General features: G+C 72.5%; 52 protein-coding genes and 1 pseudogene (1 of these 53 running past the window's edge). 30 read left to right on the forward strand and 23 right to left on the reverse strand.

From position 1 onward, the window contains the following. Window positions 1-143: 143 nt before the first annotated feature. Both AB0L45_RS32250 and AB0L45_RS32255 read right to left on the reverse strand, forming a co-directional pair. The gene (locus AB0L45_RS32250; RefSeq protein WP_365846293.1) at window positions 144-698 is read right to left on the reverse strand and encodes an SgcJ/EcaC family oxidoreductase; all 555 of its coding nucleotides are present in this window, start codon (window positions 696-698) and stop codon (window positions 144-146) included. Window positions 699-1015: 317 nt separating this feature from the next. After that, the gene (locus AB0L45_RS32255; RefSeq protein WP_365846295.1) at window positions 1016-1264 is read right to left on the reverse strand and encodes a hypothetical protein; all 249 of its coding nucleotides are present in this window, start codon (window positions 1262-1264) and stop codon (window positions 1016-1018) included. A gap of 347 nt (window positions 1265-1611) precedes the next feature. On the opposite strand from AB0L45_RS32255, the gene AB0L45_RS32260 reads away from it, so the two are divergent. Beyond that, complete coding sequence (locus AB0L45_RS32260) at window positions 1612-2451, forward strand: helix-turn-helix transcriptional regulator (protein ID WP_365846297.1); 840 nt, start codon at window positions 1612-1614, stop codon at window positions 2449-2451. Further along, complete coding sequence (locus AB0L45_RS32265) at window positions 2448-2663, forward strand: DUF397 domain-containing protein (protein ID WP_365846299.1); 216 nt, start codon at window positions 2448-2450, stop codon at window positions 2661-2663. The genes AB0L45_RS32260 and AB0L45_RS32265 overlap by 4 nt, the downstream gene beginning before the upstream one ends. Window positions 2664-2829: 166 nt before the next feature. On the opposite strand, the gene AB0L45_RS32270 is transcribed toward AB0L45_RS32265, so the two are convergent. Further along, window positions 2830-2973 (reverse strand): hypothetical protein, encoded by a 144-nt coding sequence (locus tag AB0L45_RS32270; protein ID WP_365846301.1) that lies wholly within the window; start codon window positions 2971-2973, stop codon window positions 2830-2832. Window positions 2974-3080: 107 nt separating this feature from the next. Here AB0L45_RS32270 and AB0L45_RS32275 point away from each other — a divergent pair, with 107 nt between their 5' ends. Continuing rightward, complete coding sequence (locus AB0L45_RS32275) at window positions 3081-3581, forward strand: peptidylprolyl isomerase (protein WP_365846303.1); 501 nt, start codon at window positions 3081-3083, stop codon at window positions 3579-3581. 351 nt (window positions 3582-3932) lie between these two features. On the opposite strand, the gene AB0L45_RS32280 is transcribed toward AB0L45_RS32275, so the two are convergent. The 5 genes from AB0L45_RS32280 to AB0L45_RS32300 all read right to left on the reverse strand — a co-directional run bounded on the left by AB0L45_RS32280 (window position 3933) and on the right by AB0L45_RS32300 (window position 10900). Further along, window positions 3933-6185 carry a glycosyltransferase family 39 protein gene (locus AB0L45_RS32280; RefSeq protein WP_365846305.1) on the reverse strand — a complete coding sequence of 751 codons (2253 nt, stop codon included), beginning with the start codon at window positions 6183-6185 and terminating at the stop codon, window positions 3933-3935. A gap of 80 nt (window positions 6186-6265) precedes the next feature. Beyond that, window positions 6266-7153 carry a methyltransferase domain-containing protein gene (locus tag AB0L45_RS32285; RefSeq protein ID WP_365846307.1) on the reverse strand — a complete coding sequence of 296 codons (888 nt, stop codon included), beginning with the start codon at window positions 7151-7153 and terminating at the stop codon, window positions 6266-6268. Between the two features lie 536 nt (window positions 7154-7689). Next, window positions 7690-8808, reverse strand: a complete 1119-nt coding sequence (locus AB0L45_RS32290) for a peptidase (RefSeq protein WP_365846309.1) — start codon at window positions 8806-8808, stop codon at window positions 7690-7692. A 255-nt stretch (window positions 8809-9063) separates the two neighbouring features. Next, window positions 9064-9855: an SDR family oxidoreductase gene (locus AB0L45_RS32295; protein WP_365846311.1), complete on the reverse strand. Its 792-nt coding sequence runs from the start codon at window positions 9853-9855 to the stop codon at window positions 9064-9066. Between the two features lie 118 nt (window positions 9856-9973). After that, a complete protein-coding gene (locus AB0L45_RS32300; RefSeq protein WP_365846313.1) occupies window positions 9974-10900 on the reverse strand; it encodes a DUF4429 domain-containing protein in 927 nt (308 codons plus the stop codon). A gap of 267 nt (window positions 10901-11167) precedes the next feature. Here AB0L45_RS32300 and AB0L45_RS32305 point away from each other — a divergent pair, with 267 nt between their 5' ends. The 4 genes from AB0L45_RS32305 (at window position 11168) to AB0L45_RS32320 (ending at window position 16520) form a co-directional block, all read left to right on the forward strand. After that, window positions 11168-12847 (forward strand): alkaline phosphatase D family protein, encoded by a 1680-nt coding sequence (locus tag AB0L45_RS32305; RefSeq protein WP_365846315.1) that lies wholly within the window; start codon window positions 11168-11170, stop codon window positions 12845-12847. Between the two features lie 134 nt (window positions 12848-12981). After that, entirely contained in the window at window positions 12982-14301 is a 1320-nt protein-coding gene (locus AB0L45_RS32310) for a multidrug effflux MFS transporter (RefSeq protein ID WP_365846317.1), read from the forward strand. 56 nt (window positions 14302-14357) lie between these two features. Continuing rightward, the gene (locus AB0L45_RS32315) at window positions 14358-15446 is read left to right on the forward strand and encodes a serine hydrolase (RefSeq protein ID WP_365846319.1); all 1089 of its coding nucleotides are present in this window, start codon (window positions 14358-14360) and stop codon (window positions 15444-15446) included. 87 nt (window positions 15447-15533) lie between these two features. Then, window positions 15534-16520 carry a small ribosomal subunit Rsm22 family protein gene (locus AB0L45_RS32320; RefSeq protein ID WP_365846321.1) on the forward strand — a complete coding sequence of 329 codons (987 nt, stop codon included), beginning with the start codon at window positions 15534-15536 and terminating at the stop codon, window positions 16518-16520. A gap of 7 nt (window positions 16521-16527) precedes the next feature. On the opposite strand, the gene ddaH is transcribed toward AB0L45_RS32320, so the two are convergent. Together ddaH and AB0L45_RS32330 are read right to left on the reverse strand one after the other, a co-directional pair. Beyond that, the gene (gene ddaH, locus AB0L45_RS32325; RefSeq protein WP_365846323.1) at window positions 16528-17364 is read right to left on the reverse strand and encodes a dimethylargininase; all 837 of its coding nucleotides are present in this window, start codon (window positions 17362-17364) and stop codon (window positions 16528-16530) included. A gap of 106 nt (window positions 17365-17470) precedes the next feature. Next, window positions 17471-17659, reverse strand: coding sequence for a DUF6243 family protein (locus AB0L45_RS32330; RefSeq protein WP_365846325.1), 189 nt, complete (start codon window positions 17657-17659; stop codon window positions 17471-17473). A gap of 124 nt (window positions 17660-17783) precedes the next feature. On the opposite strand from AB0L45_RS32330, the gene AB0L45_RS32335 reads away from it, so the two are divergent. Together AB0L45_RS32335 and AB0L45_RS32340 are read left to right on the forward strand one after the other, a co-directional pair. Further along, the gene (locus AB0L45_RS32335) at window positions 17784-18386 is read left to right on the forward strand and encodes a TetR/AcrR family transcriptional regulator (protein ID WP_365846327.1); all 603 of its coding nucleotides are present in this window, start codon (window positions 17784-17786) and stop codon (window positions 18384-18386) included. A gap of 238 nt (window positions 18387-18624) precedes the next feature. Further along, window positions 18625-19371 carry a bifunctional DNA primase/polymerase gene (locus tag AB0L45_RS32340; protein WP_365846329.1) on the forward strand — a complete coding sequence of 249 codons (747 nt, stop codon included), beginning with the start codon at window positions 18625-18627 and terminating at the stop codon, window positions 19369-19371. A 95-nt stretch (window positions 19372-19466) separates the two neighbouring features. Here the strand turns inward: AB0L45_RS32340 and AB0L45_RS32345 are convergent, their stop codons facing one another. The 4 genes from AB0L45_RS32345 to AB0L45_RS32360 form a co-directional block, all read right to left on the reverse strand. Next, window positions 19467-20444: a hypothetical protein gene (locus tag AB0L45_RS32345; protein WP_365846331.1), complete on the reverse strand. Its 978-nt coding sequence runs from the start codon at window positions 20442-20444 to the stop codon at window positions 19467-19469. A gap of 200 nt (window positions 20445-20644) precedes the next feature. Next, entirely contained in the window at window positions 20645-21442 is a 798-nt protein-coding gene (locus tag AB0L45_RS32350; protein ID WP_365846473.1) for a heme ABC transporter ATP-binding protein, read from the reverse strand. A gap of 59 nt (window positions 21443-21501) precedes the next feature. Beyond that, the gene (locus AB0L45_RS32355) at window positions 21502-22638 is read right to left on the reverse strand and encodes an iron ABC transporter permease (protein ID WP_365846333.1); all 1137 of its coding nucleotides are present in this window, start codon (window positions 22636-22638) and stop codon (window positions 21502-21504) included. Between the two features lies 1 nt (window position 22639). Next, window positions 22640-23695: an ABC transporter substrate-binding protein gene (locus AB0L45_RS32360; RefSeq protein ID WP_365846335.1), complete on the reverse strand. Its 1056-nt coding sequence runs from the start codon at window positions 23693-23695 to the stop codon at window positions 22640-22642. Window positions 23696-23833: 138 nt separating this feature from the next. Here AB0L45_RS32360 and AB0L45_RS32365 point away from each other — a divergent pair, with 138 nt between their 5' ends. From AB0L45_RS32365 to AB0L45_RS32375, 3 genes are all read left to right on the forward strand, one after another. Further along, window positions 23834-25294: an HtaA domain-containing protein gene (locus AB0L45_RS32365; RefSeq protein ID WP_365846337.1), complete on the forward strand. Its 1461-nt coding sequence runs from the start codon at window positions 23834-23836 to the stop codon at window positions 25292-25294. Between the two features lie 44 nt (window positions 25295-25338). After that, on the forward strand, window positions 25339-26946 hold the full coding sequence (locus tag AB0L45_RS32370; RefSeq protein WP_365846339.1) for an HtaA domain-containing protein: 1608 nt from the start codon (window positions 25339-25341) through the stop codon (window positions 26944-26946). 243 nt (window positions 26947-27189) lie between these two features. Further along, on the forward strand, window positions 27190-27921 hold the full coding sequence (locus AB0L45_RS32375; RefSeq protein ID WP_365846341.1) for a PhzF family phenazine biosynthesis protein: 732 nt from the start codon (window positions 27190-27192) through the stop codon (window positions 27919-27921). Here the strand turns inward: AB0L45_RS32375 and AB0L45_RS32380 are convergent. Next, a complete protein-coding gene (locus tag AB0L45_RS32380; protein WP_365846343.1) occupies window positions 27911-28609 on the reverse strand; it encodes a biliverdin-producing heme oxygenase in 699 nt (232 codons plus the stop codon). The genes AB0L45_RS32375 and AB0L45_RS32380 overlap by 11 nt on opposite strands. 208 nt (window positions 28610-28817) lie before the next feature. After that, window positions 28818-29675, reverse strand: coding sequence for a type I methionyl aminopeptidase (map, locus tag AB0L45_RS32385; RefSeq protein WP_365846345.1), 858 nt, complete (start codon window positions 29673-29675; stop codon window positions 28818-28820). Between the two features lie 67 nt (window positions 29676-29742). Here map and AB0L45_RS32390 point away from each other — a divergent pair, with 67 nt between their 5' ends. Next, on the forward strand, window positions 29743-29979 hold the full coding sequence (locus AB0L45_RS32390) for a hypothetical protein (RefSeq protein ID WP_365846347.1): 237 nt from the start codon (window positions 29743-29745) through the stop codon (window positions 29977-29979). 97 nt (window positions 29980-30076) lie between these two features. Here AB0L45_RS32390 and AB0L45_RS32395 read toward each other — a convergent pair whose 3' ends face one another. Continuing rightward, a complete protein-coding gene (locus AB0L45_RS32395) occupies window positions 30077-31399 on the reverse strand; it encodes an MFS transporter (protein WP_365846349.1) in 1323 nt (440 codons plus the stop codon). 159 nt (window positions 31400-31558) lie between these two features. Here AB0L45_RS32395 and AB0L45_RS32400 point away from each other — a divergent pair, with 159 nt between their 5' ends. The 7 genes from AB0L45_RS32400 (at window position 31559) to AB0L45_RS32430 (ending at window position 37641) form a co-directional block, all read left to right on the forward strand. Next, complete coding sequence (locus tag AB0L45_RS32400) at window positions 31559-32716, forward strand: sialidase family protein (RefSeq protein ID WP_365846351.1); 1158 nt, start codon at window positions 31559-31561, stop codon at window positions 32714-32716. Further along, the gene (locus tag AB0L45_RS32405; protein ID WP_365846353.1) at window positions 32713-34140 is read left to right on the forward strand and encodes a sugar ABC transporter substrate-binding protein; all 1428 of its coding nucleotides are present in this window, start codon (window positions 32713-32715) and stop codon (window positions 34138-34140) included. The genes AB0L45_RS32400 and AB0L45_RS32405 overlap by 4 nt, the downstream gene beginning before the upstream one ends. After that, window positions 34137-35102 carry a sugar ABC transporter permease gene (locus AB0L45_RS32410; RefSeq protein ID WP_365846355.1) on the forward strand — a complete coding sequence of 322 codons (966 nt, stop codon included), beginning with the start codon at window positions 34137-34139 and terminating at the stop codon, window positions 35100-35102. The genes AB0L45_RS32405 and AB0L45_RS32410 overlap by 4 nt, the downstream gene beginning before the upstream one ends. 98 nt (window positions 35103-35200) lie before the next feature. Then, on the forward strand, window positions 35201-36016 hold the full coding sequence (locus AB0L45_RS32415) for a carbohydrate ABC transporter permease (RefSeq protein WP_365846475.1): 816 nt from the start codon (window positions 35201-35203) through the stop codon (window positions 36014-36016). 13 nt (window positions 36017-36029) lie between these two features. Further along, window positions 36030-36764, forward strand: a complete 735-nt coding sequence (npdG, locus tag AB0L45_RS32420; RefSeq protein ID WP_365846357.1) for an NADPH-dependent F420 reductase — start codon at window positions 36030-36032, stop codon at window positions 36762-36764. Between the two features lie 241 nt (window positions 36765-37005). Then, complete coding sequence (locus AB0L45_RS32425) at window positions 37006-37311, forward strand: hypothetical protein (RefSeq protein ID WP_365846359.1); 306 nt, start codon at window positions 37006-37008, stop codon at window positions 37309-37311. Between the two features lie 132 nt (window positions 37312-37443). Continuing rightward, a complete protein-coding gene (locus tag AB0L45_RS32430; RefSeq protein ID WP_365846361.1) occupies window positions 37444-37641 on the forward strand; it encodes a hypothetical protein in 198 nt (65 codons plus the stop codon). 67 nt (window positions 37642-37708) lie between these two features. Here AB0L45_RS32430 and AB0L45_RS32435 read toward each other — a convergent pair whose 3' ends face one another. Continuing rightward, on the reverse strand, window positions 37709-38770 hold the full coding sequence (locus tag AB0L45_RS32435; RefSeq protein ID WP_365846363.1) for an XRE family transcriptional regulator: 1062 nt from the start codon (window positions 38768-38770) through the stop codon (window positions 37709-37711). 190 nt (window positions 38771-38960) lie between these two features. Here AB0L45_RS32435 and AB0L45_RS32440 point away from each other — a divergent pair, with 190 nt between their 5' ends. Continuing rightward, a complete protein-coding gene (locus AB0L45_RS32440; protein ID WP_365846365.1) occupies window positions 38961-39275 on the forward strand; it encodes a hypothetical protein in 315 nt (104 codons plus the stop codon). Further along, window positions 39272-40459 (forward strand): methyltransferase domain-containing protein, encoded by a 1188-nt coding sequence (locus tag AB0L45_RS32445; RefSeq protein WP_365846367.1) that lies wholly within the window; start codon window positions 39272-39274, stop codon window positions 40457-40459. The genes AB0L45_RS32440 and AB0L45_RS32445 overlap by 4 nt, the downstream gene beginning before the upstream one ends. Window positions 40460-40465: 6 nt before the next feature. On the opposite strand, the gene AB0L45_RS32450 is transcribed toward AB0L45_RS32445, so the two are convergent. After that, window positions 40466-41254 (reverse strand): site-2 protease family protein, encoded by a 789-nt coding sequence (locus tag AB0L45_RS32450; protein WP_365846369.1) that lies wholly within the window; start codon window positions 41252-41254, stop codon window positions 40466-40468. Window positions 41255-41419: 165 nt separating this feature from the next. Between AB0L45_RS32450 and AB0L45_RS32455 the strand changes: the two genes are divergently transcribed. Both AB0L45_RS32455 and AB0L45_RS32460 read left to right on the forward strand, forming a co-directional pair. Further along, window positions 41420-41962: a DUF6578 domain-containing protein gene (locus AB0L45_RS32455; RefSeq protein ID WP_365846371.1), complete on the forward strand. Its 543-nt coding sequence runs from the start codon at window positions 41420-41422 to the stop codon at window positions 41960-41962. After that, window positions 41959-45525, forward strand: coding sequence for a BTAD domain-containing putative transcriptional regulator (locus AB0L45_RS32460; RefSeq protein WP_365846373.1), 3567 nt, complete (start codon window positions 41959-41961; stop codon window positions 45523-45525). Before AB0L45_RS32455 ends, AB0L45_RS32460 begins: the two co-directional genes overlap by 4 nt. Before the next feature lie 24 nt (window positions 45526-45549). Here AB0L45_RS32460 and AB0L45_RS32465 read toward each other — a convergent pair whose 3' ends face one another. From AB0L45_RS32465 to panB, 3 genes are all read right to left on the reverse strand, one after another. After that, window positions 45550-46392 carry an ABC transporter permease gene (locus AB0L45_RS32465; RefSeq protein ID WP_365846375.1) on the reverse strand — a complete coding sequence of 281 codons (843 nt, stop codon included), beginning with the start codon at window positions 46390-46392 and terminating at the stop codon, window positions 45550-45552. After that, the gene (locus tag AB0L45_RS32470) at window positions 46389-47444 is read right to left on the reverse strand and encodes an ATP-binding cassette domain-containing protein (protein ID WP_365846377.1); all 1056 of its coding nucleotides are present in this window, start codon (window positions 47442-47444) and stop codon (window positions 46389-46391) included. The genes AB0L45_RS32465 and AB0L45_RS32470 overlap by 4 nt, the downstream gene beginning before the upstream one ends. 118 nt (window positions 47445-47562) lie before the next feature. Then, window positions 47563-48486 carry a 3-methyl-2-oxobutanoate hydroxymethyltransferase gene (gene panB, locus AB0L45_RS32475; RefSeq protein ID WP_365846379.1) on the reverse strand — a complete coding sequence of 308 codons (924 nt, stop codon included), beginning with the start codon at window positions 48484-48486 and terminating at the stop codon, window positions 47563-47565. A 161-nt stretch (window positions 48487-48647) separates the two neighbouring features. On the opposite strand from panB, the gene AB0L45_RS32480 reads away from it, so the two are divergent. From AB0L45_RS32480 to AB0L45_RS32505, 6 genes and pseudogenes are all read left to right on the forward strand, one after another. Further along, a complete protein-coding gene (locus AB0L45_RS32480) occupies window positions 48648-50267 on the forward strand; it encodes an MFS transporter (protein ID WP_365846381.1) in 1620 nt (539 codons plus the stop codon). Continuing rightward, entirely contained in the window at window positions 50264-50977 is a 714-nt protein-coding gene (locus AB0L45_RS32485; protein WP_365846384.1) for a TetR/AcrR family transcriptional regulator, read from the forward strand. The genes AB0L45_RS32480 and AB0L45_RS32485 overlap by 4 nt, the downstream gene beginning before the upstream one ends. Before the next feature lie 175 nt (window positions 50978-51152). Continuing rightward, the gene (locus AB0L45_RS32490; RefSeq protein ID WP_365846386.1) at window positions 51153-52175 is read left to right on the forward strand and encodes an endonuclease/exonuclease/phosphatase family protein; all 1023 of its coding nucleotides are present in this window, start codon (window positions 51153-51155) and stop codon (window positions 52173-52175) included. A 246-nt stretch (window positions 52176-52421) separates the two neighbouring features. Further along, window positions 52422-53642 (forward strand): MFS transporter, encoded by a 1221-nt coding sequence (locus AB0L45_RS32495; protein ID WP_365846388.1) that lies wholly within the window; start codon window positions 52422-52424, stop codon window positions 53640-53642. Window positions 53643-53720: 78 nt separating this feature from the next. After that, window positions 53721-53804, forward strand: a pseudogene (locus AB0L45_RS32500) (GntR family transcriptional regulator); the annotation flags it as partial. 300 nt (window positions 53805-54104) lie between these two features. Further along, on the forward strand, window positions 54105-54554 hold the full coding sequence (locus AB0L45_RS32505; protein ID WP_365846390.1) for a hypothetical protein: 450 nt from the start codon (window positions 54105-54107) through the stop codon (window positions 54552-54554). 64 nt (window positions 54555-54618) lie between these two features. Here AB0L45_RS32505 and AB0L45_RS32510 read toward each other — a convergent pair whose 3' ends face one another. Next, window positions 54619-55787: the 3' portion of a multicopper oxidase family protein gene (locus AB0L45_RS32510; protein WP_365846392.1), read on the reverse strand. The gene runs 502 nt beyond the window's last position; only the last 1169 of its 1671 coding nucleotides appear in the window; its start codon lies beyond the right edge, outside the window — the gene reads right to left on this strand; the stop codon is at window positions 54619-54621.

A 55787-nucleotide genomic window follows, 5' to 3' on the forward strand; every position in this document is an offset into this window, starting at 1 on the left:
GCCGCCCCCGGCGGGGCCCCAGGCCCGGGGGGCCCCCCCCCCGGGCGACCCGGCCCCCGCGGCCGCGGGCCCCCCGCCCCCCGCCCCCTGACCTGGGGTTTCCAGGTCAGGGGCCTTGCGTCGGCTGACCGGTCAGTCCGACGTCATGAGCGAGGCAGCTCCGTCTTACGGGTGTTCTGGAAGGATTGCTGGAGCCACACTCCGTTCTTTTTGGTCAGCACGTTGGTGTTGACGGACAGCGAGCCTTCTCGGCACTCGCTCTCGCCTGCCTGTATCTGGCAGCTCGTCCGGACGATGATGGCTGTGTGCCGGTTGACGAAGCGCACATGCTGATCGAGAGTGCGGATCGTGGTATCTCCGATGTAGTGATCGAAGTAGTACTGCATTCCTTGCGCGATCGCGTCCTGGGTGCGCAGGTAATCGCCGTTGAAGGTGACGAGGTCGGCGTCCTCGGTGAACGTGGCGGCAAATGCCGCGCCGTCCTTGTCCGCCCAGGCTTGCTCCTGCCGGCGGAGCAGCTCGTCGAACGCCGCCCGGTCCTGGCCGTTGCCCGAGTGGGCGGCTGCGCCCGGCCGGCGCCGAGCCGGTGTACGGAGGCTGTCCGTGCCGGCGGCCAGGGCCATTTTCGCGCCCACCATGGCAGCGGCGGTCACCGTTCCCACGGTGAGGGTGAGCAGGGTGATGTGGCGGTAACGCATCAGTCCTCCTGGAGGGCCACGGAAAACCAACTCATGGACCACCACCATGGGCGACGCGCCGCCAGGTGTCGTCTTTCCCCGGTAGGAGCCACCCCTGCTGCCTCCCTGAAAATCAATCCCCAACTACAGGAGCACAGTTGCCCCGCGAACCCCTGTAGATGCCGCACCGGCCACCACACCGGAACCTCCCGCGCCTGGCCACAAAGGGCCCGGTGCGGCAACGAGAACATGTCGGCGGATTTCGTCCGCCCCTAGGGGACTCTCCGGCGATCTCCAGCTCCAGGGCGGCCGGGCCGCTGACGCACCGCCGCCCCCTCTCACTGCCGCCCCTTGGCGGGCTTGGTGTAGACGTTGACCGGGTCTTCCATGTGCTTCACGAACTTCTTGTGCTCGGACTCGTCCGCGTGGGCGAGAATCCACACGTTCAGGTGCACGGCGGTGTCCCAGACGTTGGAACGGGCGCCACACCGCGCGCCGTTGATCTCGGTGACACATTCGGCGACGTGCTTCCGGATACCGGTGATCTGAATTTCCTTGCGCGCGGGCACGGGGGCGGAGGTCGTCATGGCTTTGCCTTCGAATGGGGGGAGTTCGGGCGAAGCGTCACTGCCGTCACTGGTGCGCAGATGAAGCACACCGTCACGTCCGCGTGAGCGCATGAGCCGGGTGAGGTTTTCCCGGCCGGGGCCGGGGCTGGAGCCGAGGCCGGGACTGAAGTCGGTCACTTGTGGTCACCGTTCGTGGGGGAACGTCGGAACACGATCAAATTGCGCAACCCGATACCCGGGCTCCACCGCGGGGCGGTGATGGTTCCGGAGCACGTCAACTTCGCTCCGTAGCCGTGCCACTACCGGATGGAGCCAGGCTGCCCTACAGTCGCCCCATCCTCAACGTTCCAGAAACGGGGAGCACGTTGGTAAACCTGAAGCAGTTGAACCCGGAGGCAGGCCCGAAGGCGGCATTCGGTGCCCGTCTGCGCAGCGCGCGAGAGGTGCGCGGATGGAAGCAGGACGAGTTGGCTGAGCGGATGGGCTACTCGGGCAGGCATATTTCGGCGGTGGAAACAGGTTGTAAACCGCCGACCCTCCGGTTTTCGCGCGCCGTAGACGCCACCCTTGGGCTCGCGGGGTCCACGGAGTCATTCGAGCGTGCGTGGGCGGAGATCCGGAATGGCAGCTTGCTTGAGGGCTTCCCGGAGTACCTGGGGCAGGAGGCGCGGGCGGCGGAGATCCGGCTGTTCGAAGTGGGGGCTGTTCCTGGATTGCTCCAGACACCGGAGTACGCAAGAGCCATGGAAGAGGGCAATGTGCGGCGGGGAACGCTCAGCCCCGAACAAGCATCGGAGCGAGTGGAGTTCCTGGCGGAACGGCAGGCATCTTTGGTGCGGCGTGTGGTCCCCATGGTGATCGTTGTCTTGGATGAGAGCTGCATCCGGCGGCCGATCGGTGGCCCCGCTGTCATGGACGCCCAGTTGGCGCGGTTGGTCGAGTTCGCCGACCAATCGAACACCGCGCTTCAGGTAGCTCCGTACGCCATTGGTGAGCGTCGCCCGTTCAACCGCCTGGTCAATCTGCTGACCCTGCCTGACCGCTCCGTGGTTTCCTACGTCGAGTCGGAGATTCACGGACGCCTGGATAGGGAACTCACCTCCGTGCTACCGCTGGTGCGGGCCTACCATCAGCTACAGGCCGAAGCTCTCTCTCAGGCGGAGTCAGTAGCCATGATCCAGAAGGCACGAAAGGGCATCTCGTGACGATCGACCCCCGACCCCTCGTCTGGTCCAAGTCTTCCTACAGCGGCAACGGTGGCTCCTGCGTCGAATGGGCCCCGGCACAGGCCACAGCCACCGGCATAGTTCCCGTCCGCGATTCCAAGGACCCGAACGGCCCCATCCTCTCCGTTCCCTCCCGTTCGTTCGCGGAGTTCATCGCGGGCGTCAAGGGTGGCGCGTTCTCCGCCACGTGATGTGGTGCCGCACCACCCAGCTGAGTCCCGCCACTCCCTCATCGGAGCGGCGGGACTTCTTCATGTCCGACCAGTCGAACACCGACGGCGGCGACTGCACAGAGGTCGCTACGAACCTCGTCGCCTCGCGCCGAGCCGTACGTCGCCGTGATGTCGGCCACGGTCTTCACCCAGGTGTGCGGTCGCCGGCGGGCCCGTACGGTGTGGAGTCCGGCCAGTCCGCGATGATCACGAGCGGCACCGTGACCACCGCAATACCGCCCCACGTCGGGAGGCCGCCGTGCTCGGCGAGGGCGAGGAGCGCGTACACGGCGTCGGCCGTGACCAGGCCTCAGCGTTCCGCGACTGGGCGGGTGGGGCGTGGGGGGCTTAGACCTGTGGGCCGAATGGGGGTGGGGAAGTGGAAGGATGTCTTCCATGAGTTCCAACGTATTTTTCGACATCACCATCAACGGCGACAAGGCCGGCCGCATCGTCTTCAAGCTGTACGACGACGTCGTACCCAAGACCGCGCGCAACTTCCGTGAGCTGGCCACCGGCGAGCACGGCTTCGGTTACGCGGGGTCGCCCTTCCACCGGGTCATCCCGGAGTTCATGCTGCAGGGCGGCGACTTCACGCGCCGTAACGGCACCGGCGGCAAGAGCATCTACGGTGACCGCTTCGAGGACGAGAACTTCGAGCTGAAGCACGACCGGCCGTTCCTGCTGTCGATGGCGAACGCCGGCAAGAACACCAACGGCTCGCAGTTCTTCATCACGACGGTGGCGACGCCCTGGCTGGACGGTGCGCACGTGGTCTTCGGCGAGGTCGTCGAGGGCTCGGACCTGGTGAAGAAGATCGAGGGCCTGGGTTCCCGCTCCGGTGCCACCTCCGCGACGATCGAGGTGGCGTCTTCGGGCGTCGTGGACGCGGCGTAACGGGTCAGCGGCACCGAGAGACAGTGAAGACCCCCGGGACGGTGTCCCGGGGGTCTTCGTATGTCCGGTGTCCGGCGGGCGGGGCCGCTCAGGACTGGGGACGGCTGCCGTGGTTGGCGCCGTTCTTCCGGCGTGCCTTCTTCTTACGGCGTCGCTTCGACGACATGGGCGTCTCCTCTCCGCAGGGTTCGCAGGGCTTTCCTCCGCATTTCTACCATTTCATGGCGGAGTCGTGCCCTCCGGTCCCGGGGCCGGATACCCGCCTCAGGGGGCGCCACACGTCTCGTGAGGCACATCACGGTGAACGAGGGAGGGGGGTGGAGGGTGCGGGTGGGAGAGGAGAGGGGTGGTTCAGGGGGTGCAGTGGTAGAGGGGTTCTGGGACGGTGGGGTCGGGGGTGGGGGTGTATGCGTTCGGGGGGACCTTGGTGCAGGTGGAGCGGACCCAGGCGTTGATCTTGGCTGTCTCCGAGGGGGCGCCGCCGGCTGCCGTGGTGGGGTTGAGCAGGGCGAAGCGCAGTTGTCCCGAGGCGACCAGGTGCTGGTACTCGGCGAGGGTGACCGACGTGGCCATTCCGGCGAAGCCGCCGAGCGGCAGGATCGGCAGACCGGTGTGGGTGATGGCCCGGGAGCGGGCCCAGCCGCCGTCGGCGGAGAGGGTGTACCTGGCGTGGCCGTTGTGCCGCTGTACGTAGTCCAGCAGGCGCTTCTGCGCGGCGCTCAGCGGCGCCGGTGACATGTCGTACGAGGCGCCGCCCGCGCCTCCGTAGACCGCGCTGCCCGGCGCGCCGGCCGTGGCGTTCTGGCCTCCTGGCCCGGCGTGTGCTTCGAAGGAGGAGCCCGCGTACCGCTGGTCCAGTACGGACAGTGACCAGGCGGCCGGGGCGGTGAACAGGGCCACGCAGGTGGCGGCCAGCGCGGTGAGGGCGACGGAGCGCCGGCGGCGGCCGGTGGCGCGCCCGTAGGACAGCAGGCCGAGGACGCCGACGAGCGCCGCCGTGATGATCAACGACGTGAGCCAGGGGGCGAAGCCGGAGTGGCCGGCGGCGACGTGGGACGCCCAGGCGGCCTGGACGATGACGGCCAGGGGGAGAAGGCAGCGCCTCGGGGCGCCGGTGGCGGCGCGGTGGACCCGCCACAGGGTCACGGTGCCGGCGGCTGCCAGCGCGGCGAGCGCGGGGGCCAGGCCCGCCACGTACGCGGTGTGCGGGATGTCGACCACGCTCAGGACGACGGCGGTGGTCAGCAGCCAGCCGCCCCACAGCAGGTAGCCGCCGCGCAGCCGGTCCGTACGGGGACGCCTGCCGCGCAGTACCAGGCCGAGGACCAGGGAGATCAGGGCGAGCGGGTAGAGCCAGCCGATCTGGGAGGTGAAGCGGGGGGTGAACAGCTTGTACCAGGTGTTCTGCTCGCTGCCCAGGCTGACCATCTTGCGGGCCGGGTGGGCGCGGGGGGAGGTCGGGTCGGTGGTGGGGGCGTGTTTGCCGTTGCTTGGGCCGCTTGGGCCGTTCACGCCGCTTGGGCCGTTCGCGCCACCCGGGCCTCCCGAGCCGTTAGGTCCGCCATGGCCCCCCGACCCTCCTGGCCCTCCCGGTCCGCTCTCCGCAGGGCGGCTGAATCCGTTGTACTCGAAGACCATGGACAGGGCGCTGTTGTTCGTCGAGCCGTCCGCGTACGGGCGTACGTCCTTCGGCAGGAACGTCATCATCAGCACCCACGAGAACGACACCGCGAACAGCACGGCCCCCGCCGTCAGTACGTGGCCGATCCGGGCGCGCGCCGTGACGGGCGCGGTGACGAGGTAGGCGAGGGCGAGGGCGGGGACGATGAGCCAGGCCTGCATCATCTTGGCCTGGAAGGCCAGGCCCACCCACACACCGGCCCAGACCAGCGAGCGCAGGCGGGCGCCGCGTGCGGCGAGCTGGTAGCGGTCGACGGCCAGTACCAGGCACATGATCAGTGCTGCGTCGGGGATGGCGTGGCCGAACAGGGAGGCGGTGACGGGGGTGAGGGTGAACAGGGTGGCGGCCAGGAGGCCGGTGGCGGGGCCTTGCCAGCGCCGTACGACCCGATAGAGCACGAGGACGCAGACGACGCCCTCGGCACACTGCGGCAGGGTCAGGGCCCAGTCGTGGAAGCCGAAGAGGCGGGCGGAGAGGGCCTGGGGCCACAGGAAGCCGCCGATTTTGTCGAGGGTGATGGTGGCGGAGGGGTCGTAGGCGGTGAAGAGGAATGCTTTCCAGCTCTCGGTCATGCTGCGGGCGGCGACGGAGTAGTACGGGGCCAGGCCGCTGGTGGTGATGTTCCACGCGTACAGCAGTGCGGCTGCGGCGGCGATGCCGAGCAGGGCGGGGCGGGCCCAGCGGGGCTGGTCCTCGGGCGAGCGCCACAACTCCCAGCGGCGGCGGGCGCGTTGAGGGGGCGGGGTGTTCTGGAGGGGGTGGGGTGTGCGCTGGGCGGGTGGCGTAAGCGGCGCCGGCCCGGTGGAGGAAGCGGGAGAGGCGGAGGAGGTGGGAGAGGCGGAGGGGGTGGAGGAGGCGGAAGGGGTGTCGGAGGGCGGGGCGGGCGGGGAAGCGGGCAGGCCGGAGGGCGGTTTGGCGACCATAGGGGGAGTCAGCTCTCGGATCGGTGCGGGCGGGGCTGCCGGGCCCGGGTCGGCCGGTCGGCTTTCCGGTGCTCGGCCGGTCAGCTTTCCGGTGTGCTGAGCAGCAGCAGGTAATAGTCCACGTGGTCCCGGCAGAAGTCGCGGAACGGTTCCATCAGCGGATCGGTGTGGGCGGTGGCTTCCTTTCCGAAACGCTGCTCTATCTCATCGCGCCGTTGTCGGTAAAGTACGTACATCAGCTCGCCGCACAGTGCGATGTTCGATGTCATGTTCTGAATGCGCACGACACGGAAACCGGATTCTTCGACCTCCGCGAGAAGCGTCGCGAAGGCGGTGGGCGGCGGGGACGCCCACAGTTGGGTGAATGCCTCCGTCTCCACGGGGACGGTGGTGCCGCGGAGGGCGAACTCCGTCATCAGCAGACGGCCGCCGGGCCGCAGTACGCGCCGGACCTCGCGCAGTGCGGCGGGCCGGTCCGCGAGGTGGGGGAAGCAGTCGATGGACCAGGCCGCGTCGTAGGAGTTGTCCGCGTGGTCGAGCCGCAGCACGTCGCCGTACGCGAAGTCGACCCGGCCCCGGAGGTCGGCGGCGGCGCTCAGCCGTTCGCCGCAGCGGGCGAGCTGCGCCCTGCTGACGGTGATGCCGGTGACCCGGCCGCCGGTGCGCCGGGCCAGGTGGAGGGCCGGGCCGCCGGTGCCGCAGCCGATGTCGAGCAGGCGGGCGTCCGGCGGGAGGCCGTCGGCCAGGACGTCGGCGAGGTACTCGGTCTGCCGGTCCTGTGCGAGGTCGGACAGGCCGAGGAGGGAGGCGGCCCGGACGCGCTCGCCGTGCGGGACGAACATGCCGACGTGCAGGGCGCTGCCGCCGAGCACCAGGGCGAGCAGGTCGCCGAACCGGTCGTACATCGCGCCGACTTCTTGAGGAGCGGGCGCCGGGCCCCTGTTCGCACTGCTGTCGGCCGCTGTCATGGAAGTCCCCTCGGCGACGGATGGTCGGGCAAGGAATCACTGAGCAGGGAGTGCACTTCTGCTCGGTGACGCTAGCACCGAATAGCCCGGAGTGGGGGTCATCCATTCCGCGGGGGAAGAAATCGGACAGAGTGGCCGGGGAAGCGGTCGAGGAAGTGATCGGGGGAGTGGTCGGGGAAGTGGGCAGAGAAGTGGGCGGGGAATTCATGATCCGTACGGGGAGGCCGCTCGGGGTGTAATTGCTGCTGGTGGCCGGGCGTCGATGAGTTTTTCATGAGAAGGGCATGAAAAGCCTGAGAATGACGCCATGGGTATACCGAGTTTCCCCCCATGTGTGCGTGAATTGTCGGGCCACCCCGGAAACGAGAGCTCCGGGGAACACCCCCGTGTGGTGCCTGCCGCCCGGAGGGGAGCCTGTGGGTGCACCCCTCCGGACGGCGCCGGGCGACGGTCCGGCCTGCTCGGCCGGTTCGGCCTGCTCGGCCTGCTCGGTCTGCTCGACCGGTCGGGCCAGCTCGGCCGGTTCGGTCAGCCCGTCAGCTCGACTGCGCCTCGTCGTAGAGGTTCTCGGCGTCGTCACCGAAGTACGGCCCGAACATCCTGTTGGGCAGGAAGGTGTAGCCGAAGCTGTTCACCGAGGACTGCAGGCCGGCGCCGGTGGCCTCGTTGAACGAGGTGAACCAGGGGCCGCCGCTGGAGCCGCCCGTCATGTTGCAGGACAGCCCGTGGTCCGTGGAGAACAGCGGGTCCTTGATGGTGTTGCCGCTGCAGTAGATGAGCTTGCTGCCGTCGTACGGTGCGGCGGCCGGGTACCCGAAGGCGTACATCGGCTTGTTGTAGCCGGTGTTGAAGGCGAGACCCTGGCCGCCGACGACATCGGTCAGCCGCTGTCCGCCGACGGGGGCGACGACCGCGGCGCCGACGTCGAAGTTGATGTCCTCGCTCGCCGTCCACTGCGGTGTGCTGAGGGTCTTCGAGGCGGCCCACTTGCCGTACGGGGCCTGGCCGTCGTGGTAGCCGGGCACGAAGACCCAGTCGGTGTGCCAGGCGCCGTTCAGCTTCACGCAGTGCCCGGCGGTGATCACCGTGCTCTTGTTCGCGCTGGTGACGGCGTTGCCCGAGCAGGAAGCGGTACGGCCCTGATAGGTGAAGAACACCCGTCCCGCGGTGTTCGTCACCGCGCCGCCGCCGGTCCACGGGGCGCCCGCCTGCGGGAAGGACTTGGGGACGGGGGCGGCGGCGGTGGTGGCCGCGGGGAGGGTGGGACGTACGGTGCGCTCGGGGCCGCTCCGTATCGGGGAGGTGGACCGGTCCGCCGTGCTGCCGGATCGTTTCGCCTCCGGGGCGGATCGTTTCTCCGCTGCGCCGGACCGCTGGCCCGGCCCGTCGGCTCCGGCCGACAGCAGGTCCAGCGGGGTGGCCTCACGCATCCGCTCCGCCGTCCAGAAGTCGGCCACGGAGGAGGGCGCCGTCCCCGTACCGGCCGAGGACGAGGCCGGCGGGGCCGTGTCCGTACCGGCCGGGCCGGCCGCGCCCGCCGGGCCGGTCTGGAGGGCCGAGACGAGCAGGGCGCCGACGGCGGTCAGGGCACCGGCGAGGGCCCGGGACATGCCGCGCCGACGGGTGCCGGGGGAGGTGCTGACGATTCGTCTCACGCGTGACTCCTTCTGCGGGGCCGCGTGGTGGCGAACCACGCGGCCGTCGACAACGTGGCCGCGGGTTCCGCGGCCCGGCAGATGAGCGGTGCGGATGGACGTGCGTCAGGAAGAGTCCCACCGGACGCGCCGTCTGTCAGGAGCGCGTCCCGCCGAAGTCCGGACGGCGGAGGACGGGGGAGGGCGGGTGGACGGGGGGCGGGGGGCCGGCGGTGACCGGGCGGCGGCGCCGGGAACCGGAGGCCCGGGAAGCGCTCAGCCGCGGCCGATGTACGGCATGGCCGTCGCCATCACCGTCGCGAACTGCACGTTCGCCGCCAGCGGCAGCTGCGCCATGTGCAGGACCGTACGGGCCACGTCCGCCGCGTCCATCACCGGCTCGACCGCCGTGCTGCCGTCGGCCTGGAGGATGCCGGTCTGCATCCGCCCGGTCATCTCGGTGGCCGCGTTGCCGATGTCGATCTGCCCGCAGGCGATGTCGTACGGACGTCCGTCCAGCGAGAGCGACTTGGTCAGGCCGGTCATCGCGTGCTTGGTGGCGGTGTACGCGATCGAGTGCGGACGCGGCGCGTGCGCGGAGACCGAGCCGTTGTTGATGATGCGGCCGCCGCGCGGGTCCTGGTTCTTCATCGTGCAGAAGGCGGCCTGGGCGCAGAGGAACGCGCCGGTGAGGTTGGTGTCGACGACCGTGCGCCAGTCGTCGTACGCCAGCTCGTCCAGGGGGACGGGCGGGCCGAAGGTGCCCGCGTTGTTGAAGAGCAGGTCCAGTCGGCCGAAGCGGTCGCGGACCGCCGCGAACAGGGCGTCGACCTGCTCAGGGCGCGTCACGTCGGCCGGTACGCACAGGGTGGCGCCGTCCGTGTCCCGCGCCGCCTGGCGGGCGGTCTCCTCCAGGGCGTCGGCGCGCCGTCCGGCGAGCGCCACCGACCAGCCGGCCCCGGCGAGGGCCAGCGCGACGGCGCGGCCGATGCCGGAGCCGGCACCGGTGATCAGGGCGGCCGGCGCGGGTGGGGGAGTGGTACCGGGGCGGGTGTCGGGTGTCGTCATGGCGGCAGGGTAGGGCGCGGCCGGTCCGTCGGTGGGGGTGGGCTCGCGGAGGCGCTGCGGACACCCACGTAAGCCCGGTACGTTCGCGAACCCCTCCGAACACCGCCCTCGCTCCGCCTCACCCCGCCCCGTGAAACCCCTTGAGCACCGCCGCCTTGGCCGCGGCGAACTCCTCGGCGGTCAGGATGCCGTCGCGGTGGAGTTCGCCGAGTTCGCGCAGCCGGCGCAGCAGGACGTCGGGGTCCTGGCCGCCGCCGCTCGCGTTGCCCGGGTCCGGCGTCTGCTCCAGGGCCGGGGCGGTCCGCGCCGCGGTGACCGGACCGGCCGCCGGGGCGGAGCCGCCCGACGGGTGCGGCAGCCGGGCCGCGACCGCCGCCGCGAGCAGCGCCGTGCGCCCGCTCTCCTTCTTGAAGCCCCACAGCTCGATGGCGTTCGGGTCGTGTTCCGGCTTGAGCGTCGCGGTGACGCCCTTCGGGCGGAAGCGCAGGTAGCCGGATTCCAGGCCGGAGGCGGGGCGCCAGTCGACCCCGGCCAGGTCGGCGAGGGCGAAGTCCCGGGCGCCCGCGTGCTTCTTGCTCTCGCTGGTGGTCCAGCGCCATTCGATGTGCACGTGCTCGCCGTCGAAGGACGCCACGCCGTCCACGCCCGCGGCGGACAGCGGTACGGCGGGCCCCGGCAGCAGATAGCGGTCGGTGGGGCCGGTCACCACCTGGTCGAGCAGCAGGGAATGGCGCACCTCGTCGGCGAAGTACTCGGCGACGCCGGTACGGTCCGGGTCCACGGCCACCTGATAGGGGTTCGCGTCGTCCGGCAGGCTGCCGCCGGTGACGTGCAGCAGCGGGTCGGCGCCGTCCCGCAGCCGCAGGCGCAACCGGCCGCCCTTGCGGGCCGGTTCGTACGCGATGCCCGCCAGCGCCTCCAGCGGTACGGACGTCTCGCCCAGGTCCTGCCGCAGGCGGTGCACGCTCCGTTCCTGTCCCGGCACGATCCACACCCGGTCGCCGTCGAAGGACCACGTGCCGTCGCGCACCATCAGTTCAGCCATGCCCCGAATCCTACGGAGACGCCGGACCGTCGGCGAAAGGCCCGGGGCGCGGGCCTGCCGGGCCCACGCCACGGCGCTCCGGGCGCCCCGGTGCCCGCCCGGCCCCGGCCACGGCCCGTGCCCCCGCACCCGCCGTGAATGTCCGCGCGCGTCCGATGCGGACGCAGACATCATCCGCTTGTCATGTGTGCGTCGAACGCGGGACAGCGGAACGCCCTCGTCCGCCCCTCCAATCGCTGGTGACAACACCGGCCCAGGGAGGGGCAGATGGCCCGTCAAGGTCAGTACGAGCAGGACGCGCGGCCCGAGCAGGGGCCCCAGGGCGCCCCGCACACGCAGGAGCTGCGCGCCGCCGCCGCACAGCTCGCCCGGCGCCGCTTCCTCACCGGCACCGGGGCCGCCGCGGCGCTGGCCTTCGCGGCCAACCTGCCCGGCACCGGCGTCGCGTACGCCGCGGCCGAGGCCGACGCGCGGAAGATCACCGAGAACCCGTTCACGCTCGGGGTGGCCTCCGGCGACCCGCTGCCCGGCTCCGTCGTGCTGTGGACCCGGCTCGCCCCGAAGCCGTACGAGCCGGGCAGCGGTATGCCCAAGGCGCGCGTGCAGGTGCGCTGGGAGATCGCGTACGACGAGCGGTTCACGCGCCTGGCCGGGCGCGGGAAGGCCGACGCGCACCCGGAGTTCCACCACGCCGTGCACATCGAGGCCATCGGACTGGCGCCGGACCGCGTCTACTACTACCGCTTCCGGGCCGGCGACTGGATCAGCCCGGTCGGCCGGACCCGCACCGCGCCCGCGCGCGGCGCGAAGAACAGCGAACTGCGGCTGGGCGTCGTCTCCTGCCAGGCGTACCACGACGGGTACTACACGGCCCACCGGCATCTGGCCAAGGAGGACCTGGATGTGGTCTTCCACCTCGGTGACTACCTGTACGAGTACCCGGTGGACGCGGTCGGCGGCGCCCGCAAGTACACCGACCGCAAGCTGCCCGCGCGCTTCAACCGCGAGACGGTGACGCTGGAGGACTACCGGCTGCGGTACGCGCTCTACAAGTCCGACCCCGACCTCCAGGCCGCGCACGCCGCGCACCCGTTCATCGTCACCTGGGACGACCACGAGGTCGAGAACAACTACGCCGACGACATCAGCGAGAAGAACGACCCCAAGGGCGAGTTCCTGCTGCGCCGGGCCGCGGCCTACCGCGCGTACTGGGAGAACCAGCCGCTGCGCCGCCCGCAGCAGCCGCACGGCCCGGACGCCCAGCTCTACCGGCGCGTCCACTTCGGGCAGCTGGCCCAGTTCGATGTGCTGGACACCCGCCAGTACCGCTCCGACCAGGCGTACGGCGACGGCTGGCGCACCCCGGGCCCCGAATCCACCGATCCGAAGCGCACCCTGACCGGCGCGAAGCAGGAGCGCTGGCTGATCGACGGCTGGCGGTCGTCCTCCGCGCTGTGGAACGTGCTGCCGCAGCAGGTCACCTTCTCCGAGCGCCGCAACGCCACCGGCCCCGGCTACAAGCTCAGCATGGACTCCTGGGACGGTTACGCGGCCTCCCGTGAGCGGGTGCTGAAGGGTGCGGAGGCGGCGGGCGTGGACAACCTGGTCGTGCTGACCGGTGACGTGCACGTGCACTACGCGTTCGATGTGAAGCGGGACTTCAAGAACGAGAAGTCGCGCACCGTGGGCGTGGAGTTCGTGACCACCTCGATCGCCAGCGGCGAGGACGGCGCGGACAAGCCGGCCAACTGGGGCACGTACATGGCCGCCAACCCGCACCTGAAGTTCTACAACGGCCGGCGCGGCTATGTGACCGTCACGCTGGACCGGGAGAAGGCGCGGGCCGACTTCCGGACGGTGTCGGCGGTGACGAAGCCGGGGGCGCCGGTGACCACGGCGGGGTCGTTCGTGTCCGAGGCCGGCGACCCCGGGCTGAAGCCGGCCTGATTCCCGTACGGCCAGGGGGCCGTCTCCGGTCCTAGGTCCCCGGCCCCCCATCCAACGTCCTGGCCGAAAGGGCGCCGGAGCCGGTTCCGTGCATGACACCATGGTCAAGCCATCAATCATCCATGGAGACACTCATGACGGACCCCGGCACCGGAACGACGGAGCCCCAGGACAGCGTTCCGATAGCCGAGCGGGACGCGGCGGCGGCGCCCGCCGCGTCCCGCCGTACCAGCCTGCTCGTCACCCTCGTCCTCGGCGGCCTGACCGCGGTGCCGCCGCTCTCCATGGACATGTACCTGCCGGCACTGCCGGAGGTCACCGAGGCGCTGCACAGCCCGGCCGCCACCGTCCAGCTCACCCTGACCACCTGCCTGGCGGGCATGGCCCTGGGGCAGCTGGTCGTCGGGCCGATGAGTGACAAGTGGGGACGCTGCCGCCCGCTGCTCATCGGCATGATCGTCTACATCGTGGCCACCGCGCTGTGCGCCCTGGCTACCAACGCCGGGCTGCTCATCGCCTTCCGCCTGCTCCAGGGCCTGGCGGGCGCGGCCGGCATCGTCATCGCGCGGGCCGTGGTGCGTGACCTGTACGACGGCGTGGCGATGGCCCGGTTCTTCTCGACCCTGATGCTGATCTCCGGCGTCGCGCCCGTCGTCGCGCCGCTGATCGGCGGGCAGATCCTGCGGATCACCGACTGGCGCGGCGTCTTCGTCGTCCTGACCGTGGTCGGCGTGCTGCTCACCCTGCTGGTCTGGCGCCGCCTGCACGAGACGCTGCCGCCCGAGCGGCGGCACTCCGGTGGCCTCGGCGAGGCCCTGAGCACCATGCGCGCGCTGCTCGCCGACCGCGCCTTCTCCGGCTACCTGATCGTCGGCGCGTTCGCCTTCGCCGCGCTGTTCGCGTACATCTCCGCCTCGCCGTTCGTGATCCAGGAGATCTACGGCGCCTCCCCGCAGACCTTCAGCCTGCTGTTCGGCGTCAACTCCGTGGGCCTGGTCCTGGTCGGCCAGATCAACGGCAAGGTGCTGGTCGGCCGGGTCAGCCTGGACGTGGTGCTCGGGATCGGCCTGGGCCTGATCACGGCCGCCGCGACGGCGCTGCTGCTGATGGCCGGCGGCGTCTTCGGCGAGGTCGGGCTGTGGCCGATGGCCGCCGGGCTGTTCGTCCTGATGTCCGCGATGGGCCTGGTCATGCCGTCGGCCAACACCAAGGCGCTGCTGCGCTCCGGGCACGCGGCGGGCTCCGCGTCGGCGCTGCTGGGCACCTCGACCTTCCTCCTGGGCTCCGTCGCCTCGCCGCTGGTCGGCATCGCGGGCGAGCACACCGCCGTACCGATGGCCGTGGTCCAGCTCTCCTGCGGCGTACTGGCGCTGCTGAGCTTCCTGGGACTGTGCCGCCCGTGGCAGCGTAGGGAGGAGACCGCCACCGGGACCGGCGAGAGGACCAGACTCTGAACGCAACGGGACTGCGATACGGCACCCCCGCCGCGGCGGGGCTGGATCCCGCCTGGATGCGCCGCCTGGCCGACGGGGTACGGGAGGCGACCGAGGGGCCTGACCCCTGGTGCGCGGGTGCCGTGGTGCTCGCCGGGCGCGGCCCGGTGGTCGCCGCCGAGGCGGCGGCGGGCTGGGCGCTGCGCTACGCGGCGTACGACCCCGAGCGGTCCCGGGGCGTGGAGCTGCCCCGGGACCGCTGGGAGCCGATGCGCGTCGGCACGGTCTTCGACCTGGCGTCGCTGACCAAGCTGTGCACCGCGGTCGTCGCGGTGCAGCAGGTGGAGCGCGGTCTGCTGGACCTGGACGAGGCGGCGGGCCGCTGGCTGCCGGGCTTCGCCCCCGGCATCACCGTCCGCGGTCTGCTCACCCACACCTCGGGGCTGCGCCCTGAGCTGCCGTTCTACGAGCGCCAGGGGCGCGCGGCCCAGCTGGAGCTGCTGTGGGCGGAGGCGGCGGCGCCCGCCGATCCGCCCGGCGGCGCGTACCGCTACTCCGACCTCAACCTCATCGCCCTCCAGCTCATTCTGGAACGGCTCACCGGCCTGCGGCTGGACGCCCTCGTGGCGCGGGGGATCACCGGCCCGCTCGGCATGACCAGCACCACGTTCGGGCCGCTGGCCCCGGCGGGCGTGGCCGCGACCGAGGACCAGCGGCGGCCGTGGGCCAAGGCGGACCGCGGCATGGTGCGCGGCGCCGTGCACGACGAGAACGCGTGGGCGCTGGGCGGCGTCGCCGGGCACGCGGGCCTGTTCTCGACGGCGCAGGACCTGGCGGTGCTGTGCCGGACGCTGCTCAGCGGCGGTACGTACGGCGGGGAGCGCATCCTCGGCGCGGAGTCGGTGGCGCTGCTGCTGGACCCGCCGGGCCTGGGCTTCGGCGTGGACCAGCCGTACTTCATGGGCGAGCTGGCCGGGCGCGGCGCGGCGGGCCACACCGGGTTCACCGGTACCAGCCTGGTGCTGGACCGGGCGACCGACACGTTCCTGGTGCTGCTGGCCAACACGGTCCACCCACGGCGGCGCGCGGCGGGCAGCGCGCCCCGGGCGGCGGCCGCGACCCGGCTGGCGCGTGCGGTACGGGCGGGCAGCCGGGCGTTCGGGTAGCGGCGTGCGGGCTTCGGAGGGTTAACGGGTAGCGGCGTACGGGTGCTGCGGCACGGCCTGTCACACCCGCCCCGTAAAATCGCCGGAATGCACGACGAACTGCGCGCCGCACTGGCCGGCCTGCTCGACGGCCTGCCGCCCACGCAGGCCGCGCGGGCCGTCGACCGGCTCATCGCCAATTACCGGGGCCGGACGCCGACCGACGCCCCGGTCCTCAGGGACCGCGCGGACGTCGCCGCGTACGCCGCGTACCGGATGCCCGCGACCTTCGAGGCCGTACGGCACGCACTGGACGCCTTCGCGGCGCGGCTGCCGCACTGGGCGCCCGCCTCCCACGTGGACATCGGCGGCGGCACCGGCGCCGCGACCTGGGCGGCCGCGGCCACCTGGGCCGGCCACCGCACGACCGTGTACGACTGGGCCGAACCGGCCCTGGAGCTGGGCCGCGAGCTGGCCGACGGGGTCCTGCCGGACACGGACTGGCAGCGCCGGGTCATCGGCGCGGGCATGACGGTCCCCGAGGGCACGGACCTGGTCACCGTCTCGTACGTGCTCGGCGAGCTGCGCCCGGAGGACCGCCGCGCGGTGGTCGCCGCGGCGGCCGGCGCGCAGGCCGTCGTGCTGATCGAGCCCGGCACCCCGGACGGCTATCTGCGCATCCGCGAGGCCCGTGAGCAGCTGACCGGCGCCGGACTGCGCGTCGTCGCGCCGTGCCCGCACAGCGGAGCGTGCCCGATCGTGCCGGGCGAGGACTGGTGCCACATGGCCGCCCGGGTGACCCGCTCCTCGCTGCACCGCCAGGTCAAGGGCGGCTCGCTGCCGTACGAGGACGAGAAGTTCAGCTATGTCGCGGCGGTGCGCCCGGAGGCGGTGGCCGGTGCGGACGGCGCGGCGGCCGTGCCCGCCCCGTCCCGCGTCGTCCGCAAGCCCCAGCTCCGCAAGGGACAGGTCCTGCTGGACCTCTGTACGGAGGAGGGGCTGCGGCGCGACACGGTCACCAAGCGGCACGGTGACCGCTACAAGGCCGCCCGCGACGCCGAGTGGGGCGACGCCTGGGAGCGGCCGGCCGGCTGAGAGCCGCCTACACGGGGGCGGCCCGCAGCTCCTGCGTGCAGCACTTGACGCTGCCGCCGCCCTTGAGCAGTTCGGTCAGGTCCATGCCGATCGGCTCGTACCCGCGCGCGCGGAGCGGTTCGAAGAGCCCGACGGCGGCCTGCGGCAGCAGTACGTGCCGGCCGTCGCTGACCGCGTTCAGACCGAACGCCTCCGCGTCCGCCCGCGAGGCGATCAGGGCGTCGGGGAAGAGCCGGGCCAGTACGGCGCGGCTGCCCGCCGAGAAGGCGCCCGGGTAGTACATGACCTCCGAGTCCGTCGCGTCGTCCAGTACGCACAGCGCCGTGTCGAGGTGGTAGTAGCGCGGGTCGACCAGGTCCAGGCCGATCACCGGGCGGCCGAAGTACTCCTGCGCCTCGGCGTGCGAGAGCGGGCTGCTGCGGAAGCCGCGGCCGGCCAGCAGCCAGGAGGCGGTGACCGCGAAGTCGCCCTCCGCCTCGTTGACGTTCTCCGGCTCGCGGACCTCGGTGAAGCCGTGGTCCCTGAACCAGGCGGCGTGCACGGCGGCCTCGCCGCGCCGCTCCTCGAAGGCGAACCGCGCGCCGAGCACCCGGCCGTCCACGACGGTGGCGCCGTTCGCCGCGAAGACCATGTCCGGCAGGTCGGGGCGGGGCCGCAGCTCCTCGACGGTGTGGCCGAGCGCGCGGTAGCTCTCGCGCAGCACCTCCCACTGGGCGAGCGCCAGCGGCAGGTCGACGGGCTTGTCCGGATCCATCCAGGGGTTGATGGAATAGCTGACCTTGAAGTGGGTCGGCGGGCACATCAGATAGCGCCGGGGCCGGGCGCTGCGCCGAGGTGTACGCAAGGAAGGCTCCTCACGGTGGGTGGGACGCTGAGGCGTACGAGGTGCGTACGCGCTCAAATGGTCCACCGTTGAGGAGCCGTTGCGCAGTGATCCGTTCGGGTGGTTTTCACCCCTGACGGGTTTCCCCGGCGCCGCGCTGTTCCTGGAGCCTGCGCAGCAGGGCGCGCCGCTGCGCCATCGGATCGGTGCCACCGCCCACGCCGTTGCCGCCCCGGCCGCCGCGCAGTGCGCCGCGGGAGAGCTTGCTGCGGGTGCCGCCGACGCCGAGCATGCCGCCCGCGTTTCCCTTGCTCATGTGGGTCATCTCCTTCGACCGCCGACTGGCGAGACGGTTCGTCTCGCTCGATGTCGATTCTGAACGAGACGTACCGTCTTGTCAAGACGATACGTCTCGACTCACCTGTCGGTAGACTCCGGCCATGGCCAACAAGACAGCGCCCGACGCCACCCGCCGCAGCGAACGCTCGCGCCGCGCCATCTTCGACGCGGCTCTCTCCCTCGTCGGCGAGGTCGGCTACGACAAGCTGACGATCGAGGGCATCGCCTCCCGCGCCGGTGTCGGCAAGCAGACGATCTACCGCTGGTGGCCCTCCAAGGCCGCCGTCCTGCTCGACGCCTTCACCCAGGACGTGGCGGGGTACGAGGCCGGACTGCCGGACACCGGGGACCTCGCCGCCGACCTGAAGTTCGTCCTGCGGGCCACCGCCGACGAGTTCAACGACCAGAAGTGGCAGGCGCCGTACCGCGCCCTCGCGGCGGCCGGCGCGAACGACCCGGAGCTGTCGGCACGGTTCGTCGAGCGGCTGCTGGAGCCCGGCATCGCGGTCTACGTGAACCGGCTGAGGGCTGCCCAGGAGGCGGGCGAGATCGCGGCCGGCGTGGATGTGCGGGTGGCGGCCGAGATGGTGCTGAGCCCGTTCTCGCAGCGCTGGCTGATGCGGACCGGCGAGCTGTCGTACGCGTTCGTGGACACCCTGGTCGACATGGTGCTCGCCGGGCTGCGGCCCCGTACCGACGGCTGACCGGTCCTCGGGGCGGCCCGTTCCTCGGCGGTGGCCCGGAGGGTGCACTTCCGGATGAGGCGCCGGGATCGCCCAGGGGGCGCGAAAGGTAAAGGAAAGTGAACGAAGTGGGGTGGAAACCGACCGTATTGGTGGGATTCGCCCGTTCTCCGGTCACCCCGGATCCGTACTCCGGTCACCCGAAGAGGAGGATGGTGGCAGCATTGATCCCAGACCACCGCTCGAAGTGAGGGGATAGATGGAACGCAAGAGCAGGTTCTCCCAGTGGCTTCGCCGGCCGAGGAGCGGTTCGGACGGCGGCGATACGGACACGGGATCAGCGGCGCAAGGCCGCGAGGACCTGCTGCTGGCGGTCGCCGACGCGGGTTTCCCGCTCGCCCCGGCAGCCCACCCCTCCGGCTACGGCTGTTCCTGTGAACGCATCGGCTGTCCCACGCCCGGCCGGCACCCCGTCTCCTTCGGCTGGCAGACCGTCGCCAGCACCGACCGCGAGAAGGTCGCCGCCTGGGCGCGCGCCTACCCGCAGGCCAACTTCATCACCGCCACCGGCATCGCCCACGACGTGCTGGACGTCCCCGTCGAGGCGGGCCGCAGCGCCCTGGAGCGGCTGGAGGCGGCCGGCATCGAGGTCGGCCCGGTCGCGCTGAGCGGCGCGGCGCTCGGACAGGGCCGGATGCTGTTCTTCACCGCCACCCGCGGCACCCCGGACGACGAGGACGAGTGGTGGCCCTGCGAGCTGGACTGCCATCCGGAGACCATGGACGAGCACCCCGGCCTGCGCTGGCACTGCCGCGGCAGCTACGTCCTCCTGCCGCCCTCCCGGCTGCCCGGTGACCAGCCCGCGGTGGCCTGGCTGCGCGGCCCCGAGCGGCCGGTGCCGGACCCGCTGACGCTGCTGGAGGCCCTCACCGACGCCTGCGCCGCGTACGCGGACCAGCAGCCCGACCACGACCACGAAGCGGCGGCCTGGCCGATCGGCCGCTGACCCACCTGCCCGCAGCCGGGTCCGCGGCCCGTCCGCCGGACCCGCCGGAGCGGGACGCCCGTACGGCGCCGGGTGCCGCCCGCGCCGCGTCGCGCCTACAGCGACTTGGCGGACGTCTTCGCCTCCAGCCGGTGCAGGATGCCGACCCGCCCGGGGGCGCCCGCGGCCGGTACCTTCACCACCTGCGCCGACAGGGTCGTGAAGGTCATCCGGTCGGACGGCTTCGCCGGGCCCTCCATGATTCCCTTGATCTCCGGGCCGATGCTGATCCGCGACCCCTCGGACACCGTCTTCTGCTGGTGGTAATAGGTCGAGAAGAAGACCAGCGCCCCGCCGTCCTTGGTACGCAGCGCGACCGGCGCGAAACCGGACGCCTGGTCCTCGTACTGGATGCGGGAGCCCGGCTGCCGGCCCTGCTTCTCGCGCAGCGACCGCCACCCGTCGGTGTGCGGCCCCGGGGCGAAGGTGTCGCCCTTGCCGGTGTCCAGGTACGTCGCGTACGCCTCGCCCAGCTTGCCCGGTGCGATCTTCAGCCCGGAGTCCTTCGCGTCGGCCGGCACCACCTCGGCGAAGCCGTCCTGGTCCGTCTTGAACTGCGGGATCTCCTCGTCGGTCAGCGAGGACAGATAGCTCGCCTTCCACTTCGCGCCCATGGAGTCCCGGGTGAACACCAGGAACCACCGCGCGTTGTTGCGGTTGCTGACCGCGTCCGCCAGGAACACCTTCGGCCAGCCCGCCTGCTTGGGCACGGTGAACGTCGGGCTGGTCAGCTTCAGCGGCGGGAACTTCGGGTTGCCCTGCGGGCTGACCGCGTGCCCCGCCTTGGTGAGCGCCTGGTCGACGGCGAGCAGGGAGTCCGTCTCGTAGGTCGGGTTGACCTTCGGGTCCAGCTTGCTGTTGGACGTGTTGAAGCCGTCGACGAACTGCCGGAGCGCCGTGGCGGCCTCGTCCTTCGACACCGCGGGCAGCATCTCCCGTTCGCCGTGCACGGTCATGCATCCGCTCAGCGTCAGCAGCGCCGCGCTCGCGGCGGTCAGCGCTACGGGCACCCGGAACGGCGACCTGCGTGTCATGGGGCTCGGGCTCCTTCGGGGCGACCGGGGCCGGGGCGGCCTGGGGGCCGCCGGGGTGGCACGATTCGGCGCAACCCTACCGGGGGCGCGGACGCGGGCGGGCGCGGGGACCGGGAACAGCGACCGCACCGTGACCTGGGAGGCAGCCCGCCCCACCGGTCATTACGGGACGCAAAGGACCGGTACGGACGCGCGCCGGATCAGGGTTCACGCCATGGCATGACCAGGGGAACGCCGGTGCGCGGATGCCCGATCACCTCGACCGGCTGCCGGTAGACCCGGCTCAGCAGCTCCGCGCCGAAGACCTCGGCGGGCGGGCCCTGCGCGGCCGTCCGCCCGCCGTGCAGCAGGGCCGCCCGGTCCGCGTACGCGGCGGCCAGCCCCAGGTCGTGCAGGACGACCGCCACCGCGGCCCCCGCCGCCGCCCGCTCCCGGCAGATCCGCAGCACCAGTTCCTGGTGGCGCAGGTCCAGCGCGGCGGTCGGCTCGTCGAGCAGCAGCAGCGGAGCGCGCTGCGCCAGGACGCGGGCGAGCGCGACCCGGGCCCGTTCACCGCCGGACAGCGCGGCGAACGGCCGGTCCGCGAAGCCGGTCACCTCGGTCGCCGCCATCGCCTCCGCCACGGCGGCCTCGTCCTCGTCCTCGCCCGGTGTGCCCGCCCAGGGCGCGCGGCCCATCCGTACGACGTCCGCCACCGCGAACGGGAAGGAGAGGGTGGCCGACTGCGGCAGCACGGCCCGCCGCAGCGCCAGTTCCGGTGCGGTCCAGGCGGTGGCCGGGCGGCCGTCGATGCGTACCTCGCCGGCGGCGGCGGGCAGGTCGGCGGCGAGCGCGGCGAGCAGCGTGGACTTGCCCGCGCCGTTCGGCCCGACGAGCGCCAGCACCTGGCCGGCGGTCACCTCCAGGTCCACCCCGTCCAGGACCGTACGGCCGCCCACCTGCACGCCGAGACCGCGGGCGCACGCGTACGCGGTACCCGCGGCGACGGCCGCCGGCAGCGCCCGGGGGCGCCCCGCGCACCACGTACCGGGCGTCCGAAACGGAAACCGGCCCCGGCTCACGCCCAGCCTCCTTGCTTGCGGCGGGTCCTGCGCAGCAGCCAGAAGAAGAACGGGCTGCCGCACAGGGCGGTCAGGACGCCCAGCGGCAGTTCCGCCGGCTGGGCGGCCGTACGGGCGACGAGGTCGGCGACGACCAGCACCAGCGCGCCGCCCAGCGCGCTGCCCGGGATCAGGAAGCGGTGCCCGGGGCCGGCCGCCATCCGCAGCAGGTGCGGGACGAGCAGCCCCACGAAGGTGATGACGCCGGCCACCGCCACGGCCGCCGCGGTGAGCAGGGCGACGACCAGGACCAGGACGACGCGCAGCCGCTCCACGTCGACGCCGAGGTGCCGGGCGGGGCGTTCGCCGAGCGCCAGGAGGTCCAGCTTGCGGGCGTGGAAGGGCGCGACGGCCAGCCCGGCGACGGCACACGGCAGCACCGCCAGCACCTTGGGCCACACGGCCTGGGACAGCGAGCCGAGCTGCCAGAAGGTGATCTGGGAGACCTGCGCGGTGTCGGCGAAGAAGAGGAACAGGCCGATCAGCGCGCCGGCGAAGGCGTTCACCGCGATGCCGGTGAGGATCAGCGTGACGACCTCGGTCCGGCCGCCCGAGCGGGACAGCGCGTAGACGACGAGGACGGTCAGCAGACCGGTGGCGAACGCGCAGGCCGGGACCGTCCACGTACCGAGGAAGCCGAGGCCGAGCGCGATGGACCCGACGGCACCGACCGCCGCGCCCGAGGAGATGCCGATGACGCCCGGCTCGGCCAGCGGATTGCCGAACACGCCCTGCATCAGGGCGCCCGCGCAGCCGAGCGAGGAGCCGACGAGCAGCGCCAGCACGACGCGCGGCAGCCGCACGTTCCACAGCACGCTCTCGCCGACCCGGTCCAGCTCCGCGCCGCCGAGGTGCAGCTGGTGCAGCAGCGAGCCGAGGACGTCGCCGAGCGGGATGCGGTACGCGCCGAGACCGGCGGAGAGCAGACAGCCCGCGAGGAGGGCGAGGGTGAGGAGGGCGGTGAGCAGGGAGGTACGGGTGCGGACGCGGCGGGGCCGGTCGCGGCGGGGCGGGTCGCGGCGGGGCCGGTCCCCGGCGGCCGCCGGGAGGGGCGCGGTGGTGGCGGGCGCGTCCGCGCGGAGCGGTGCCGTCATCTCACTTCCCCCCGGCGTGGAACTGCTGGATCAGCGAGCGCAGTACGGAGTCCGTGCGCGGCCCGTAATTGAGCAGCACGCCGTCGTCGACGGAGGCCACCCGGCGGTCCATCCCGGCCGGTGTCTGGGCCACTCCGGGGATCTTCACCAGTCCGTCGATCCCGCCGACCGACGCGAGGCCCTTGGTCATCACCAGGATCACGTCCGGCGCGGCCCTGGCGAGTGCTTCGCTGGTGATCGGTGTGAAGTCCTTCGTCAGGCCCGACTCCTCGCCCGCGTCGATGCCGCCCGCCGCTTCGATGAGGGAGCCGGCCCCGGACCCGGCGCCCCCGATGAGGTAGACGGAGGCCGAGCCGCGCAGGTAGAGGAAGGCCACCCGGGGACGGTCGGCCGCTGCACCGTGCGGGAGGTGCTTCCGGACGGCCTCGATCCGCCGGCCGGTGCGGGCCTTGAGCGCGTCACCCGCCGCCCGTACGCCGAGTGCCGCCGCGACCGCGTCGATCCGGGCGTCCACGTCGGCGAGCCGGGTCGCGGGCCGGACCGTGACGACCGGGACACCGGCGTCCCGGATCTGGCGGACGGCTTCCGCCGGCCCCGTCGTGGTGTCCGCGAGGACCACGTCGGGCTTGAGCGACAGCACCCCTTCCGCCGACACGTCGTGCGCGCGGGTCACCACGGGCAGCTTCGTCGCCTGGTCGAAGGTGGCGGTGATGTCGCGCGCGACCACCCGGTCGCCGAGCCCGAGGGTGAAGACGATCTCCGAGAGGGAGCCGGTGAGCGGCACGATCCGGCCGGCCTTGCGCACCGTCACGTCCTGGCCGTCCGCCGACCGTACGGTCGCGGGAAGTTCGGGGCGCGGCGCGGGCCCGGACAGCGGCTCGACGCGGTCGGCGGCGGGCCGGGCGGCGGTTCCGGCGGCGGGTTCCGCCGGGGGAGCGGCGGTGTCCGGGCCGCTGCCGCAGCCGGTGAGTGAGAGGGCGATCGCGAGGGTGGCGGCGAGCGCCGCGGCGGGGCGGGACAGGCGCCGGCGGACCGGCTCCCGGGTGGCTGCTGGCACTGTCCCGCCTTTCTGCGTACGTCAGTTGACCGGTGCCGGTGGTGCGGGGGAGATCCCGGTCGCGTCCCGGGGTTCCGCTCCGGCCGGGCTTAGCTTAGGTTAGCCTTACCTTAATCGCTAGCCCTGGAGGGGTCCTCCATGCTGCCGTCCAGACCGGCCCGCGGCCGTACTCGCGGCCGTGCCCGCGTGCTCGCCGCCGCCTTCCTGGCGGCGCTCCTGGGCGCGCTGCTGCCCGCACTGCCTGCGGCCCCCGCACAGGCGGCGGCCCGCACGGTCGCGGGCGGCCGGCTGGACTGGGGCATCAAGTCCTCTTTCCAGGCATACGTCACCGGACCCATCGCGCAGGGCAGTTGGACCGTGAACGGCGGCGCCGCCACGGTCGGCGACAGCCGGTTCCGCTTCCACTCGGCCACCGGCAGCTACGACCCGGCGAGCGGCGCCCTGACGGCGGGCTTCTCCGGCGGGGTGCACTTCACCGGCCACCGCAAGCCGGACGGCTCGTACGAGATGGACCTGACCGTCAGCCGCCCCCAGGTCACCGTCGCCGGCGGACGCGGCACCCTCTACGCCGACATGACCAGCAAGGAGAAGGGCACCGGCCGCGTCACCACGGCCGCCCGGGTACCGCTGGCCACACTCGGACTCGACGGCGTCGACACCCGGGGCGGCAGCACCCCCATCGCGCTGACGAACGTCCCGGCGAAGCTGACGGCGCAGGGCGCGCGGGCCTTCGCCGGGTACTACACGGAGGGCACGCAGCTCGACCCGGTGAGCCTGTCGGCGGACGTACGGACGGACGCCGGTCCGGCCGCGACGCCCGCCCCGTCCGACGACGGAGACGGCGATGCCGGTGCCGACGCTGATGCCGACGAGACGGGCGCGCGGCGCGGGGCCTTCACCGAGGCCGCCGTCGACTGGGGCGTCCGCCGCACCTTCCGCGAGTACGTCACCGGCGGCATCGCCCACGGCCGCTGGCAGCTGTCCGACGGCGCCCAGGACGGCGGCGCGCTCTTCCGCTTCCCGCACGGCAAGGGCACGTACGACACCGAAAAGGGCACCCTGCGGGCCGACTTCACCGGAAAGCTCCGCTTCACCGGCAAGGACCTCGACCTCACCCTCACCGCCGTCTCCGTCACGGTCGGGGACGGCCGCGGCACCCTCGCCGCCGACGTCACGACCGGCGGTACGACCAGTAAGAGCACCCCGCTGGCCACCTTCCAGGCGAAGCGGCTCACGCCCGGCAAGGGGCTGATCGAGCTCACCGAGGCACCGGCGCAGCTCACCGCCGAGGGCGCGCGGGCGTTCGGCGGCCTCTACCGGGCCGGCACGGACATGGACCCCGTCTCGCTGGCGGTCGCCGTCGACAAGAAGGCCACGCTGCCCGCCCTTCCCGACCTCGGCACCGACCCCAAGGCCGCCGCCGGGGACGGCGCGCAGGCCAAAAAGGCCGCTCCCGGACAGGCCGCTCCCGCTGCGTCCGGCTCCACCCGCACCACCACCCTCCTGATCGCGGCCGGCGTCCTGCTCGTCGCCGTCGCCGCCGTCTCCGTCCTGCGCGCCCGCCGCCGTACGCCTCCCACGGCGCCCCCGCAGGACTGACGCCCACCCCACCGCACCCCCACCACCAAGGAGAGCCACCGACCATGGCCGCCATACGCCGCCCGCTCGCCCTCGCGGCAGCCATCGCCACCGCCACCACCACCGCGGCCCTGTGCCTGCCGTCCACCGCCACGGCCGCCCCCACGGCCGGCACCGCCGCCCCGAAGGCCGAGCTGACGAACGGCACGCTCGACTGGGGCGTCAAGGAGTCCTTCCGCACGTACGTCACGGGCATGGCGCACGGCGAGATCACCACCGCCGACGGCGCCCGGCAGGCCCCGGACAACGGCCCGTTCACCTTCACGGACGGCACCGGCACGTACGACATGAGCACGCACGCCGTCGCCACCACCTTCAAGGGCAGCGTCCGCTTCACCTCGAAAGCGCACGGCTTCGACATCGAACTGGCGGACCTGAAGGTCGCCACCCAGGGCAGAACGGGCGCCATCACCGCGGACGTCACCGCCGCGGGCACGACACAGGGTGACGTGGCGCTGGCCTCGCTCGATCTGTCGGCGGTACGGCCGGGCAGCGGCGCGGGCGGCGCGCTGACGTTCGCGAAGATCCCGGTGAAGCTGACCGCCAAGGGCGCGGAGGCGTTCAACGGCATGTACAAGGAGGGGCAGGAGCTCGACCCGGCCACGCTGTCGGTGACTCCGGCGAGCACGCCCGCGGAGCCGAAGCCGGGCAGGCCCGGGCCCGGGGGGAGCGGGCAGGATGGCAAGGAGGCGGGGAAGGGGGAGCGGACGGGCGGCGAGAAGCGGGAACAGACGGCCGGCGGGCACGGCGTGCATGCGGGCTCCGGTTCCCGGACCGGCTCCGGCACCCGTGACGCCGGTGGGAAGCAGACCGGTGCCCCCGCCTCCGGCACCGCCGCGCCCGCTGCCGCCTCCGGCACGATCGTGGACGGCACCCTCGACTGGGGCGTCAAGAAGTCCTTCCGCGACTACATCACCGGGCCCTTCGCGCACGGCAAGGCCGAACTCGCGGGCGGTGCGGCCACTTCCGGCGCCGGTTACCGCTTCCCCAAGGGTCACGGCACGTACGACGCCGCCAAGGCGACCCTCGCCGCCGAGTTCAACGGCTCGGTCCGCTTCACCGGCCATGAGGGCGCCCTCGACCTGAAGTTCGCCCACCTCAAGGTGCGGGCCGCCGGCGCCAAGGGCACCCTGGTCGCGGACGTCACGGCGAAGTCCCGCGCCTCCGGCAAGGTCACCAGCACCCCCGGCATGGCGGTCGCCGACCTGAAGATCCCGGCCGGCGGTCTCACCGCGAAGAACGGCGTCGTCACCCTCAAGAACGTACCGGCGACGCTGACCGCGGCGGGCGCCACAGCGTTCGAGAGCTACCCGGCGGGACAGGCCCTCGACCCCGTGACCGCCGTCGTCACCGTCGACCCGAACGCCCACCTGCCCTCCGCCACGGACGGATCCGGTACGAGCGGGTCCGGTACGGCCGGGTCCGGCGCACCGGGCAGCGCCACCGCGGGCGACAGCGGCACGGGCGGATCGGCCAGTTTCAGCAGCGGCAGCGCCGCGCTCGCGGCCACCGGCGCCACCGTGCCCACCGGCACGCTGGCAGGCGTGGCCGGCGGCCTGATCCTGGCGGGCGGCGCAGCCACCTACGCCGTACGCCGCCGCACCGCCCGGTGACCCCATGACCCCGTAACCCCACGGCCGCACACCCCCGAACGCCACCCCCTGTCCCGGCCCCACCCCCCACTCCCCCCGGGCCCCGCACCCCAGGGGCGCCTCCCCACACCCCACCTCGGGCGCCCCGGGCCCAGGGGCCGGCCGTACCCGTCGCGCATGCCTCCGCGCGGCGGGTACTCCGGCGTTCCGGCACGCCCGCACCCCGGTGGGCCGCCTGCGCCGTACGCGCGATGGAATACGGTCATGACAGCGCGCCAGGCACCGGAACTGCACGTCGTACGCGTCTTCTGCGGCCCGGACGGCGGAGGCGGCAACCCGCTGGGCGTCGTCCGCACCGCACGGGACGGCTCCGCCGCCGTACGGGAGCCCGCCGCACGCCAGGCCCTCGCCGCGGAACTGGGCTTCAGCGAGACCGTGTTCGTCGACGCGGCGGACGGCGGGGCCAGCCCCCGGCTGGACATCTACACGCCCAGCGTGCCCCTCCCCTTCGCCGGGCACCCCCTGGTCGGCACGGCCTGGCTGCTGCGGCACCTCGGGCGGCCGGTGGCCGCGCTGCGCCCGCCGGCCGGTGTGGTGCCGGTGGCGTACGAGGGGGAGTGCGTCTGGGTGCGCGGGCGGCCGGAGTGGTCCACGGGGCGGCGTACGGAGGAGTACGCGACGCCCGCGGACGTGGACGCGCTCTCCGGGCCGCCGCCCGGGGACGGGCCGCTCTACGTGTGGGCGTGGTGCGACCGCGGTGCGGGCACGGTCCGCGCCCGTTTCTTCCCGCGCCGTGGTGACGGGATCGTGGAGGACGAGGCCACCGGCGCCGCGGCCCTCGCCCTCACCCACGAACTGGGCCGGGCCCTGGACGTCCGCCAGGGCGCCGGCTCCCGCATCCTGACGCGGCCGTACGCGGACGGCACGATCGCGCTGGGCGGCCAGGTGCTGCCCGTACCGCCGCGGCGCGGCTGCCCGCAGCCGCTCACGCGCTGAGCGGGAACTCTTCCCCCAGCTCGCGGAAGACCGCCGTGTTGAGCGCGAAGGCGCGCTTGCACTCGTCGATCACCCGCTGCTTCTCCAGGTCGTCGACGGGCAGCGCGTCCAGCAGGCCGCGGTACTCGCGCTTGAAGGCGGCGGGGTTGCCGATGCCCTCGAAGACGTAGAAGCGCACGCCGTCGCCCTTGCGGGCGAAGCCCCAGGTCTTCTCGGCCGTGCCGCGGATGATCTGGCCGCCGGAGAGGTCGCCGAGGTAGCGGGTGTAGTGGTGCGCGACGTATCCGGCGGGCCAGCGGCGGGCGCATTCGGTGACGCGGCCGGCGTACGCGGCGGTGGCCGGCAGCGGCTCCAGCCCCGTACGCCAGGAGGGGCCGCCGAGGTGGGCCAGGTCCCGTTCCAGTTCCGCCGTACGGGCCAGCTCGGGCCGGATGAACGGACCGGCGACCGGGTCTTCGGCGAGCGCCTCGGAGGCGTCCTCCAGCGCGCGGTAGACGAACCACAGCTGCTCGGTGTAGCGCCGGTAGGCCGGGACGCCGAGCCTGCCGCCGAGCAGGTCGCCCATGAAGGACGCGTTCTCGGCCTCGGTGTGCTGCTCGTGCGAGGCGGTGCGGATCAGGGTGGAGAAGGGCACCGGTGCGGCGGGGTGCGCGGAGTGCGCGGACGGGGTCGAGCTGGGCGCGGCCAAGGCGGACCTCCGGGGACCGAGGGGGTGCGTACGAGATCAGATTGTGGTTGGTTAGGCTTACCTAAGTCAACCTGTTCCCGACGCTGCGTCGGAAACGTTTCCGACGCACTGTCGGCAACCTTCCCGACATCCTGTCGGTAAAAACCCCGGTACAGAAGCCCCCGCGGCAGCAGTGCCGCGGGGGCGGGGCGCGAGGGCGGGCCGGGCGCTACGGGAGCGTCAGGATCTCCGCGCCGGTCTCCGTGACGACGAGGGTGTGCTCGAACTGCGCGGTGCGCTTGCGGTCCTTCGTCACCACCGTCCAGCCGTCCTCCCACATGTCGTACTCGTGGGTGCCCAGCGTCAGCATCGGCTCGATGGTGAAGGTCATGCCGGGCTTGATGTCGGTGGTGTGGTGCGGGCTGTCGTAGTGCGGGACGATCAGGCCGGAGTGGAACGACGAGTTGATCCCGTGGCCGGTGAAGTCCCGCACGACCCCGTAGCCGAAGCGCTTGGCGTACGACTCGATGACCCGGCCGATGATGTTGATCTGGCGGCCCGGCTTGACTGCCTTGATCGCGCGGTTCAGCGACTCGCGGGTGCGCTCCACCAGGAGCCTGGACTCCTCGTCCACGTCACCGCACAGGTACGTGGCGTTGTTGTCGCCGTGCACGCCGTTGATGTACGCGGTCACGTCCAGGTTCACGATGTCGCCGTCCTTCAGGACGGTCGAGTCCGGGATGCCGTGGCAGATGACCTCGTTGACCGAGGAGCACAGGGACTTCGGGAAGCCGCGGTAGCCGAGGGTGGAGGGGTAGGCGCCGTGGTCGCACATGAACTCGTGGGCGACCCGGTCCAGTTCGTCGGTGGTCACGCCCGGCGCGATCAGCTTGGCGGCCTCCTCCATCGCCTGGGCGGCGATCCGCCCCGCGATGCGCATCCGCTCGATCGTTTCCGCGTCCTGCACCTCCGGGCCCGTATACGGGGTGGGCGCGGACTTGCCCACGTACTCGGGGCGCGGGATGGAGGCGGGGACGGGGCGGGTGGGGGAGAGCGTCCCCGGGACAAGAAGCGACTGGCCAGACATGCCAGCGAGTGTATCCGTGGCCCATCGGGCAGGATGGCGGCACAGGAGTCGCAGACAGGAGGCCGTGATGGCGCTGTTCAAAAGGCAGGCAGCCGGCAAACCCGGCGAATGGTACTACTGCCTCAAGCACGGCACGGTCGAAGAGGGCCCGGAATGCCGCGCCGCCGACCGCTTCGGCCCGTACGCGACGCGTGAGGAGGCGGCCCACGCGATGCAGACCGCCCAGGAACGCAATCTGGAGTGGGAGACCGACCCCCGCTGGCACGAGAAGGAGGGGGAGAAGGGGACGGGGGAGTCCGCGTAGGCGGGGCGGCGGGAGCGGGCGGAGGACGGGTCCGCAGGGCGTGGCGCGTGGGCGACGGGTCCGCGGGCGACGGGTCCGCGGGGGCCCGGCCGGCCGGCTACGCCGCCGCCGTCGTCTCCGCCCCCGCCCCGCGCGCCTCGCGCATCCGCACCGCGTGCTCGTTGGTCCGCGCGTCGTACGCCAGCAGCTTCGGCAGCGCCGTGGCCAGCCCCACCACCCCGGCCACGCACAGCACCCCGCCCGCCCACACGGACGTCCGTACGGAGGTCACGGCCGCCATGCCGCCCGAGCGGACCTGCCCCAGCTGCGGCCCGACCGAGTACGACAGCAGCTCGATGCCGGCCAGCCGGCCGCGCAGCTCGTCGGGGATGGTCTGGTTCCACATGGCCGACCGGAAGATGCCGCTGACCATGTCGCACGCCCCGGCCACGGCCAGGCTCAGCAGCACCAGCCAGACGTCGGACGCCCAGCCCGCGGCGGTCATCGCCAGCCCCCAGGCCGCCGCCGCGTACAGCACCGCCCGCCCGTGCCGGTGCACCCGTGAGGTCCAGCCGCTGGTCAGACTGACCACACAGGACCCGGCGGGCAGCGCCGCATACATCAGGCCGAGCGCCCACGGCGCGCCCAGATCGTCCGCCAGGAACGGGAAGATCGCCATCGGGAAGGCGAAGAGCATCGCGGTCAGGTCGACGGCGTACGTACCGAGCAGTTCCTTGCGGTTCCAGGCGTAGCGCGCGCCCTCCCAGATGCCGCGCAGCGACGGTTTCTCGGCGTCGTGCGAGGCGGGGGAGGCGGCCAGGCCGACCGCGAGGGCGGCGGACATCGCGAACGTGACGGCGTCGATCGCGTACGCCCAGCGCAGCCCCGCGTACGCGATCAGCACACCGGCCAGGGCAGGGCCGGCGATGGCGCCGATCTGCCAGCGCAGGGCGTTCAGCGCGGACGCCGCGGGCAGCTGGTCGTGCGGGACGATACGCGGCACGATCGCGTCGACGGCCGGGCGCTGGAGTCCGGTCAGCGCGCTGGACGCCGCCACGATCACGTACAGCGGCCAGATCAGCGGGTGCGGCAGCAGGCTGTTGAGCAGCAGCAGCACCGACAACAGGCCGAGGGCCACCTCGGTCCACAGGATCAGCTTGCGGCGGTCCACGGCGTCCGCGAGCGCGCCGCCGTACAGGCCGAAGACGATCAGCGGCACGATCTCCACCGCGCCCACCGCGCCGACCGCGAGCGTCGAGCCGGTCAGCTCCTTGAGCTGGAACGGCACCGCGACCAGCGTCAGCCACGACCCGAAGACGGTCACCGCGCCCGCGCACCACATCCGGCGGAAGTCGGCGGAGGAGCGCCAGGGCGTCAGGTCGGGGAGCAGGGCGGCGGCCCGGCGGGAACGTTTCGGAGAGGGAGGGTCTGCTTCGGTCACAACGCACCATCGTGCGGCGGGGCGCGGCGGCGGGCAACGGAATTACGCGGGGCGCCGCCTCCGCCCGTAGGGCGTGTGCCGTGCCTTGACGGCCCGTTGGGGGCTCCCTATGGTCACGCTGACAGAGGACGTCCTACGTCCGGCCGTTGGGGAGGACCCATGGCTCACGAGACTTCCCTTCCGTTCCGCGCCGGTTCCGAGGGCTACGCGAGCTTCCGCATCCCGGCCGTGGTCACCACCCGCCGCGCGACCGGCACCGGAGGCGGCAGCGGAGACGGAGACGGCACCGGCGACCGCACCACCCCCGGCACCCTGCTCGCCTTCGCCGAGGGCCGGGTGGGCAGCGCCGCCGACCACGGCGACATCGACATCGTGCTGAAACGCTCCACCGACGGCGGTCGCACCTGGGGCCCGCTCCAGGCCGTGGCCCGCAACGGTACGGGCACGGCGGGCAATCCGGCCCCGGTCGTGCTCGACGGCGGCCGGGTCCTGCTGGTGCACGTCCGCAGCGCCGCCACCGCCACCGAGGACCGCATCCGCCGCGGCCTGGTGCCCGCCGCCGACGGGCGGCGCGTCTGGGTGCAGCACAGCGACGACGACGGTGGGACGTGGAGCGCGCCGCGCGAGATCACGGCGCAGGCCAAGCGCGCCGGCTGGCGCTGGTACGCCACCACCCCCGGCCACGCCCTCCAGCTCCGGCACGGCCCGCACGCCGGACGCCTCGTCGTGCCCGCCAACCACTCCACCGCCCCCACCGTCCCCGGCGACAACGGCACCGAGGGCCGCTACAACGGCGGCCACGTCCTGCTCAGCGACGACGCCGGCGCGAACTGGCGCATCGGCTACACGGACAGCAACCCCAACGGCTACATCAACGCCAACGAGACGACCGCCGCCGAACTCCCGGACGGCACCCTCTACGTCAACACCCGCAACGACTCCCCGGCCCCCGGCAACCGCGCCGACGCCCACTCCGCACCCGAGTGGGGCGGCGAGCGGCTGATCAAGCCCTTCCGCCCGCAGGCCGGGCTGACCGGCCCCGTCGTCGAGGGCAGCGTGCTGCACCTGGGCGAGCCCGACGTACTGCTCTTCTCCGGCCCCGCCGACCCGGACGCCCGCGCGCTGATGACCGTACGGGCCAGCCGCGACCGCGGCCTGACCTGGCGGCCCGCGTACCCCGTCGACGGGCTCCCGGCCGCCTACTCCGACCTCGTACGGATCGACGACGCGACCGTCGGGCTGCTCTACGAGACGGGCGACTTCAGCGCCTATTCGACGATCACCTTCCGCCGCATCCCCGTGGAGGACCTGGCATGAGCTTCGGTGCGTACGACAGCGGCCGGGAGCGGGGCGGCGGCCGGGACCGGGACGGCGGCCTCCCGGCGCACGGGGACCGCCGCCGCATCCGTCAGGTCCGTCGCCAGGTCCGCCGCCGGGCCCTGCTCGGCGGGGCCGCCGCGGCCGCCGCCGGGTTCACGCTGGCCGGCTGCGGCGACGGCGGGGACGACCGCCCGGCCCCGAAGGAGCGCACGAAGGGCCAGAAGATCACGCTGTCGTTCTGGTCCTGGGTGCCGGGCATCGACAAGCCGGTGGACCTGTGGAACCGCGAGCACCCGGACGTCCGGGTCGAGGTGGAGAAGGTGTCCGCCGTCGACGGCCGCCAGTACGCCAAGATGCACGCCGCCGTGAAGGCCGGGAACCCGCCGGACCTCGCCCAGATCGAGTTCCCCGTCGTCCCCGGCTTCCTGCTCGACAACGCCCTGATGGACCTGTCCGCGCTCGGCGCCGCCCGCTACAAGGACCGGTTCGTGGGCTGGCAGTGGCAGCAGTCGGTGTTCGGCAAGGGCGTCTACGCCATCCCGCAGGCGTCCGGCCCGATGGGCCTCTTCCTGCGCCAGGACCTCTTCGACAAGTGGAGCATCCAGACCCCGCAGACCTGGGACGAGTACGAGGAGGCGGCCGGGGCGGTCCGCCGGCAGGGTGCCTGGATCGAGACGTTCGCCCCCGCCAACGGCAACCGCTTCGCCGGGCTGGCCTGGCAGGCGGGCGCCAAGTGGTACACCGCCCAGGGCGACACCTGGACCGTGCACATCGACGACGAGCCCACCCGTAAGGTCGCCGATTACTGGGAGTCGCTGGTCCGGCGCAAGCTCGTCAAGACCATCCCGGACCGGCAGAACGCCTGGTACAAGGACATCCAGACCGGCGTCATCCCCGCCTGGATCGGCGCGAGCTGGGGCGACGCGCTGCTGGCCGGCAACGCGCCCGGCACCAAGGGGAAATGGCGCGCCGCACCGCTGCCGCAGTGGCGGAAGGGCGCCGACGCGCACGCCAACTGGGGCGGTTCGACCACCGCCGTCTTCGCGGAGGCTTCCTACCCCAAGGACGCGCTGGACTTCGCCCTGTGGCTCAACAGCGACCCGAAGTCCATCGCGCTGCTGATCGACGGCGGTTACGGCTTCCCGAGCGCGAAGCAGGGCTACGCCACCGCCGACCTCGACGTGTACCAGGACTTCTTCGGCGGCCAGGCGTACAGCAGGATCTTCGCAGACGCGGGCGCGCACGTGGACACCAGCTGGCAGTGGGGGCCCGGCGTGGACACCCTCTACCAGCGGCTCGGCGACGCGTTCACCGAAGTGCTGGACAGCGGCGGCACGTTCCGCTCCGTGCTCCGGACCGTACAGGCGCAGACCGTCGCCGACCTGCGGGGCAAGGGCCTGAAGGTGGAGAGCGGCGGGTGAGCGGACCGGACCGCCGCCGGGCCGCCGCCGGACGCGTACGGCGCGCGCCCCGCCTCACCCGCACCGAAGCCCGCAACGCCCGCGCCGCGGCCGCCTTCCTCCTGCCGTTCCTCGCCCTCTTCCTCCTCTGCTTCCTCGCCCCGATCGGCTACGCCGTCCACCAGAGCCTGCACCGCACCGAGCGCACCGGCCCGCTCGGCCTCGGCGGCCAGGAGCGCGAGGTCTTCGCGGGTTTCGCCAACTATGCGCACGCGCTCGCCGACGACCGCTTCCTGAACGGGTTCGGACGCGTCCTGCTCTTCGGTGTCGTCCAGATACCGCTGATGATCGCGCTGGCGACCGTACTGGCCCTCCTCCTGGAGAGCGCGAGCGCCCGCGGCGTCACGTTCTTCCGCAGCGCGTTCTTCCTGCCGTACGGCGTGCCCGGCGTCATCGCCTCCATCCTGTGGGGCTTCCTGTACGTCCCCGGGATCAGCCCGCTCGTGGAGATCGCCGGATCGCTCGGCCTGCACGTGGACTTCCTCGCCCGCGCCACCGTCCTGTGGTCCATCGCCAACATCGTGACGTGGCAGTTCACCGGCTACACCATGCTCGTCCTGATCTCCCAGCTCAAGGCCGTACCGGAGGAGCTGTACGAGGCGGCGCGCATCGACGGCGCCAACGCCTGGCACATCGCCCGGCACATCAAGATCCCGCTGATCCGGCCCGCGCTCGTACTGACCACCGTCTTCAGCATCATCGGCACCCTCCAGCTGTTCGCCGAGCCGATGGTGCTGCGGCCCCTCGCCGCCACCATCGACTCCGGCTTCACCCCCAACCTGCACGCGTACAGCGAGGCCTTCGTGAGCAACAACCAGCACGTCGCGGCGGCCGAGGCGGTGCTGCTGGCGCTGGTCGCCTGCGTCCTGTCGTTCGGCTTCCTGCGGCTGGTCGGGCAGCGGGGGAACGGGGACGGGCGGTGAGCCGGCCCGCCGCCCGCGAGGCCGCCGCACCCCTACGTCCGCCCGGCGCCGCCGCCCGCCCGGCCGGCACCACCCGCCCGCCCCTCCGCTACCGCGTCATCACCGCCTCCCTCCTCACGCTCGCCGCGGTCTACTTCCTCACCCCCGTCTACTGGCTCACCGTCTCCGCCACCAAGAACAGCGCCGACCTCTTCGGCACCTTCGGCTTCTGGTTCGCGCACCCGCGGCCCTTCCACCACCTCGGCGCCGTGCTCACGTACGACCACGGCGTCTACCTCCGCTGGTTCACCAACTCCCTCCTGTACGCGGGCGTCGGCGCCCTCGCCGCCACCCTCCTCTCCGCCGCCGCCGGTTACGCGCTCGCCAAGTTCCCCTTCCCGGGCCGGGAAGCCGTCTTCAACCTCGTCCTGGCCGGCGTCCTCATCCCCGGCACCGCCCTCGCCCTGCCCCTCTACTTCCTCTTCAGCTCCATGGGCCTCGCCAACACCTACTGGGCCGTGCTCCTCCCCAGCGTCGTCAGCCCCTTCGGCGTCTACCTCTGCCGGATCTACGCGGCGGCCGCCGTACCCGACTCACTCCTGGAGGCGGCCCGCATCGACGGCGCGGGAGAGGCCCGGATCTTCGCCGGACTGGGCCTGCGCCTGATGACCCCGGCCCTGGTCACCGTCTTCCTGTTCCAGTTCGTCCACATCTGGAACAACTACTTCCTGCCGCTGGTCATGCTCTCCGACGCCGACCTGTACCCCCTCCAGCTCGGCCTGACCTCCTGGACCGGGTACGCGGACCGGCAGCCGGAGCTGTACCAGTACACGGTGGGCGGCGCGTTCCTGTCCGTGCTGCCGCTGATGGTGCTGATGACCGTCCTCCAGCGGTACTGGCGTACGGGGCTCACCGAGGGCAGCGTGAAGGCGTGACAGTATCGCTGTCATGACTACTTCCGACGACGCACAGTCCGCCGCCCCCAAGGCCGAAGCGGCCAAGAAGAAGCCCGCCAAGGACCCGTGGGACCTGCCCGACGTCTCCGGCCTCGTCGTCGGCGTCCTCGGCGGCACCGGCGACCAGGGCCGCGGCCTGGCCTACCGGCTCGCCCGGGCCGGCCAGAAGGTGATCATCGGCTCGCGCGCCGCGGAGCGCGCCGAGGCCGCCGCCGGTGAGCTGGGCCACGGCGTCGAGGGCGCGGACAACGCGGAGTGCGCGCGGCGCAGCGACATCGTCATCGTGGCCGTCCCGTGGGAAGGCCACGCCAAGACCCTCCAGTCCCTGCGCGAAGAACTCGCGGGCAAGCTGGTCATCGACTGCGTCAACCCCCTCGGCTTCGACAAGAAAGGCGCCTACGCGCTCAAGCCGGAGGAAGGCAGCGCGGCCGAACAGGCCGCGGCCCTGCTCCCCGACTCCCGCGTCACCGCCGCCTTCCACCACCTCTCCGCCGTCCTCCTCCAGGACCCGCAGATCGAGGAGATCGACACCGACGTGATGGTCCTCGGCGAGTCCCGCGCCGACACCGACCAGGTCCAGGCCCTGGCCGCCCGCATCCCCGGCATGCGCGGCATCTTCGCGGGCCGCCTGCGCAACGCGCACCAGGTGGAGTCCCTGGTGGCCAACATCATCTCCACCAACCGGCGCTACAAGGCACACGCGGGACTGCGGGTCACGGACGTGTGAGGGGACCGGCCGGCGGCTGATCCGCCCCCTTGTCCGCTCCTCCCCGCCACGCATAGCCTGTAAGGCTTTCCACTCCCTTGGAAGGCTCTGTGCCCGGTACGGCGGGCGAGGGAAGGGTCCGGTACGGCGGGTGAGGGAAGGAGCGTGCCCCATGCGGTGCTTCAGGCGATCCCGACGGTTGCCCTGGCCGCCCGCCCGGAAGGTCCGGGAGTCCCGGGCGGCGGGTTCCGGAAGGAACGCGATGTCCCGTACGGACAAGACGAAACCCCTGTGGGTACGCCACGCGGAACACGGCCCCCGGCCGGTCCATGATCACCGCTACGGCCCCTGCGACCTGCCGCCCCACCCGACACGGGAGCCCGCCGCCACCCGCTGCCGCTGGGAGGACCCCGGCATGCTCCTGTTCGGCCGCACCTGCTGCGCGGGCTGCCCCAAGCGCCGCTGCGTCAAGGAATGGCAGGGCCTCGTCAAGGCCGGCAACCGCAGGGACCGCTACGCGGCGCGGCAAGCGGCACGCCGTGACGTCACCGGCGCTGACCGCGACTGACCCGCCCGGCCCGGGGCCGGCCCCGACGGGCCGCCCCGTCCGGCCCGGCCGTCAGGCCCACACACCGGGTGCCGAGGGCCATGATGGACACTGGAGGAAAACCCCATACCCCCACGCACAGGAGCCGACCCCATGCCCCGCCTCGCCGTCTTCGCCCTCGTCGTCTGCGTCCTCGCCGTCGCCGCGGCCGTCGTCTCGTTCGTCCAGGGCAGCTGGCTCGGCATCGTGTGGATCCTGATGGCCGGCATCTCCAGCAACATGGCCTGGTTCTACGCCCGCAAGGCAAAGCTGGACCGCGCGCGGCGGGAGGGGGCGGTGGCGGCGGGCTGAGGGCCGGCTTGCGCCGGGCGAGCACCGTGCCTCGGCGCGTCGGCGTGCCGTACGCGCTCGCCTGTGCTCAGAGCGCGTACGGGTCGGCGTGCAGGGCGTCGGCAAGGTGCTTCAAGGCGTCGCGGAGAGCTGGTGGTGCTCCGGCGGCGGTGAGTCCGTTGTGCACGGCTGTGTCCAGCAGGCGCCGGGTACGTACGGATGCGGTCTCGCCGACGGTGGGCACTATCGAGGCCACCAGCTCTTCGGCGTCGCGCCATGCGCGGAGGTGCAGCAGACAGTCCAGGAGCCGGGCCGCCGCCATGCCCCGGTATCCGACCGTGGGCCCGCCTTGCTGCTCCGTGGAGCGCTGGAGAAAGGGGACGGCGCCCGCGTGGTCGCTGACGGTCATGAACGCGTGCCCGTGGTGCCCGTCGATCTCGTTTTCCGTGAACCACCACGACCACGCCGGGGCGTGCGGGCTTCCGTCGTGCTCCATGAGTGAGCGCGCCTTGCCGAACGAGCGAATGGCTTCCGTGAGGGCACCGCACCCGGCGAGCCCCTTCGCCTCGCGCATGCGGAAGATCGCTTCGATGCGTGGGGACAGGCGGCCCTGCTCGATGACCGCCCGCGCCACGGCCAGCTCCTCCCGGTACCGTCCGAGCCAGCCGGCGTGCATCGCCATGTTCTGCAGGATGAGCAGTTCCATCGACCGGTCGCCGGACAGCCTCGCCAGGAACAGCGCCTCCCGGTTGAAGCGGTGAGCGGCGTCGTGCTGCTCGGCGTCGAAGAGGACCCAGCCGGCGACTTCGGCCAGCTCACTCGCCGCCGACCTGATGTCACGCTCGTACGCGCTGTCGTACTCACCGTTCCCCAGCCGTCGGTGCACGCTCTTGAAGGTGCGTGCCGCCACCTCGGCGATGGGCATGCCCGTCAACTCGTTGTCCAGAAAGATCAGCCGCTGGGACGCCTCGCGAATTGCCTGGGCGTACTCGGACCCGCGTGTCTCGTCCAGGCGCAGCAGCGGCACGCGGTCGTACACGTCCTCGCGCAACTGCGCCGCGGAGACGTCCAACGCCGCGGCGATGAAGGGCAGCCATTCCCGGGGAACCCGTTTCCCCGTCTCCCACCTGCTGACTTCCTTCCGCGTCACGGGATCGCCGCATACACCGGCGGCCTTGCAGACCTCGCGTGCCAACCACGCTTGCGAGCGCTCGCCCCGGAGGTGGCGGATGCGAGCCCCGATGTTTTCCGGCATGACTTCATAGTGGCCGACACGCGGCCGACAAGGGGCCGACATGGGGCGGCTGTTGCGCGTGACGAGACGGCGGCAGGCTTGCCTCATGAACGAACACCGAGGAACCCTCGACCGCCCCGTACACCTCCTGGACCCCTTCGCCGGGGACATCGACCCCGCCCCGGAAGAGGGCTGTGCCCGCTGCGTCGCGGAGGACCAGCGCCGTACCGGGGCGCGGGCTGCCGGGTTCGTCTTCGTGGCGGTGGAGGCGAGTCGCGAGATCCGGCGGCATCCGCGCCACTGGCCCGCGATGAGCGGCAACCCGCAGGACGACAGCGACAGCGGCAACAAGCACGGGGGCGGCGGCTCCGACGAGGGCGGCAACACGAATGACGGCCAGGCACCGGCGGAGGGCCGGTGACCGGGTACGACGACATGGCGGCGGGCCCGGAAAGGCTCGCCGCTGTACTGGTGGAGAAGGGCGCGCTGACAAGTGACTGGCTGCCGTCCTACGAGGCGGTGCCGCGTCACCTGTTCGTGCCCGAGGTGATCTGGCCCGGGCGCGGTGGCATGAACAAGCAGGAAGAGCGGGTGGTCCGCGGCGAGGAGCCGGCGGCGTGGTGGGCGGCCGTGTACCGGGACGCACCGGTCACGACGCAGTGGGACGACGGGACATACACCGGGCCGGGGAGGGGGCGGATCCCGTCCAGCTCCAGTTCCATGCCGACGATGGTCTTTTCGATGCTGGACGCGTTGAACGTCGAAAAGGGGCACTGGGTGCTGGAGATCGGCACCGGTACGGGGTGGAATGCGGCGCTGCTGTCCCACCGGGTCGGTGCTGAGAATGTCGTCACGGTGGAGGTGGACGACAACAGTGCCCGGGACGCGCGGCGGCGCCTGGCGGGGGCGGGGTTCGAGCCGGTCACCGTGGTCGGGGACGGAGCCGAGGGATACGCGGAGAGCGGCCCGTACGATCGCGTGATCGCGACGTGTTCCGTCGGCCGCGTGCCCCGTCCATGGCTGGCGCAGACGAAACCGGGCGGGATCATCGTCGCACCGTGGGGGCCGGTTTACGGTGGCGAGGCGGTCGTCCGGCTTTCCGTGGCCGGGGACGGGACGGCGTCGGGACGGTTCGTGGGGTCCTCGGCTTTCATGCGGCTGCGTGCTCAGCGCGCTGCGCGTCAGCACGTACGCGAATATCTCGGGGGGCGGGATTGGCCGGCGGACGGAGTGCGCAGTACGACCTTCCTTTCCCCGGAGGCTGTCGGTGACTGGCACGTCATGTTCGCCATCGGGGTGCGGGTTCCGGATGCGTTCCCGTGGGTGGAGCCGTATGACGACGGCTCCTACACGTTGTGGCTCCGGGATACGGCCGTCACTTCATGGGCGACGGCCGATTACGTACCGGGGCGGGTGGAGTACGAGGTCCGGCAGAGCGGTCCCCGGCGCCTTTGGGACGAGGTGGTCGCCGCTCATCGGTGGTGGGAGGGGCGGGGGAGGCCGGGATTCGAGCGTTTTGGGCTGACGGTGGGCGGGGGCGAGCACGGGGGCGGGGAGCGCGTGTGGCTGGACGATCCGTGTGACGTCGTGGGGGTCGTGACGTAGGCCGGTTCAGCGGAGGGCCGGCTCGCCCTGCCAGAAGCGGAACAGTTGCTGGCCGAAGTAGGTGTCCCAGTTGGTGATGCCGAGGGTGCGCAGGATCGCGTCGACCAGGTCGAAGAAGAGGCCGTTCAGTTCGGGGATCCACAGGAGGCCGAAGACGGCGATCAGGCCGAACGGGGCGAAGGGCTCGACCTGGCGGCGGATCTTGTAGGAGAGCCAGGGCTCGATGACGCCGTAGCCGTCCAGGCCGGGGACCGGGACGAAGTTGAGGATGGCGGCCGTGACCTGGAGGAGTGCGAGGAAGGCCAGCGCGTAGCGGAACTGCTGGGGGACGCCGTCCATGGCGCCGAGCCAGAAGGGGGCCGAGACGACGGCCGCGAAGAGGATGTTGGTCAGGGGGCCGGCGGCGGAGATCAGGCTGTGCCGCCAGCGGCCCCGGATGCGGCCGCGTTCGATGAAGACGGCGCCGCCCGGCAGGCCGATGCCGCCCATGATCACGAAGATCACCGGCAGCACGATGCTGAGCAGGGCGTGGGTGTACTTGAGGGGGTTGAGGGTGAGATAGCCCTTCGCCCCGATGGAGATGTCGCCGCTGTGCAGGGCGGTGCGGGCGTGCGCGTACTCGTGCAGGCAGAGGGAGACGATCCAGCCGGAGACCACGAAGAGGAAGACGGCGAAGCCGGGACTGGCCGCGAGCCGGCCCGTCCAGACGGCCCACCCCGAGACCGCCATGACGGCGACGAGCGCGAGGAAGACCGGGCTGACGCGGTGGTCGGCGCGCTGTGCTGCTGTGGTCATGGTGGGGGACTCCTGAGGGTGGTGCGGTGCGGTGCGGTGGGGTGAGAGGGGCGCGGGGTGAGAGGGGGGGCGAGGTGACGGGCACCATGACCGTATCGGCGGGCGGGGCGGTCGTGCACGGAAAACGACGGGCGGTGGGCGGGAGGTTCCGGGCAGTCTGGGCCCATGACGGATACGGGCTCGGGGCGGACGGTACGGGTGCTCCACCGCGACTGGGAGATGGAGTGCTGCGGCACGCCGTTCTCGGTGGGGGACCAGGTGGCCTGGCCGCTGGTCTTCGAGGACGTCGCGGCGGCGGACGCGGCGGTCTGGGCCGACTGCCTGGACGAGCGGGGGCTGCTGCGGGTGGCCACGCTGCACGGCGGCGCGCCGGACACCGGGTCCGGGGCACCGCGGCTGGCGGGGCGTGTCCGGTCGATACAGGTGGTGATCGTGGGGTACCGCGATGCCGAGCCGGTGCCGGGCGAGCGGTGGCTGCGGCCGGTCGAGCGCTGTCCGAAGCGGTTCTCCGACCGTGTGGTGGATCTGGAGGATGCGGAGGATGTGGGCCAGAGGGGCGGTAGGGAGCGGAGGGACCGTACGGGCGGTAAGGGGCCGGGCGGCAGCGGCCGTACGGTCGGTACGGGCCGGAGCGCGGGCGCGTACCGGCGGGTCGAGTGCGGCGTCATCGTCGAGGTGGACGTGGCGGGCGAGGAGTGCGGCACGTGACGACGCCGTCCGTGCAGGACAATGGGCCGGTGCGCTACGAAATCCTCGGGACGGCCCAGGCCCACCGGAGCGACGGTACGGCCGTCGCCCTCGGTGGTCCGCGTCTGCGCGCACTGCTCACGGCGCTCGCGCTGCGACCCGGCCGCTCACTGACCGCCGATCTGCTGATCGCCGACGTCTGGGGGCCGGAGCCGCCCGCCGACGCGAACGGCGCGCTGCAGGCCCTGATCGCGCGGCTGCGCCGGTCCGTCGGCCGGGACGCGATCGCCTCCGTACCCGGCGGGTACCGGCTGTGCGCCGACCCGTCCGACGTGGACCTGCACCGTTTCGAGCAGCTGGCCTCCGAGGGGGCGCAGGCGCTGGCCGACGCGGACCCGGTCAAGGCCGCCGCGCTGCTCGACGACGCGCTGGCGCTCTGGCGCGGCCCGGCGCTTGCCGACCTGCCGGAGGCGACGGGCGAGGCCGCGCGCGCCGAGCGCGGTCACCTGGACGCCCGGCGAACGCGGCTCGCCGCCGAGGTCGCCCTCGGGCGGCCCGGCCAGGCGCTGCCCGCGCTGACGGCCCTGTGCGAGGACCATCCGCTCGACGAACCGCTCCAGGCCCTGCGGCTGCGCGCGCTGCGGGCCGCGGGCCGCACGGCGGAGGCGCTCGACGCGTACGCCTCGGTACGGGCCGCGATCGCCGACCGTCTCGGCGCTGAACCGGGGCCCGAACTGCGGCGGCTGCACGGGGAGTTGCTGCGGGCGGAGGATGGCCCCGCGGAGCGCGGGGCGACGCCGGACGGGGCGCACGCGCAGCGCGGTACGACCGCGGACCGTACGGCTACAGCTACAGCTACAGCTACGGCAGCGGCTATGGCTGCGGCACCAGCACCAGCACCAGCAGCGGCTACGGCACCAGCACCGGCTGCGGCACCGGCTCCCGCACCCCCACACCCCGCCGCCACGAACGGCGCCCGCCCCGCGCCCGCCGACCGCCCGGGCAACCTGCGCTCCCGGTCGACCTCCTTCGTGGGCCGGGAGAACGACCTGTCCGCCATCCGCGCCGACCTGTCCGCCCACCGCCTGGTGACCCTGCTGGGCCCGGGCGGCGCCGGCAAGACGCGGCTCTCGCAGGAGAGTGCGGAGGCGGCGGCCGCCGCCGCGCCGGACGCGTGGCCGCACGGCGTGTGGTTCGCCGAGCTGGCGCCCGTCGATGATCCGCAGACCGTGCCGGAGGCCGTACTCACCGCCCTCGGTGCGCGGGAGACCGTCGTACGCGGCGCCACCGCCGAGGAACTGCGCGCCGCCACCGAACGGGCCGCGTCCGATCCGATGGCTCAGCTCGCCGGGTACTGCGAGGACCGGCGGATGCTCCTGGTCCTCGACAACTGCGAGCATGTGATCGGCGCCGCGGCCGAGCTGGCGGACCGGCTGCTGGCCGAGTGTCCCGGTGTGACGGTGCTGGCCACCAGCCGGGAGCCGCTGGCCGTGCCGGGCGAGGCGCTGCGGCCGGTGGAACCGCTGCCCGACCCGGTCGCGCTGCGCCTGCTGGCCGACCGCGGGGCCGCCGCCCGGCCGGGGTTCCGCGTCGAGGACGATCCGGTCGCCTGCGCCGAGATCTGCCGGCGGCTCGACGGTCTGCCGCTCGCCATCGAACTGGCCGCCGCCCGCCTGCGGTTGCTCACCCCGCGCCAGCTGGCCGACCGGCTGGACGACCGGTTCCGGCTGCTGACCAGCGGGAGCCGCACCGTACTGCCCAGACAGCAGACGCTGCGCGCGGTGGTGGACTGGTCCTGGGACCTGCTCGACGACGCCGAACGGGCCGTGCTGCGCCGGCTGTCGGTCTTCTCCGGCGGCTGCGACCTGACCATGGCCGAGGAGGTCTGCGGGGACGGCGCGGACAGGGCGGACAGCGTGGACGGGGCGGCGGACCCCCGGACGCGGGTCGCGCCCCGCGACGTGGCCGTCCTGCTCGGTTCGCTGATCGACAAGTCGCTGGTGGTCGCGGCCCCGGGCGGCGACGGGCGGATGCGTTACCGGCTGCTGGAGACCGTCTCGGAGTACGCGGGGGAGCGGCTGGACGAGGCGGCGGAGCGGCACGCGGTCGAACGGCGCCACCTGGTGGCCTACCGCGAACTCGTCCGCAACGCGGATCCGTTGCTGCGCGGCCCCGCCCAGGGCGCCTGGCTGGACCGCCTGGAGATGGAACACGACAACCTGCGGACCGCGCTGCGCCGGGCGGTCGCCGCCCGTGACGAGCACGAAGCCCTGTGCCTGGTGCTCTCGCTCCACTGGTTCTGGACGCTGCGCGACCACCGAGCCGACGCCCGCGCCTGGTCGGCCGCCGTGGCGGCGCTGGGCCCCGACCCCTTCGCGCACCCCGTCGAACCGGCGCCCGTCCTGCACGCCCAGCCCATCGACACGCCGCCGCCGATGGCCCCCGAGCAGCTCACGGAGGCGCGCCGCGGGGTCCGGCTGATCGGGCTGGCCAGCGTCGAGAGCGACATCGAGGTGCTGCGTACCCAGGAACGGCGGGACGAGCTGGCCGGTGTCCTGGCCGCCTACCGCAGCGGCCTGCCGCAGACCTGCAAGCTGCCCGGAGTCCTGTGGTACTACGCGGTGCTGCTGACGGGCCGGTTCGACGAGCTGGCGCAGATGACGGAGGAGGCGGTACGCGCCTGCCGGGAGTACGGCTACGAGTGGGAGCTGGCCTACGTCCTCCAGCTGCGCTCCAAGATCTTCAACGACCGGCCGGACGGTCTGGCCCAGGCCCGCCGGGACGCCGACGAGTCCCTGGAGATCTTCGTACGGCTCGGGGACGCGTGGGGCGCGGCGGAAGCCATCGCCGGGCGCGGCGAGTCCCGCGAGGCGCGTGGCGAGTACGAGCTCGCCGCGGAGGACTACCGGGCGGCCATCCGCTATGCCGAGGAACTCGGCGCGCGCAGCCAGTCCCTGCTCCTGCAGACGCGGCTGGGCAGCGTCCTGTTCGAGGCCGGCGAGGCAGCGGACGGCGAGCGGCTGCTGCACAAGGTGCTGGAGCTGGCGAAGAAGCAGAACAACGGCCGCGACGCGGTGTCGTTCGCCCACCTGACGCTCGCGATGCACCTCACGTACGCCGAACGCCACCAGGAAGCGCGCGCTCATCTGGCGGAGGTGCGCAAGTCGTTCGGCCAGCGCGGGCCGGAGATGTTCAAGGGCGTGCTGTCCATGGCACTGGTCTCCCTGGACATCGAGGAGGGCACGTACGACTCCGGCATGCTGCCCCGCATCCGGTCGGCCATGACGCTGTTCCAGAACGAGCTGACGCGGATCGTCGCCCCCGACCTGCCGGTGCTCCAGCTCCTGACCGCGGCGCGCGCACTGCTGGGCGTGGGGGGCGCGGCGGCCGCCCCGGACGCGGTGCGGCTGATCGGCGCGTACGACGTGCTCCGCTCCGGTGCGCACCGGCCGCAGCAGATCATCCGGAAGTCCCGCGCGGCGGCCGAGGCGGAGGCGCGCGCGGTGCTCGACGGCGCGGCCTACGACCGGGCGTACGCCGAAGGCGGCGGCCTCTCCTTGGAGGAGGCCACCGCCCTCATCTGACGCGAGCCGGGCGAAGGTGACGCGTCAGGTCTTCTTGCGGAACTTGTTCACCGCCAGCGGCGCGAACACCAGGGTGATGCCGACGGTCCAGGCCAGGGTGATCAGTACCGGCTGGGCGACCGCGCTCTGGCCGTTCAGCAGGGCCCGGGCCGCGTCCGCCAGGTTCGACAGCGGGTTGACCTTGGTGAACGCCTCCATCCAGCCCGGCATGGTGGTGGGCGGGGCGAAGATGGAGGAGCCGAACTGCAGCGGCATCAGCACCAGGAAGCCGACGCCCTGCACCGCCTGCGGAGTCTTCATCGTCAGCCCGAGCAGCATGAAGATCCAGGTCAGCGAGGAGCCGAAGACCAGCGCCAGGGCGACGGCGGCCAGCAGCTCCAGCGGGCCGGTCTTCAGGTCGAAGCCGATCAGGAACGCCAGGGACAGCAGGACGACGGTGGAGACCAGCATCCGCCCGGCCTCGACGAGCATCTTCGCCGTCAGCACCGAGGAGCGGGCTATCGGCATCGTGCGGAAGCGGTCCATCACCCCCTTGTTGAAGTCGTCGTTGACGCCGGAGCCGACCGACATGGCGATGTTGAGACCGCCCATGGCCAGCAGGCCGGGGATGATGTAGTTCACGTACGCGGAGCGGTTGCCGCCCAGGCTGCCGCCCATCGCGCCGCCGAAGACGTACACGAACAGCAGCGTGAAGACGATCGGCATCAACAGGGCGTCGAACATCGACTCCGGGTCGTTCTTTATCTGCATCGCGTTGCGGCGCACCAGGGCGCCCGTGTGACGCAGATGGGCCCGCAGGCCGATCCGGCCCTCGTCGGCCCCCGGCCGCTGCGGCCTGACCGGCGTCGTCACCGTCGCGGCACTCATGCCGGAACCTCCTCGTACTGCTTGTCCTGTGCGCCCTGCGGACCCTGCGGCCCGCTCTCGGCGCCGCCGCTGCCGGCCTCCGAGGTCTTCTGGCCGGTGATGGCCAGGAACACCTCGTCCAGGCTGGGCAGATGAGTGTTGATACCGGAGATCGTGAAGCCCCGGGCGCCGAGCATGCCGACCACGGCGGACAGCTGCTCGTCGCTGACGATCGGCACGTTGACCACGCCGTCCTCATGGTCGGCGGTGGCACCCGCGATGCCGTCCAGACCGGCCTGCGCGATGGCGCCGACCATCCGGTCCAGCTCGGCGGCGTGCGCCGGGCGTATCTGGAGCGTACGGCCGCCGACCTTGGTCTTCAGCGCGTCGACCTCGCCCTCGGCGATGACCCGGCCGCGGTCGATGACCGTCAGCTCATGGGCCAGCTGCTCGGCCTCTTCCATGTACTGGGTGGTGAGCAGGACCGTCGCGCCCTCCCGCACCATGCTGCGGACCTCGTCCCAGACCTCGTTGCGGGTGCGGGGGTCGAGGCCGGTCGTCGGCTCGTCCAGATACAGCACGGCCGGCCGGCCGATCATCGAGGCGGCCAGGTCCAGGCGGCGGCGCATACCGCCGGAGTACTTGGCGGCGGCCCGGCCGGCGGCCTCGGTGAGGGAGAACCGCTCCAGCAGCTCGTCGGCCCGGGCGCGGGCGTCCTTGCGGGAGAGGTCGAGCAGCCGCCCGATCATGTACAGGTTCTCCCGGCCGGAGAGCTTCTCGTCGACCGAGGCGTACTGGCCGGTGAGGCCGATCGTGCGGCGCAGCGCGCGCGGCTGGCGCACCACGTCGAAGCCGGCCACGGTCGCCGTGCCGGCGTCCGGCACCAGCAGCGTGGACAGGCAGCGCACCAGCGTCGTCTTGCCCGCGCCGTTCGGTCCGAGGACACCGAGGACGGTGCCTTCCCGTACGTCGAGATCCACCCCGTCCACGGCCTTCACCTCGCCGAAGTGCTTGACCAGCCCCCGCACTTCGACGGCGTTCCGCACGCCGTTGGATGTCGTCTTTCGCGTCATGCCCCCACGATGGCAGCCACCACTGACAAACCACCGACAGCCGACCGACAGCGCGGGTGGGGGCGGGCCGGCGGACCCGGTGGCGGCGCCGGGGAGGCACCGCCACCGGTGGCGCGCGTCAGCGGAAGCTGTGCTCCGCGGCCGGGAACGCGCCGCCGACGACCTCCTCGGCGAAGTCCTTGGCCGCCGTTCCCAGCACCTCCCGCAGGTTCGCGTACTTCTTCACGAAGCGGGGCACGTGGCCGCTGGTCAGGCCCGCCATGTCCGTCCAGACCAGGACCTGCGCGTCACAGCCGAGGCCGGCGCCGATGCCCACCGTGGGGATGTGCAGCGAGCGCGTGACCTCGGCGGCCAGCTCGGCCGGTACGGCTTCCAGGACGACGGCGAAGGCCCCCGCGTCCTGCACGGCCTTGGCGTCGCGCAGCAGCTGCTGCGCGGCCTCCTCGCCGCGGCCCTGCACCGGGTAGCCCCCGTACGCGTTGACCGACTGCGGCGTCAGGCCGACGTGCGCCATGACCGGGATGCCGGAGGAGACCAGCAGCTCGACCTGGTGGGCCGAGCGCTCGCCGCCCTCCAGCTTGACCGCCTGCACCCCGGCCTCCTTGACCAGGCGGGTGGCGTTGCGCAGCGCCTGGACCGGGCTCTCCTGGAAGGCGCCGAAGGGCAGGTCGCCGACGATCAGGGCGCGCTGGGTGCCGCGCACGACGGCCGCGGACAGGATGGTGATCTCGTCCATCGTGACCGGCACGGTGGACTCGTACCCGAGGTGGCAGTTGCCCATCGAGTCGCCGACCAGCAGCACCGGGATGCCGGCCTCGTCGAAGACGGAGGCGGTCATCGCGTCGTAGGCGGTGAGCATCGGCCACTTCTCGCCGCGCTCCTTGGCGGCGGCGATGTCGCGTACGGTCACCCGCCGCGAGCTCTTTCCTCCGTACAGCGCCTTGCCGGGGCTGCTGTCGGATGCGGGCTTGCCGGCGGCGGGCCCGCCGGGCGCGGTCGTCCCGTCCGCTGCCGGGTTCTGGGCAGGCGAAAGCTGCGTCATGGTGACGGCTCCTGTTCGTCATCTCGAAGCGCCCTGACGGCGTCTCCGGACTCCCTTCCATGCTGGCACGCGCGCCCCGCGGAGCGGAAGGGGCGGGTGCCCTGGCCGCTCACGGAACGATACGGAACGGTCCCGTATCGATATCGGCGTACGGTGGTGGCATGACCAGCTCCGAACTCTCCGGCTCCGCCGTCGCCCCCCGGCACGTTCCCGAGCACATCCACCGCCGCCGCTGGGCGATCCTGTCCGTCCTCATGCTCAGCCTGCTGATCGTGGTGCTGGACAACTCGATACTCAACGTGGCGATGAAGACGATCGCCACCCCGGCCCCCACCGGCCTCGGCGCCACCCAGAGCCAGCTGGAGTGGGCGATCAACTCCTACACGCTGGTGTTCGCGGGGCTGCTGTTCACCTCCGGGCTGCTCGGCGACCGGCTGGGGCGCAAGAAGGTGCTGATATTCGGACTGCTGGTGTTCGGCGCCGGCTCCGTGCTGGCCGCCGTCGCCGGGTCGCCCGGCCAGCTCATCGCCTTCCGGGCGGTGATGGGCCTGGGCGGCGCCTTCGTCATGCCCGCCACCCTCGCCGTCCTGATGAACGTCTTCGAGCGGGACGAGCAGCCCAAGGCGATCGGCATCTGGGCGGGCGGCGTGGGCCTGGCCATCGCGATCGGCCCGATCGCGGGCGGTCTGCTGCTGGACCACTTCTGGTGGGGTTCGGTCTTTCTCGTGAACGTTCCGATCGTGCTCGTCGCCCTGGTCGCGATGCTCCTCCTGGTGCCCGACTCCAAGGACCCCCGCCCCGGGAAGCTGGACCCGGTCGGTGTGCTGCTCTCGGTCGTCGGCCTGGTGCTGCTGGTGTACGGGATCATCACGGGCGGCCGGCTCGCCGACTTCACCGATCCGCAGGTGCTCGGCACGGTCCTGGGCGGCGTACTCGTCCTGATCGGATTCGTGCTGTACGAGAAGCGCATCGATCACCCGTCGATCGACGTCAACCTCTTCCGCAAGCCGGCGTTCTCCGCCGCCGTCGGGGCCATCGCCCTGGTCTTCTTCGCGCTGATGGGCGTCACGTTCTTCGTCGTCTTCTACATCCAGAGCGTGCGCGGCTTCACGCCCCTCCAGGCGGGCCTGCTGATCCTGCCGCTGGCCGCCGCCCAGATGATCTTCGCGCCGCGGGCCCGGCACGTCGTCGACCGCTTCGGCTCGCGCGCCGTCTGCACGGTCGGGATGCTGCTGGTCGCCGCCACCATGTCCGGCTTCCTGCTGCTGGACACCACCACCCCGGTCTGGGTGCTGGAAGTGCTCTTCTTCGTCCAGGGCACCGGCATGGCGCACATCATGCCGCCGGTCACCGTCTCGATCATGCAGGCGCTGCCGCGCGAGAAGGCGGGCTCCGGATCGGCGCTCAACAACACGTTCCGGCAGGTCGGCGGGACGCTCGGCGTCGCCGTACTGGGCTCGCTGCTGTCCACCGTCTACCGCGACGGCATCGAGGGGGCACTGCGGTCCGTCCCCGGCCTGCCGGACGGCGCCCGGCACGCGGCGGGCGAGTCCATCGAGGCCACCCTCGGCCTGGCCCGGCGTCTGGGCCCGGCCGGGAAGGCGCTGGCCGACGAGGCGAACACGGCGTTCATCCACGCCATGCACGTCACCGCGCTCGGCTCGGCCGCCGTCGCGGTGCTCGGCGCCGTGGTGGTCGCGGCCTTCCTGCCGGGCAGGATGGGGAACGGCACGCACGGTACGGACCGGGCGGAGCGGGCAAAGGCGGGAGCACGGACATGACCGGTACGGCGGGAACGGACGCGGCGGGGACTCGGCCGGCGGCCGGTACGGACCCGGCGGCCGGTACGGACCCCCGCCGCGGGCGCCCCCGCAGCCCCGCCGCCGACACCGCGATCATCGAGGCCGTCCTGCGCATGATCGAGGACGGTCTCTCCATCGGCGAGCTGTCGATGGAGCGCATCGCCCGTGAGGCGGGCGTCGGCAAGGCCACCGTCTACCGGCGCTGGCCGGGCAAGAGCGCCCTGATGCTGGACGTGATGCGCTCGCTGGACACCGACATCCCGCCGCCGGCCGGGATCTCCGTACGCGACGACCTCGTGGGCATCATCGAGTTCCTGCGCATCCGCGGCCTGGCCAAGCGCAACTCGGCGCTGCTGCGCACCGTCGTCACGCACGTCAAGGCGCAGCCCGCGCTCTGGCGGGAGTACCACGAGACGGTGGTGCAGGCCCGGCGCGAGGTGCTGCTGTCCGTACTGCGCCGCGGCATGGAGCGCGGCGAGGTGCGCACGGACCGGGACATCGACCTGCTCGCCGACCTCTTCGTCGGACCGGTGCTGTCCCGGGCCCTGCTGCACGAGTGGGCGGACCTGCCGGAGGGGCTGGCCGAGGAGATCGTCGACACGGTGCTGGACGGCGTACGGCCCGCCGTCAACCGGCCGCCGACGGCCCCCCATCGAGCGACAAGCAGCAGCAAAAGGCACATCACCTGACCGCTCCATGACGGGACTATGCCCGTTCTGTCACAGCAGCCGCCGTGACCCCCGGAGCAGGAACCCGGGGCCGCCAGCGCGCCGTCATCACTTCTAAGAAAGCGCATTACGGGCCATCGCCTAGGGTCGGAGACCACAGGCGGGGCGTACGGAGCAAGGCAGTGAGGACGGCGGCATGGCGCAGGCATACATGACGGAGTCGGGGCAGGGCCACGACCCTGAGCGGACCGCCTCCCGAGCGCGGCGCCTGCGTGACTGGTGGCGCCCGGAGGGGATGTGGCGGCGGGGCATCGTGCTCGCCGTACTGGCGGTCCTGCTGGGGCTGCTGATGATCCTGCACGCCCACGTCCCGAACACCGTGGGCAACCTCGGCAGCCTGCTGGAGACGTTCCTGCCGTGGCTGGGCATGCTCGGCATCCCGGTGCTGCTGATCGCCGCCGTACTGCGGCGTTCCACCACCGCGATCGTCGCGCTGCTGCTGCCCGCCGTCGTCTGGGTCAGCCTCTTCGGCGGGCAGGTCACCGACAAGAAGGGCACCGGCGGCAACCTGACCGTCGCCACCCATAACGTCGACGCCGACAACCCCGACCCGGCGGGCACCGCGAAGGACATCGTGAAGTCCGGCGCGGACGTGGTAGCCCTGGAGGAGCTGACCGGCGACGCGCTGCCCACGTACAAGGAAGGGCTGGCCAAGGCGTACCCGTACCGCACGGTGCAGGGCACGGTCGGCCTGTGGAGCAAGCACCCGATCTCCGACGCCGCGCCCGTCAACATCAAGATGGGCTGGACCCGCGCGCTGCGCGCCACCGTCAAGGCGCCCGACGGCCGGCAGGTCGCCTTCTACGTCGCGCACCTGCCGTCGGTACGGGTCAAGCTCAACGCGGGCTTCACCGCCAACCAGCGCGACGAGAGCGCGGCGGCCCTCGGTGAGGCGATCTCCCGGGAGAGCGTCAAGCAGGTCATCCTGCTGGGCGACCTCAACGGCACGATGAACGACCGTTCGCTCGCCCCGGTCACCTCGCAGCTGCGCTCGGCCCAGGGCGCGGCGGGCGACGGCTTCGGCTTCAGCTGGCCGGCCGGGTTCCCGATGGCGCGGATCGACCAGATCATGATGAAGGGGATCGACCCGGTGTCCTCCTGGTCGCTGCCCCGGACCGGCAGTGATCACCTGCCGCTGGCGGCTTCGGTCAAGATCTGACAAAGCCGGAACGGCCGCCGCCCCCGGCAGGAGGCGGCCGTTCCCCCTGTGCCAGGGGCCGCGCCGGCGCCGTCGCCCCTCCTCCGCCACCTTGCGTTCTTCCGGCGGAATGAATGCCCTGAGAGACTTTGTTCCGTAGAAGAACTTACGGACATCCTGCCGCGTACGTCGTACGGACCCCCCACACCCCGGAGAAACCGCTCCGACGTGCCTGGGGCCGTACGCACCGTTTTCGAAAGGTCTCTCATGCCCCTGGCGCTGCTCGCGCTGGCCGTCTCCGCCTTCGGCATCGGCACCACCGAGTTCGTGATGATGGGCCTGCTGCCCAATGTCGCGGGCGACCTGGGTACGTCCGTGCCCACGGCCGGCTATCTCGTCTCCGCCTACGCCCTCGGCGTCGTCATCGGCGCGCCGCTGCTGACCGCGCTCGGCTCACGCATCCCGCGCAAGCGGATGCTCCTGCTGCTGATGGCCGTGTTCACCGTCGGCAACCTGGCCTCGGCCCTGGCCCCCAACTTCGGCCTGCTGATCGGGGGCCGGCTGCTCGCGGGACTGCCGCACGGCGCGTTCTTCGGCGTCGGCGCGGTGGTCGCCGCCCGGCTCGTCAAGGAGGGCCGGCAGGCCCGCGCGGTGGCCACCATGTTCCTCGGCCTGACCGTCGCCAACATCGTCGGCGTACCCGCCGCGACGCTGCTCGGCCAGCACCTCGGCTGGCGCGCGACCTTCCTGGTCGTGGCCGCCATCGGCCTGGTCGCGATGGCCTCGCTGGCCCGCCTCGTGCCGCACATGCCGCGCGAGGAGCACGGCGGCGTGGCCCACGAACTGCGCGCCATGGGCAACCGGCAGGTCGTCCTCGGCCTGGTCACCGCCGTCTTCGGCTTCGCCGGCGTGTTCGCGGTCTACAGCTACCTCGCCTCGATGATGACCGAGGTCTCCGGCTTCGCCGAGGCGTCCGTCCCGCTCGTCCTGGCGCTCTTCGGCGCCGGCATGACGCTGGGCGCGCTGGCCGCGGGCCCGCTGACCGACCGCGCGCTGCGGCCCACGCTGTACGGGGCGCTCGGCGCCCTGGCCGTCACCCTGGTCGTCTTCAGCTACGCGGTGCACGTCAAGTGGGCCGCCCTGGTCTGCGTCGTCATCCTGGGGGCCGTCGGCTTCATGACCACCACGCCGCTCCAGATGCTGGTGATGAAGAAGGCCCGGCACGCGCCCACCCTGGCCTCCGCCTCCAACCACTCGGCGTTCAACCTGGCCAACGCGGGCGGCGCCTGGATCGGCGGCGTGGCCATCGCGGCGGGCTGGGGCTGGACCTCCCCGGCGCTGGTCGGCGCGGTCCTGGCCGTCGTCGGCCTGGGCATCGCGGTGACCGCAGGCCTGCTCGACCGCGGCGGCTCCGCCTCCTCGCGCATCGTCGCGAGCAGCGAGAACGCCGACGAGGTGCCGGCGGAACTGCCGGACCGGGTGAGCTGACCGGGCGGCGCCTGCCGCGATCCGACGGGGACGGCCCCCGGCCACGCGCGTGGCCGGGGGCCGTCCCCGTTGCTGCGGGGCCTGGCCGGCCGGCTGCCGCACGGCGGCTTCGCCGTCCCGGCCTTCCCCGACCGCCGCCGGCAGGAGATCGCGGAAGCCCGCGTACGAGGCGAGCGCGGAGGCCGCCGCTGCCACCACGCCGGGACGCTGCTGCGTGAGCACCGGGGCGACGGCCCTCTCGGACCGGCCGGGTGCGCGTAAGCACCGGATGAGCGCGAGCTGTGTGCCGGCTGTGCGCGCGCTGTGTGCAACGGCCCTGTGCCACGGCCGCGCGGTGACTGTTACCCGATGGCCGGAAAGCGGCAACAGCGGCTTCCTAGCGTTCCTGGCGTGGGTCTCCACGGGCCCGCACACCAGGTCCGGGCCCCGACCTCGGACGTCGCACCTACAGCAAGGAGCAGCATGTTCTTCGCAGCCAGCCGCAAGGCCGACGAGTCCGCGCCCGCCGCCTCCGCCGCCCGGACGGGCAAGCGGCCGGGCCTGCGCGCCGCGGTCGTCACCGCGGCGGCCGGTGCCGTCGTCGCCGTACCGGCCGCCGCCGCGTTCGCCGCCCCGGCGCACTCCGCGGCCCCCGCTCCCGTGGCGGCCACCGCCGCGTCGCACAGCGTGAAAAAGGTGCAGATCGCCCACCACTACACCCTCGCGTGGGACGGCAAGGCGGGCACCGTCACGGTCCTGGACCCGGACGGCCAGGCCGTCGGCGTGCTCTCCGGCGACCACCAGGGCCCGATCACCAGCGACCTCGGTGACCAGGGCAAGGTCACCTACACGATGGACCCGGCCATGTCGACGGCCACCGTCCACGTCAACGACAACGGGAAGGTCAAGGACTACTCCTTCCTGAAGGGCTAGCAGCGCGCGCGAGCGGGGCCGGTGAGGGGCCGGCCCCGCTCGCGCATGCCTGCTTCCGGCACGCCTACTTCTGGTACCCGAGGACCGTCATCATCCCCGACTCCGCGTGGTAGACGTTGTGGCAGTGCAGCATCCACAGGCCGGGGTTGTCGGCGTCGAGGTCGACGTCCAGCCGACGGCCCGGCAGCACGATCGCGGTGTCCTTGCGCGGACCGCCGTCCGGCAGCGCGAACGTGTGGCCGTGCAAGTGCATCGGGTGCCACATCGTGGTGCTGTTGCGGAACGACAGCCGTACGCGTTCCCCGGCCCGCACCGGATAGCGCTGGTCCGGCGTGTACTTCTTGCCGTTGACGGCCCAGTCGTACCGCGCCATCGAGCCGGTGAGGTCGAACCGGACGGTCCGGTCCGGCTTGCGGGACGCCAGGCGTACGGAACCGTCGGCCTTGAGCCGGTCGGCCGTCAGCAGCCGCCCGTCCAGCTCCGCCGGTCGTACGGACGCGTCGGGCGCCGCCCCGCCGCCGGTGCGCAGCACGGCCAGCGCGGTGCGCTTCTTGCCCTCGGCGAGCGCGGTCAGCGGGAAGACGCCGTCCTTGACGGTGACCACCACGTCGTAACGCTCGCCCATGCCGAGCAGCAGGGCGTCCGTCGGGGCGTGGGTGACGGGGTAGCCGTCGGTGTGCGTCACCGTCATGGTGTGGCCGCCGAGCGCGACGCGGTACGCGGTGTCGCCACCCGCGTTGACGAAGCGGATGCGGACCCGGTCGCCGGGCCGCGCGCGGAAAGTCTGCGGGTCCTGCGGCGTACGGCCGTTGACGAGGTGGTACGGGTGGTCCACGTCGCCCGCGTCGCCGCCGAGCAGTTTGCTGGTGGCGCCCATCAGCATGCGGGAGGGGCCGGCGGGGGACGGTGCCTTGGCGCCGCCCATGGAGTGCGCTCCGTGGCCCATGCCGCCGGAGCCGCCGTGGTCCATGCCCCCATGGTCCATTCCCCCGGACCCGGAACCGTGGTCCATCCCCCCGGACCCGGCCCCGGAGCCGTGGTCCATCCCGCCCATCCCCTTGGACAGTTCGGCCAGCACCGCGTCCGGCGTGCTGCCGTCCACCCCGTCGACCCAGTCGTCCAGGACGACGACCCACTCCTTGTCGTAGGCCAGGGGCTCCTTCGGGTCCTCGACGATCAGGGGCGCGTACAGGCCGCGGTCCTGCTGCACGCCCGAGTGCGGGTGGAACCAGT

It is taken from the genome of Streptomyces sp. NPDC052496 (genome assembly GCF_040679095.1).
Lineage (GTDB): Bacteria > Actinomycetota > Actinomycetes > Streptomycetales > Streptomycetaceae > Streptomyces.

Bases quoted from the DNA above. Each gene is read 5' to 3' on its own strand.
- AB0L45_RS32250 (WP_365846293.1), bottom strand. From the start codon at position 698: ATGCGTTACCGCCACATCACCCTGCTCACCCTCACCGTGGGAACGGTG.
- AB0L45_RS32255 (WP_365846295.1), bottom strand. From the start codon at position 1,264: ATGACGACCTCCGCCCCCGTGCCCGCGCGCAAGGAAATTCAGATCACC.
- AB0L45_RS32275 (WP_365846303.1), top strand. From the start codon at position 3,081: ATGAGTTCCAACGTATTTTTCGACATCACCATCAACGGCGACAAGGCC.
- AB0L45_RS32280 (WP_365846305.1), bottom strand. From the start codon at position 6,185: ATGGTCGCCAAACCGCCCTCCGGCCTGCCCGCTTCCCCGCCCGCCCCG.
- AB0L45_RS32285 (WP_365846307.1), bottom strand. From the start codon at position 7,153: ATGACAGCGGCCGACAGCAGTGCGAACAGGGGCCCGGCGCCCGCTCCT.
- AB0L45_RS32295 (WP_365846311.1), bottom strand. From the start codon at position 9,855: ATGACGACACCCGACACCCGCCCCGGTACCACTCCCCCACCCGCGCCG.
- AB0L45_RS32300 (WP_365846313.1), bottom strand. From the start codon at position 10,900: ATGGCTGAACTGATGGTGCGCGACGGCACGTGGTCCTTCGACGGCGAC.
- AB0L45_RS32305 (WP_365846315.1), top strand. From the start codon at position 11,168: ATGGCCCGTCAAGGTCAGTACGAGCAGGACGCGCGGCCCGAGCAGGGG.
- AB0L45_RS32310 (WP_365846317.1), top strand. From the start codon at position 12,982: ATGACGGACCCCGGCACCGGAACGACGGAGCCCCAGGACAGCGTTCCG.
- AB0L45_RS32315 (WP_365846319.1), top strand. From the start codon at position 14,358: ATGCGCCGCCTGGCCGACGGGGTACGGGAGGCGACCGAGGGGCCTGAC.
- AB0L45_RS32320 (WP_365846321.1), top strand. From the start codon at position 15,534: ATGCACGACGAACTGCGCGCCGCACTGGCCGGCCTGCTCGACGGCCTG.
- AB0L45_RS32330 (WP_365846325.1), bottom strand. From the start codon at position 17,659: ATGAGCAAGGGAAACGCGGGCGGCATGCTCGGCGTCGGCGGCACCCGC.
- AB0L45_RS32335 (WP_365846327.1), top strand. From the start codon at position 17,784: ATGGCCAACAAGACAGCGCCCGACGCCACCCGCCGCAGCGAACGCTCG.
- AB0L45_RS32340 (WP_365846329.1), top strand. From the start codon at position 18,625: ATGGAACGCAAGAGCAGGTTCTCCCAGTGGCTTCGCCGGCCGAGGAGC.
- AB0L45_RS32345 (WP_365846331.1), bottom strand. From the start codon at position 20,444: ATGACACGCAGGTCGCCGTTCCGGGTGCCCGTAGCGCTGACCGCCGCG.
- AB0L45_RS32355 (WP_365846333.1), bottom strand. From the start codon at position 22,638: ATGACGGCACCGCTCCGCGCGGACGCGCCCGCCACCACCGCGCCCCTC.
- AB0L45_RS32365 (WP_365846337.1), top strand. From the start codon at position 23,834: ATGCTGCCGTCCAGACCGGCCCGCGGCCGTACTCGCGGCCGTGCCCGC.
- AB0L45_RS32370 (WP_365846339.1), top strand. From the start codon at position 25,339: ATGGCCGCCATACGCCGCCCGCTCGCCCTCGCGGCAGCCATCGCCACC.
- AB0L45_RS32375 (WP_365846341.1), top strand. From the start codon at position 27,190: ATGACAGCGCGCCAGGCACCGGAACTGCACGTCGTACGCGTCTTCTGC.
- map (WP_365846345.1), bottom strand. From the start codon at position 29,675: ATGTCTGGCCAGTCGCTTCTTGTCCCGGGGACGCTCTCCCCCACCCGC.
- AB0L45_RS32390 (WP_365846347.1), top strand. From the start codon at position 29,743: ATGGCGCTGTTCAAAAGGCAGGCAGCCGGCAAACCCGGCGAATGGTAC.
- AB0L45_RS32400 (WP_365846351.1), top strand. From the start codon at position 31,559: ATGGCTCACGAGACTTCCCTTCCGTTCCGCGCCGGTTCCGAGGGCTAC.
- AB0L45_RS32405 (WP_365846353.1), top strand. From the start codon at position 32,713: ATGAGCTTCGGTGCGTACGACAGCGGCCGGGAGCGGGGCGGCGGCCGG.
- npdG (WP_365846357.1), top strand. From the start codon at position 36,030: ATGACTACTTCCGACGACGCACAGTCCGCCGCCCCCAAGGCCGAAGCG.
- AB0L45_RS32425 (WP_365846359.1), top strand. From the start codon at position 37,006: ATGTCCCGTACGGACAAGACGAAACCCCTGTGGGTACGCCACGCGGAA.
- AB0L45_RS32430 (WP_365846361.1), top strand. From the start codon at position 37,444: ATGCCCCGCCTCGCCGTCTTCGCCCTCGTCGTCTGCGTCCTCGCCGTC.
- AB0L45_RS32440 (WP_365846365.1), top strand. From the start codon at position 38,961: ATGAACGAACACCGAGGAACCCTCGACCGCCCCGTACACCTCCTGGAC.
- AB0L45_RS32450 (WP_365846369.1), bottom strand. From the start codon at position 41,254: ATGACCACAGCAGCACAGCGCGCCGACCACCGCGTCAGCCCGGTCTTC.
- AB0L45_RS32455 (WP_365846371.1), top strand. From the start codon at position 41,420: ATGACGGATACGGGCTCGGGGCGGACGGTACGGGTGCTCCACCGCGAC.
- AB0L45_RS32465 (WP_365846375.1), bottom strand. From the start codon at position 46,392: ATGAGTGCCGCGACGGTGACGACGCCGGTCAGGCCGCAGCGGCCGGGG.
- AB0L45_RS32470 (WP_365846377.1), bottom strand. From the start codon at position 47,444: ATGACGCGAAAGACGACATCCAACGGCGTGCGGAACGCCGTCGAAGTG.
- panB (WP_365846379.1), bottom strand. From the start codon at position 48,486: ATGACGCAGCTTTCGCCTGCCCAGAACCCGGCAGCGGACGGGACGACC.
- AB0L45_RS32480 (WP_365846381.1), top strand. From the start codon at position 48,648: ATGACCAGCTCCGAACTCTCCGGCTCCGCCGTCGCCCCCCGGCACGTT.
- AB0L45_RS32485 (WP_365846384.1), top strand. From the start codon at position 50,264: ATGACCGGTACGGCGGGAACGGACGCGGCGGGGACTCGGCCGGCGGCC.
- AB0L45_RS32490 (WP_365846386.1), top strand. From the start codon at position 51,153: ATGGCGCAGGCATACATGACGGAGTCGGGGCAGGGCCACGACCCTGAG.
- AB0L45_RS32495 (WP_365846388.1), top strand. From the start codon at position 52,422: ATGCCCCTGGCGCTGCTCGCGCTGGCCGTCTCCGCCTTCGGCATCGGC.
- AB0L45_RS32505 (WP_365846390.1), top strand. From the start codon at position 54,105: ATGTTCTTCGCAGCCAGCCGCAAGGCCGACGAGTCCGCGCCCGCCGCC.